The organism is Burkholderia sp. FW306-1C-G01B, from assembly GCF_058781685.1.
Map to the genome: position 1 here is coordinate 1 of NZ_JBYSWZ010000013.1, position 56,998 is coordinate 56,998.

A 56,998-nucleotide genomic window follows, 5' to 3' on the forward strand; every position below is an offset into this window, starting at 1 on the left:
TCCCGAACAGGACCGTGAAACGACTCTACGCCGATGATAGTGCGGATTCCCGTGTGAAAGTAGGTAATCGTCAGGCTTCCTCAAGCCAGAAACCCCCGCCCGACAAGGCGGGGGTTTTTGCATTGGCGCAGACAAAATGCAGGGCGCGCCAAGCAACGGCAGCGCAGTCGGAGCCGGAGCGCCGGGGGCGTCCAAGTCGTCCCTTCCCACGTGCCCAATTTCAGTGCCGCATTCTGTCAATAGCTGATATCTCTAGCGGTTCATCGGCTTATTGATTGCATCTTCGATCAAAGGCACAACTCCCTCCACTTCACGTATCGACAGGCACGGTCGGACGTGACCAATTTTCCACCGTCCACGTCGAATGCAAAGAAGGAGGCACCGTTCTCCTTCCGCGAACGGTACGCATAGCCACTAAAACCCTTCGGCTCCCGCAATCGCTCTTCGACTAAATAACCCAAGATCCGTACGAAATAAACGCTTTATCCGGCGTGCCCACGTAGAATTTGCGAATCCCCATCTCTGCATTCAAAACGATGAACGCCGCCACACAGGTAGCCCGGGCCGTTTGCCCACACGATTGTCCGGACACGTGCGCCATGCGTGTGACCGTCGAGAACGGCAAGGCGATCAAGGTCACGGGCGATCCCGACCACCCGCCGACGCAGGGCGTGTTGTGCACGAAGGTCAGCCGGTATGCCGATCGGGTTCATCATCCCGATCGCCTCACGGTTCCGCTCAAGCGTGTCGGCGCGAAGGGGGAAGGGCGCTTCGCGCCGATTAGCTGGAGCGAAGCGTTCGACGAGATCGGCCGTCGCCTCGGTGAAATCGCCGCGCGCGAGCCGGAAGCGATCGTGCCGTACAGCTACGCGGGGACGATGGGGCTTGTGCAGGGCGAGGGCATCGCCCAGCGGTTCTTCCACAAGCTCGGCGCATCGCGGCTCGAGCGTGCGATCTGCGCGGCGGCCGGTGCAGCGGGGCTGCGTTACACGTATGGCGGTAGCCTCGGCATGCACCTCGAGCATTTCGAGGAAAGCGAACTCATTCTGATATGGGGCGCGAACCCGATCGCGTCGAGCCTGCACTTCTGGACACGCGCGCAGGAAGCGAAGCGCCGTGGCGCCCGTCTTGTCGCGATCGACCCGTATCGTTCGCTGACAGCAGAGAAATGCCATCAGCACATCGCGTTGAAGCCGGGTACCGACGGCGCATTTGCGCTCGGCATGATGCACGTGCTGATTACCGAAGACCTGCTCGATCACGACTACATCGCCAGTCACACGTTCGGCTTCGACGCACTCAAGGCGCGGGCGCTGTCCTATCCGCCGGAACGCGTCGCGCAGATCTGCGGCATCGATGTGTCGGAGCTGATCGACCTTGCGCGTCGCTACGGCGCGACCCACAAGGCGTCGATTCGCCTCAACTACGGCATGCAACGCGTACGCGGCGGCGGCAACGCCGTGCGCGCGATTGCGAGCCTGCCGGCGCTGACAGGGGCCTGGCGGGATCGAGCTGGCGGGCTGTTGCTCTCGTCGTCGGAATCCGCGCCGGTCAACCAGGCGGCGCTGCTGCGCCCGGATTTGATGCCGGGTTGGCCGCACAAGCTGCCGCGCATGATCAACATGAACGCGATCGGCGATGCGCTGTTGCACGCGGGTGATGCAACGTTCGGGCCAAAGGTCGAGGCGGTGATCGTGTACAACTCGAACCCGGTGGCAGTCGCGCCGGATTCGTCGAAGGTTGCCGCAGGGTTCGCGCGCGACGATCTGTTCACGGTCGTTCTCGAGCATTTCAAGACGGATACCGTCGATTTCGCCGACATTGTGCTCCCGGCGACCACGCAGCTGGAGCACCTGGACGTCCACAAATCGTACGGCCACACCTACGTGATGGCGAACCTGCCGTCGATTCCGCCGGTCGGAGACGCGCGGCCGAACACGGAGATCTTTCGTGGCATCGCGCGCAGTATGGGGCTCGACGAGCCCGCGCTTTATCACAGCGACGAAGAGGTCGCGCGCGCGGCGCTCCGGTGGGACGATCCGTCGCTCGACAGCGACTGGGACACGCTGAAACGCGAAGGCTGGCTGAAGCTGAAGCTGCCGGACGCGCCGTTCGCGAATGGCGGTTTCCGCACCCCGTCCGGCAAGTGCGAGTTCTACAGCCCGCGGCTCGAGCAGATGGGCATGGACCCCGTTCCCGACTACCTGCCGCCGTTCGAGTCGGCCGAGGCCGCACCCGAACTCGCCGCGCGCTATCCGCTCGCGATGATTTCGCCGCCGGCCCGCCACTTCCTGAACAGCACGTTCGTGAACGTCGACAGCCTGCGCACTACGGAAGGCGAGCCGCATCTCGACATGCACCCGGCCGACGCCGATGCGCGCGGCATCTCGGAGGGCGACATCGTACGCATCTTCAACGACCGCGGATCGATGCAGGCGCTCGCGAGAATTACCGATCGCGCACGTGCAGGGCTCGTTGTCGGGTTGTCGATCTGGTGGAAGAAGCTGTCGCCGGACGGCAGGAACGCAAACGAAGTAACGAGCCAGGCGTTGACCGATCTCGGCAATTCGGCGACGTTTTACGACTGTCTTGTGGAGGTTGAGCGAATTTGATCGAATATTCCCGTATGACCAGACGATTCTCCGCGGAAGTTCGAAGTGGACATCTAACCCTGTTGTCTCGGGACGGGCGAGCCGTTACGATGCGTTTTAGCACGACCATTCGAAAATCTGTGAGGAGACGCGCAGTATGGAAAAAATTTGGCTGAAATCGTACCCGCCCGGCGTTCCAGCCGAAATTGATGCGTCTCCTTATCCGTCTGTCCCGGATCTCCTCGACGAAAGCTTCCGGCAGTATCGCGACCGCACGGCGTTCGTCTGCATGGGCAAGGGCATCACGTACGGCGAACTCGACAAGCTGTCGCGCCAGTTCGGCGCGTGGCTGCAATCCCGTGGTCTCGCGCGCGGTGCGCGCGTCGCGATCATGATGCCGAACGTGCTGCAGTACCCGGTGACGATCGCCGCGGTATTGCGCGCCGGCTATACCGTCGTCAACGTCAATCCGCTCTACACGCCGCGCGAGCTCGAACATCAATTGAAGGACAGCGGCGCCGAGGCGATCGTCATCCTCGAGAATTTCGCGTCGACGCTGCAGGCCGTCATTGCGAATACGGCCGTCAAGCATGTCGTCGTCGCGTCGATGGGCGACTTGCTGGGCATCAAGGGATGGCTCGTCAATTACGTCGTGCGCAACGTGAAGAAGATGGTGCCTGCGTGGCAGTTGCCGTCGTTCACGCGCTTCAAGGCAGCGCTGTCGGAAGGCGCGCGGCAGGCGTTCAAGCCGCAGAAGATCGGCCCTGACGACGCCGCGTTCCTGCAATACACGGGCGGTACGACCGGCGTCGCGAAGGGTGCGACGCTGCTGCACCGGAACATCGTGTCGAACGTGCTGCAGGCCGGCGCCTGGCACCATCCGGCTCATGAGAAGTACCCGGAGGTGAAACAGTTCGTGACGGTTGTCGCGCTGCCGCTGTATCACGTGTTCGCGCTGACCGTCTGCGGTTTCCTGACGATGCGCACGGGCGGGATGGGCATCCTGATCCCGAACCCGCGCGACATCGGCGGGATGATCAAGGAACTGAAGGGCTACCAGATCTCGACGATTCCGGCCGTCAATACGCTGTACAACGCACTGCTGAACCATCCCGAATTCAGTCAGCTCGACCTGTCGAAGCTCGTGATCGCCAACGGCGGCGGCATGGCGATCCAGGAGGGCGTCGCGAAGCGCTGGTATGAAAAGACCCATACCGCGATCATCGAAGGATACGGGCTGTCCGAGACGTCGCCGGTGGCGACCTGCAACCCGGTGACGGCGACCGAATACAGCGGGACGATTGGTTTGCCTCTGCCGTCGACCGAAGTGGCGATTCGCGACGACGCCGGCAACGATGTCGCGCTCGGCGAGCCCGGCGAGATCTGCATCCGCGGGCCGCAGGTGATGGCCGGCTATTGGAACCGGCCGGACGAGACCGCGAAGGTCATGTTCCCGGATGGCTTCTTCAAGACGGGCGACGTCGGCGTGATGGATGCGCGCGGTTACGTGAAGATCGTCGACCGGAAGAAGGACATGATTCTCGTGTCCGGCTTCAACGTGTATCCGAACGAAGTCGAGGACGTGGTGGCGTCGCATCCGGGCGTGTTCGAGGTGGCGGCGGTCGGCGTTCCGGACGAGCATTCCGGCGAAGCGGTGAAGCTGTTCATCGTGAAGAAGGACCCGGCGCTCACCGACAAGGACATCCTCGCCTACTGCAAGGAGCGGCTCACCGGTTACAAGCGGCCGAAACTGGTCGAGTTCCGCACGGAGCTGCCGAAAACGAACGTCGGCAAGATTCTGCGGCGCGAACTGCGCGACGGACGCGCGTAACGTCGAAATCGACCGTGAAAGCCCGGCTGTGTGCCGGGCTTTTTATTTGCTGCGCCGCGTGGGCGCGAAATTCGACGCCGCCGGATCCAACCGCGCGCAACAGGCGTCCGACGAAGGGGACTCCCTCCGGCCGGGAAGATTCGGTCGAGTGGCCGGCGGGAGCGCTGAGGTCGGACGGCACGGCATTTCGGCGCGTGCGTTGGCAGCGCCCGGCATTTGCGTATGCTTTGCCGCAGGACCATGCAGATGGTCGTGAATCGCACCGCGATCGTCCGGCACGCCGCTTCCGTTTTCATCGCCGGCAAAGAAAAAGGCGCCCGAAGGCGCCTTCAATATGCTGCGGCTTGTCAGACAAGCTGATTAGAACTTGTGACGGATGCCGACGCGTGCTGCGACCTGGTTGCTGGTGCTCGAACCTGCGAGACCGTTGATCGCTGCCGTTGCCTGAACGACATTGCCTTTCGCGTCGAGCACGTTGCCCGATGCATGCTGGTACACGCCGATCACGTAGACGTCGGTGCGCTTCGACAGGAAGTAGTCGACACCCAGCGAGCCCTGGTGGTACTTGGCTGCCGAGTTGCCGTCGATCTTGCTGCCTTGCGTGTAGTCGTACGCTGCGCCGAGAATCAGCGCCGGGGTCAGCTGATACTTGAAGTTGATTTCGCCGTTGTTGAACGTCGCGGTCTGGTTCACGAACGGACCGACCGAGAAGCCCTTGAACTTCGTGTTCGAGTACGTCGCGCCGATCGTCGCCGCGCCGAACGTGTAAGCGCCGCCTGCACCGATGACCTGGTACGTGTTCGCGTTGTTCGCGTATGCGCCGTAGACCGGCGACGATACTGCCGTCGTCGCAGCCGTCGAGCCGTTATTGAACATGCCGCCGAAGTTGCCCGGCGTGCGTGCGTTCAAGTAGCCGACGCCCAGGACCAGCGGGCCGTTGTTGTAGCCTGCGCCGAGCGACCAGACCTGGTTCTTCGAGAACTGGCCTGCCTGACCGCCGAAGCTGTACAAGCCGCCGAACGTGAAGCCGCCGTACGACGGGCTCGTGAACTTGACCGCGTTGTTTACGCGATAGGCGTTGTTGAAGTTGTCGAGGTCGCCCGGGTGAGCGGCGATGTAGCCGCCCCACTGGTCGCCTGCCTCGAGCGGGCCGACGAAGTCGACGACGGAGTCGTACTGACGACCCAGCGTGACCGTACCGTACTGGCTCGACAGGCCGACGTAAGCCTGACGGCCGAACATCAGGCCGCCCTGACCGAGCTTGCCGCTGTTCACGTCGAAACCGTTTTCGAGGGTGAAGATCGCCTTCAGGCCGCCACCGAGGTCTTCGGTGCCGCGCAGGCCGAAGCGGCTGCCTTGCATCACGCCGCTGGCCATGCTGTACAGGTGCTTGCCGCCCGCGTTGTTGTTGAAGAGCAGGCCTTCGTCGATGATGCCGTAAAGCGTCACGCTGCTTTGCGCATGAGCAGCGCCAGCGAACGCGCCCAGCGCGACGAGCGCGAGAAGCGACTTTTTCATTAACGGATCTCCAAGAATCACTGAATTTTTTTGGCGGGGCGGATAGTTATGGTCTGTTGACGGGCCCCATCAACTTCGCAAGAAGTCGCACGTAATGTAGCAAAACCGTTTTTTGCCACAAAGCGAAATGCCGCAGCTCAAGGTCGCCATGTTTCCTTTATGCAACAATGGTTAAAATCACGGGTTAACCGCAATTTCCGCTGAATAATCAAGTCGGTTACGCAGCGGACTCGTGCTCTCGCCGCTCGCGGCGGCACATGCAGCCAGGAGAACAGGATGGTGTTGGATGAACTGATCAGCGAATTCGATCGCGGCCTGCGATCGCTGACCGGCATTAGCCGGATGAGCCGGCCGGTGCCCGCGCCGGCCGCCGCGCCGGACGTCGAGCTGACGCCCGCGGAGCGTACGCATGCCGCAGGGCTGATGCGCGTGAACCACGTCGGCGAAGTCTGCGCGCAGGCGCTCTACCAGGCGCAGAAACTCACCGCGCGCACGGCGTCGGCGAAGGCGATGTTCGAGGAGGCCGCGCGTGAGGAGGAGGACCACCTCGCATGGACGGCGCACCGCCTGAAAGAACTCGATTCGCGTCCGAGCCTGCTGAACCCGCTGTGGTATGCCGGCGCGCTCGCGATCGGCGTGGCGGCCGGCACGCTTGGCGACAAGGTCAGCCTCGGTTTCATGGCCGAGACGGAGCGGCAGGTCGAGAGTCACCTGGAAGGTCATATGTCGGAACTGCCGGCGACCGATACGGCATCGCGCGCGATCGTCGACCAGATGCGCATCGACGAGGTGAAGCACGGCAAGGCCGCGACCGACGCCGGTGGAATCGAACTGCCGCTGCCTGCGCGGATGCTGATGCGTGCCGCGTCGAAAGTCATGACGAGCACTGCATACTATCTTTGAGATTTGCGCCGGGCGACGCATGACGTCGCCCCGGCTCACCGCCTCCGATACCGCCCGTTTATTCCACGTTTTCCCGCCCCCGAAAGCCCCGTCCGCACGCCCGTCTGGCCCGTCTTTCTCATGTATCACCTTCACATGTTGCACTAGCTCATTCATTTATAACGGTTTTTGGAATGAGGGGGCGCATGAGCATGTGCGCGTAAGTCCTTGTTCTAACTAACAAAATTCGTCAAAAAAGCGGGCCGCTCCCTTGACCGTGCCACACCCTTCCTCTAAAGTGGGAGACAGTGTGAGAAAGTGTATTTTTGTGTGATTTGGCGGGCTATTCCGGCTAAATTCTCAGCATTGGTCGGGTACTTCGGTGCCCTGAACGGGAGAGCGGAAAGTGTTCCAAGGGGCGTCGGCGCTGACGCTCGATGCGAAAGGGCGGATGTCGGTGCCGGCTCGCTATCGCGAAGCGCTGCAAGGACAGGCAGAAGGACGGGTGACTGTGACCAAGCACCCGGACGGCTGCCTGTTGCTGTTTCCGCGCCCCGAATGGGAAGTGTTCCGCGCCAAGATCGCCGCGCTGCCGATGGACGCGCACTGGTGGCGGCGAATTTTTCTCGGCAATGCGATGGACGTCGATCTCGACAGCGCGGGCCGGATTCTTGTATCGCCCGAGCTGCGCATGGCAGCCGGACTGGAAAAGGAAGTCATGTTGTTGGGAATGGGTAGTCACTTCGAGCTGTGGGATTCGCAGACCTACAACGCGAAGGAGCAGGCGGCGATGGCGCAGGGCATGCCCGACGCGCTGAAGAATTTCACGTTCTGATTGCGGTGACGGAGACGCCCGCGATGGGAAACGAATTGCAGCATCGGACAGTGCTGTTGGATGAAGCGGTCGAGTCGCTCGTGACGCGGCCGGACGGCGTTTATGTCGACGGCACGTTCGGGCGCGGCGGCCACAGCCGCGCGGTGCTCGCGCGACTGGCGGCGGCCGGGCGGCTGATCGCGTTCGACAAGGATCCGAGGGCGATCGAGACGGCGCAGGGCATCGAGGATGCGCGCTTCTCGATCGTGCATGACAGCTTTGCTTCGATGCGCGACGCGCTTGCAGCGCGCGGCGTCGAGAAGGTGTCGGGTGTGTTGCTGGACCTGGGCGTGTCCTCGCCGCAGGTGGACGATCCGGCGCGCGGCTTCAGCTTCCGCGCCGATGGTCCGCTGGACATGCGAATGGATCCGACGCGTGGCGAGTCGGCGGCCGAATGGCTCGCGCGGGTTTCGGTGCAGGAATTGACGGAGGTGATACGAGATTATGGGGAAGAACGGTTTGCTTTTCAGATTGCAAAGGCGCTTGTTGCTCGCCGGGCAGAGTCCGACCGTCTTGGGCCTCTCGACACCACGGGCGAGCTTGCCCAAATCGTGGGTCACGTCGTCAAAACCCGTGAGAAGGGCAAGGATCCGGCAACCCGCACCTTTCAGGCTATACGGATTCACGTCAATCAAGAGCTTGCGGACCTGCAAGTCGTACTAGACGCGGCACTGTCGTTGCTGGAGCAAGGGGGGCGGCTGGTGGTCATCAGCTTTCATTCACTCGAGGACCGGATCGTCAAGCGATTCATGCAGGCGCACGCCAGTGCGCCTGCGGTCGATCGTCGCCTGCCGATCCGTGCCGTCGATCTCCCGAGCCCGCCGCTCAAGATCATCCGCCGCCAGTTTCCGAGTGAAGCGGAGGTCGCCGCGAATCCGCGCGCCCGGTCCGCCGTGATGCGCATTGCGGAGCGCGTCACGCCATGAGCCGCTTCAATATCTTCCTGCTGATCATCGTGATGGGCTGCGCGCTGTCGGTCGTCAACTCGACGAACCAGCAGCGGCAGATCTTCATCCAGCTGCAGCGCGCGCAGTCGCAGGAGCGTCAGCTCCAGCAGGATTATGCGCAGCTTCAATATCAGCAGAGCGCGCTGTCGAAGACGTCGCGCATCGAGCAGCTTGCGAACGATTCGCTGAAGATGCAGCCGATCACGACCGGCCGCACGCAATACCTGACGCTGCCGCCGGGCGCCGCGAAGGCGATCGACGCGCCGATCCCTGCTTCGGCCGACACGGCCGGCAAGGGCAAGGGGGGCGCGCGATGAAGCCGTCGCAAAAGCGCCAGAACGTGAAATTCACATCGAGCCCCGTGCTGGGTGTGCACCTGCCGATGTGGCGCTCGAAGCTCGTCGTGTTCATGCTGTTCATGGCGTTCGTCGCGCTGGCCGCGCGGGCGTTCTGGATCCAGGGGCCCGGCAACGCGTTTTACCAGAAGCAGGGCGAAAGCCGCTACCAGCGCACGCTCGAGCTGCCCGCGACGCGCGGCAAGATCCTCGACCGCAACGGGCTCGTGCTCGCGACGAGCCTCCCGGTGCGTGCGATCTGGGCGATTCCCGACGCGGTGCCGGACGATCTCGACGCCGACAAGGTCAACCAGCTCGGCAAGCTCCTCGGCATGACGTCGAAGGAGCTGCGCGTGAAGCTGTCGCAAGACAAGGGTTTCGTCTATGTAAAGCGCCAGGTGCCGATCGACATCGCGGACAAGGTCGCCGCGCTCGACATTCCGGGCATCTATCAGCGCAACGAATACAAGCGCTTCTATCCGGAAGGCGAGATCACCGCGCACCTGATCGGCTTCACGAACGTCGAGGATGAAGGGCAGGAGGGCGTCGAACTGGGCGACCAGAAGATGCTGTCCGGCACGTCGGGCGTGCGCCGCGTGATCAAGGACCGGATGGGGCACATCGTCGAGGACGTCGCCGAGCAGATCCCGCCGCACAATGGAACCGACGTCGACCTGTCGATCGACAGCAAGATCCAGTACATCGCGTACGCGAACCTGAAGGCCGCCGTCGAGAAGTTCAAGGCGAAGGCCGGCGCGGCGATGGTCGTCGACGTGCGCACCGGCGAGGTGCTCGCGCTCGTCAACTACCCGACGTACAACCCGAACGACCGCTCGCGCATGACGGGCGAGCAGTTGCGCAACCGGATCATGACCGACGTGTTCGAGCCGGGTTCGATCATGAAGCCGTTCACGGTGTCGCTCGCGCTCGACCTGCATCGCGTGACGCCGAACACGCTCGTCGAGACGGGCAACGGGCATTTCGTGCTCGACGGCGCGCCGATCACCGACGACGCGGGTTTCGGCACGCTGACGGTCGGCGGCGTGATCCAGAAGTCGAGCAACATCGGCGCGACGAAGATCGCGATGACGATGCGGCCCGAGGAAATGTGGAATATGTATACCAGCATCGGCCTTGGCCAGGCGCCGAAGGTCGGCTTCCCGGGCGCGGTGGCCGGCCGCTTGCGGCCGTGGAAGAGCTGGCGCCGCATCGAGCAGGCGACGATGTCGTACGGCTATGGCCTGTCGGTGTCGCTGTTCCAGCTCGCGCGGGCGTACACGGCGATCGCGCACGATGGCGAGCTGATGCCCGTGACCATTTTCAAGACTGACCCCAACCAGCAGGTCGCGGGCACGCAGGTGTTCAACCCGACCACCGCGCGCGAAGTGCGCGCGATGCTCGAGACGGTGGTCGCGCCGGGCGGCACGTCGCCGGATGCGGCCGTGCCGGGTTATCGCGTCGGCGGCAAGAGCGGTACCGCGTACAAGCATGAAGGCCATGGCTATACGCGCAAGTACCGCGCATCGTTCGTCGGCATGGCGCCGATGCCGAATCCGCGCATCGTCGTCGCGGTGTCGGTCGACGAGCCGACCGCCGGCAGCCACTTCGGCGGCCAGGTGTCCGGCCCCGTATTCTCGGCGATCGCCGGCGACACGATGCGTGCGCTGAACGTGCCGCCGAACATGCCGATCAAGCAGCTCGTCGTGTCTGACGATTCGCCGGCAGCACCTTCCGCAACGGGGCCGCAAAAGCTGGCCGCGGGTGGCGGTGCGAAGCATATGATCGTGTCCAGCACGACGCGTAATTCACCAGGAGTTGTTCGATGAGCGCCGCCCGCAGTTCCCATCCGGCGCATCAGCAGATCGCAGCCGCGCTTGCGTGGCTGCGTCAGCATGTGGCCCCCGCGGCACAACTGCATGCCGACACGCGCAGCCTCAAGGCTGGCGACGTGTTTGTCGCGTATGCGGTCGACGGGGCAGACAACCGCGCCTTCATTCCCGACGCCGTCGCACGCGGTGCGGCCGCCGTGCTGTATCAGCCGGAAGGGCTGGCCGCTGTGCCGGCCGTGCCCGTCGCGCTTGCGGTGCCGGCGCTCGACCAGCTCGCCGGCGAGATCGCCAGCGGCTGGTACGGCGACCCGAGCGACAGCCTGCTCGCTGTGGGCGTGACCGGCACGAACGGCAAGACCTCGTGCACGCAGTGGATCGCCGCCGCGCTGACGGCGCTGCACCAGCCGTGCGCGGTGATCGGCACGCTCGGCAGCGGGATGCCAGGCCAGCTCGTGCCGACGGGTTTCACGACACCCGACGCGTCGCAGCTGCAGCGCAGCCTTGCGCAGTTGCGCGACGCGGGCGCGCGGGCCGTGGCGATGGAAGTATCGTCGCACGCGCTGCATCAGGGGCGCGTGAACGGTACGGCGTTCGACATCGCGGTATTTACGAATCTCACGCAGGATCACCTCGACTATCACGGCACGTTCGACGCGTACGAGGCGGCGAAGGCGAAGCTGTTCGCATGGCGTGGCCTGCGCGCGGCGGTCGTCAACCGCGACGACGCAGCCGGCCAAAGCCTGCTCGAGAAGCTGGCCGGCCGCGTGCGCACGATCGCGTACGGGATCGGCGACGCGCAGGCGCCCGACGCCGATCGCGAGCTGGTTGCGCTCGACGTGCGCGCTACCGCGACCGGCACGGCGTTCCGCCTGCGTTCGTCGTGGGGCGACGCGGACGTCGAAGTCGGCACGCTGGGCACGTTCAACGTCAGCAACCTGCTTGCCGTGCTCGGCTCGCTGCTCGCGGCCGATGTGCCGTTCGACGCGGCACTCGCCGAGATCGAACGGCTCGAGTCCGTCAACGGCCGGATGCAGCGGCTTGGCGGCCGGCTGCAGAACGACGAACCGCTCGTCGTGATCGACTACGCACACACGCCCGACGCGCTCGAGAAGACGCTCGACGCGCTGCGCCCGATCGCCGCGGCGCGCGGCGGCCGGCTCGTCTGCATGTTCGGCTGCGGCGGCGACCGCGACGCGACGAAGCGGCCGCTGATGGGGGCGATTGCGGAACGGCTCGCCGACGAAATCGTCGTCACGAGCGACAACCCGCGCAGCGAAGATCCGCAGCGCATCATCGACCAGATCGTCGCGGGCATGACCATGCCCGCTCGCGCACGTCGTATCGAGGATCGCGCGAGCGCGATCCTGCAGGCGGTGCGCGGCGCCGCCCGCGAGGACGTCGTCGTGCTGGCCGGCAAGGGCCACGAGGCGACGCAGGAAATCATGGGCAAGAAACGTACGTTCTCCGATCAGGATCACGCGCGGCTCGCGCTGGCAGCGCGCCCGACGCACGGCAAGGGAGGCGGCGAATGACGATGCTCAGTCTCGACGAAGCCGCTCGCCTGATTCCCGGCGCAACCGTTCACGGCGACGCGGGCGTCACGTTCGACCGTGTGTCGACGGATAGCCGCACGGTCGGCCCGGGCGACCTGTTCGTCGCGCTGAAGGGCGAGCGCTTCGATGCACACGACTTCCTCGCCGATGTCGCCGCGCGCGGTGCTGCCGCGGCGCTCGTCGCGCACGTGCCGGCGGGCCTCGCGATGCCGGCGATCGAAGGCGGCGAAACGCGTGCCGCGCTCGGCGCGCTCGCGCATGGCTGGCGCAAACGATTCCCGCTGCCGCTCGTTGCGGTGACGGGCAGCAACGGCAAGACGACCGTCAAGGAAATGATCGCGTCGATCTTCGCGGCGGCGGTCGGCACCGACGCGCGGCTCGCAACCGCCGGCAACCTGAACAACGACGTTGGCCTGCCGCTGACGCTGCTGCGCCTGTCGGCCGCGCATCGCCTCGCGGTGATCGAGCTCGGGATGAACCACCCGGGCGAGACCGAAATCCTCGCGCGCCTCACGGCGCCGACGGTCGCGCTCGTCAACAACGCGCAGCGCGAGCACCAGGAATTCATGGCGACGGTCGAAGCCGTCGCGCTCGAACACGCGGCCGTGATTCACGCGCTGCCGCCGGACGGCGTCGCGGTGTTCCCGGCCGACGATGCGTACGCGGGCATCTGGCGCGTCGCGGCGACGGGCAACCGGATCCTCGATTTCGCGCTGAACGATGCCGACCGGCAGACCGAAGCGCAGGTCACGGGCCGTCTGCAAGGCGGCGAACTCGCGATCGACACGCCGGCCGGCGCCGTCACGGTGCAGCTGCGTGCGCTCGGCGAGCACAACGCGCGCAACGCGCTGGCCGCGACGGCCGCGGCGCTGGGCGCCGGCGTCGCGCTGTCGGCGATCAGGCAGGGCCTCGAATCGTTCGAGCCGGTCAAGGGCCGGCTGCAGGTGAAGCAGGCGATCGCCGGCAGCCTCGCGGGCGCGACGGTCGTCGACGATACGTACAACGCGAACCCCGATTCGATGCGTGCCGCGATCGACGTGCTCGCCGCGCATCCGGCGCCGCGCGTGCTGGTGATCGGCGACATGGGCGAAGTCGGCGACGAAGGGCCGGCATTCCATCGCGAGATCGGCGCCTATGCGCGCGAGCGCGGGATCGACGTGCTGTTCGCGCTCGGCGATGCGTCGCGCGATGCCTGTACGGCATACGGCGACACGGCCCGCCATTTCGACGATGTCGGCGCGCTCGTGTCGGCGCTGCTCGCGGCGGGCTACGGCGCGCAGGCGACGGTGCTCGTGAAGGGCTCGCGGTACATGAAGATGGAGCGCGTGGTCGACGCGCTGACGAACCAACCCGCAGCGGGCGTGACGCCCGCTGCCCACTGAGTAGAAGGAAGGAAGCATGCTGCTGGCGCTGGCGCAATGGCTGCAAGGAGACGCAAGCTTTTTGCGCTTGTTCACGTACCTCACGTTCCGGGCGGTGATGGCCACCATCACCGCGCTGGGGATCGGGCTCGTGTGCGGACCGTGGGTGATCCGCAAGCTGACGCAAATGAAGGTCGGGCAGGCCGTGCGCAAGGACGGTCCGCAGACGCACCTCGTCAAGTCCGGCACGCCGACGATGGGCGGCGTGCTGATCCTGATCGGCATCGCGGTCGCGACGCTGCTGTGGGGCGACCTGACGAACCGTTTCATCTGGATCGTGATGCTCGTCACGTTCGGTTTCGGCGTGATCGGCTGGGTCGACGATTACCGCAAGGTCGTCCACAAGGATCCGCGCGGGATGTCGTCGCGCGAAAAGTATTTCTGGCAGTCGGTGATCGGTCTGTTCGCGGCCGTCTACCTCGCCTTCAGCGTGTCCGAGGCGAACAACGTGCGCGTGTTCGACCTGTTCATGGCGTGGGTGCGCAGCGGGTTGTCGATGGGGCTGCCGGCCCGCGCCGACCTGATGCTGCCGTTCCTGAAGTCGATCAGCTACCCGCTCGGCGTGTGGGGCTTCATCGTGCTGACCTACTTCGTGATCGTCGGCGCGAGCAACGCGGTGAACCTGACCGACGGCCTCGACGGCCTCGTGATCATGCCGGTCGTGCTGGTCGGCGCGTCGCTCGGTGTGTTCGCGTACGTGATGGGCAGCGCGGTGTATTCAAAATACCTGCTGTTCCCGCACATCCCGGGCGCGGGCGAACTGCTGATCTTCTGTTCCGCGATGGGCGGGGCAGGGCTCGCGTTCCTCTGGTACAACACGCACCCCGCGCAGGTGTTCATGGGCGACGTGGGCGCGCTGGCGCTCGGCGGCGCGCTCGGCACGGTCGCGGTGATCGTGCGCCAGGAAATCGTGCTGTTCATCATGGGCGGCATCTTCGTCGCGGAAACGCTGTCGGTGATGCTGCAGGTTTCGTGGTTCAAGTACACGAAAAAACGCTACGGCGAAGGGCGGCGCCTGCTGAAGATGGCGCCGCTGCATCACCATTTCGAATTGTCCGGCTGGAAGGAAACGCAGGTGGTGGTGCGTTTCTGGATCATCACGTTGATGCTGTGCCTGTTCGGTCTGACCACCCTCAAGCTGCGGTAAAGGAAAGGTAACAAGGATGTCTGGCGAGATGTTTGGAGATCGGCAACGGCCGATGGTGCTCGTACTGGGGCTCGGGGAATCGGGTCTCGCGATCGCGCGATGGTGCGCGAGGCACGGGTGCCGGCTGCGGATTGCCGATACCCGCGAGGCGCCGCCCAACCTTGCCGCGCTGCAGGCCGAAGGCATCGATGCGGAATTCGTCGGCGGGGCGTTCGCGCCCGCGCTGCTCGACGGCGGCGTCGAGATCGTCGGGCTGAGCCCCGGCCTGTCGCCGCTCGAGCCGGCACTCGCGGCGCTGGTCGCGGCCGCCAGCGAGCGCGGGATCGCGGTGTGGGGCGAGCTGGAATTCTTCGCGCAGGCGCTGCGCGCGCTCGGCACGAGCGGCTACCAGCCGAAGGTGCTCGCGATCACGGGCACCAACGGCAAGACCACGACGACGAGCCTCACGGGCCTGCTGTGCCAGCGCGCGGGCAAGAAGGTTGCCGTCGCAGGCAACATCAGCCCGGCGATGCTCGACCGGCTCGCGGGCGCGATCGACGAAACGGCGCTGCCCGACGTGTGGGTGCTCGAACTGTCGAGCTTCCAGCTCGAGACCGCGCGCACGTTCGCGCCCGATGCGGCCGCGATCCTCAACATCACGCAGGACCACCTCGACTGGCACGGCAGCTTCGATGCGTACGCGCATGCAAAGGGCCGGATCTTCGGCGCGGCGACGACGCGCGTGCTGAACCGCGACGACGCGGCCGTGATGAAGTTCGCGCCGGCAGCGGGCGTGGCCGACGCGCCGCGCACGGTCACGTTCGGCCTGAACGAGCCGACCCAGGACGGCGACTACGGGCTGTCGCGCGACAACGGCATCGCATGGCTGGTGGAAGCCGTCGATCGCGACGCGCCGGAGGAAGCGGCGCCGACCCGCCGGCGCAAGCGCGACGCCGCGCACACGCCCGACATCGCGCAGAAGCGCCTGATGCCGGCCGACGCGCTGCGGATTCGCGGGCTGCACAACGCGGCGAACGCGCTGGCCGCGTTCGCGCTCGCGCGTGCGATCGACCTGCCGGCTGCGCCGCTGCTGCACGCGTTGCGCGAATACCGCGGCGAAGCGCATCGCGTCGAAGTGATCGCGACGATCGACGACGTGGACTACGTCGACGACAGCAAGGGCACGAACGTCGGCGCGACGGTGGCCGCGCTCGACGGGCTCGCGCAGAAGATCGTGCTGATCGCCGGCGGCGACGGCAAGGGGCAGGATTTCGCGCCGCTGGTCGCGCCGGTCGCGCGCTGGTGCCGCGCGGTGATGCTGATCGGCCGCGATGCGCCGGCGATCCGCGACACGCTCGCCGAAACGGGCGTGCCGCTCGCCGATCACGCAACGCTCGAAGGTGCGGTGCATGCAGCGGCCGACCTGGCGGAGCCGGGCGATGCTGTGCTGCTGTCGCCCGCGTGCGCGAGCCTCGACATGTTCAGGAACTACGCCCATCGCGCGGATGTGTTCCGTGCGGCGGTCGACGAAATCGCCATCGACAAAGGAGCGACGCCATGAGCTGGTCCGATCGCCTCGTCTCCCGTTTCAACGACCGGCGCGATGCCGGCGGCAACGCCGCAGGCGGTCGCGTCGCGTCGGCCACGCGTGCCGCGACGGGCGGCCTCGCGAGCGTCGTCAACGGCGTGCGTCCGAGCCGGTCGCGGATGCTCGACTTCGACTACTCGCTGCTGTGGGTGGCGATCGCGCTGCTCGGGCTCGGCGTCGTGATGGTGTACTCGGCGTCGATCGCGATGCCCGATTCGCCGAAATACGCGTCGTATCACGATTACGCGTTCCTGATGCGCCACTGCGTGTCGCTCGTCGTCGCGTTCGTCGCGGCGGTCATCGCGTTCCGCGTGCCGGTGTCGACGTGGGACAAGTACGCGCCGCATCTCTTCCTGATCGCGCTCGTCAGCCTCGTGATCGTGCTGATCCCGCACGTCGGCAAGGGCGTGAACGGCGCGCGCCGCTGGATTCCGCTCGGCATCACGAACATGCAGCCGTCGGAAGTCATGAAGCTCGCGGTGACGATCTATGCGGCGAACTACACGGTGCGCAAGCAGGAGTACATGCAGAGCTTCGCGAAGGGCTTCCTGCCGATGGCGTGCGCGGTCGGCCTCGTCGGTGCACTGCTGCTGCTCGAGCCGGACATGGGCGCGTTCATGGTGATCGCCGCGATCGCGATGGGCGTGCTGTTCCTCGGCGGCGTGAACGGCAAGCTGTTCGGCGGCCTCGTCGCGACGGCAGTCGGCACCTTCACGATGCTCGTGTGGCTGTCGCCGTGGCGTCGCGAACGGATCTTCGCGTATCTCGATCCGTGGGACGAGCGCTACGCGCAGGGCAAGGCCTACCAGCTCACGCACTCGCTGATCGCGTTCGGCCGCGGCGAGTGGTTCGGCGTCGGCCTCGGCGGCAGCGTCGAGAAGCTGAACTACCTGCCCGAAGCGCATACCGACTTCATCCTCGCGGTGATCGGCGAGGAGCTCGGTTTCGTCGGCGTGATGGTCGTGATCCTGCTGTTCTACTGGATCGTGCGCCGCGCGTTCGAGATCGGCCGCCAGGCGCTTGCGCTCGACCGCACGTTCGCGGGGCTGACGGCGAAGGGCGTCGGCATCTGGTTCGGTGCGCAGGCGTTCATCAACATGGGCGTGAACCTCGGGCTGCTGCCGACCAAGGGCCTGACGCTGCCGCTGGTGAGCTACGGCGGTTCCGGCATTCTGCTGAACTGCGTCGCGCTCGCGGTGCTGCTGCGGGTCGACTACGAAAATCGCGTACTGATGCGGGGAGGGAAGGTATGACCTCCTCGCGTCAGTACGCGATTTCGGCGAAGGCTGACTTCGTGCGCGAAGCGTGCGAAGTCAAGCGAAGCGGCCCTAGCCAAAACGTTTGTTCATCTTTGCTGATGCGGGGAGGGAAGGTATGACCGCGTCGCGACGCACGCTGATGGTGATGGCAGGCGGCACCGGGGGCCACGTGTTCCCGGGGCTCGCGGTTGCGCACCGGATGGAAGCGGCGGGCTGGCGCGTCGTGTGGCTCGGCAATCCGGCCGGGATGGAAGCGACGCTCGTGCCGAAGCACGGCATTCCGATGGAGTACGTGCGGTTCGGCGGGTTGCGCGGCAAGGGCCTGAAGACCAAGCTGACGCTGCCGTTCAACCTGCTGCGCGCATGCTGGCAGAGCCTCGGCGCGCTGCGCCGCGTGCGGCCGGACGTCGTGCTCGGGATGGGCGGCTACATCACGTTCCCGGCGGGTGTGATGACCGCGCTGTCGGGCCGTCCGCTCGTGCTGCACGAACAGAATTCGATCGCGGGCCTGACGAACAAGGTGCTCGCGAAATTCGCGAAACGCGTGCTCGTCGCGTTCCCCGGTGCGCTGCCGCACGCGGAATGGACCGGCAACCCGATTCGCACGGAACTTGCACGCACGGAAGCGCCCAAAGCACGCTATGCATCGCGCAGCGGCCCGCTGAACGTACTGGTCGTCGGCGGCAGCCTCGGCGCGGCCGCGCTGAACGAAGTCGTGCCGCGCGCGCTGGCGATGCTGGCGCCGGGCGAACACCCGCGCATCGTGCACCAGGCCGGCGCGAAGCATATCGACGCGCTGAAGGCGAATTACGAAGCGGCCGGTTTCGCGGCCGGCGAAGACGTGCGGCTCGTGCCGTTCATCGACGACATGGCAGCTGCGTACGCGGCGGCGGATCTCGTGATCTGCCGCTCGGGCGCGATGACGGTGTCGGAGATCGCGGCGGTTGGCGTGGCGGCGCTGTTCGTGCCGTTCCCTTACGCGGTCGACGATCACCAGACGACCAACGCCGCGTTCCTCGCGGATGCGGGCGGGGCGGTGCTGGTGCAACAACGCGACCTGTCGGCCGATTTGCTCGCCGACTGGCTGCGCGGCCAGACGCGGGCGTCGCTCGCGGACATGGCGGAGCGTTCGCGCTCATTGGCGAAGCCCGAGGCCACCGATGAAGTCGCGCGCGTTTGCGCGAAGGTGGCCGGCGCGAACCTGGAAATATTGCAATGAAACATATCGTCAAACACATTCATTTCGTCGGGATCGGCGGCGCGGGCATGAGCGGCATCGCCGAAGTGCTCGTCAACCTCGGCTACGAGGTCAGCGGCTCGGACCTGTCGCGCAATGCGGTGACCGATCGTCTCCAGGCGCTCGGCGCACGGATCGCGATCGGCCACGACGCGGCGAACATCGAGGGCGCGAACGCGGTCGTCGTGTCGACGGCCGTGCGCTCGGACAATCCGGAAGTGCTGGCCGCGCGCCACCAGCGCGTGCCGATCGTGCAGCGCGCGGTGATGCTCGCGGAGCTGATGCGCCTGAAGCAGGGGATCGCGATCGCCGGCACGCACGGCAAGACCACGACGACGAGCCTCGTCGCGAGCGTGCTCGCGGCTGGCGGCCTCGATCCGACCTTCGTGATCGGCGGGCGGCTGATCAGCGCCGGCGCGAACGCGCGGCTCGGCACGGGCGATTTCATCGTCGCCGAGGCTGACGAATCGGACGCGTCGTTCCTGAACCTGTATCCGGTGATCGAAGTCATCACGAACATCGACGCCGACCACATGGACACCTACGGCCACGATTTCGCGCGGCTCAAGCAGGCGTTCATCGAATTCACGCAGCGCCTGCCGTTCTACGGCAGCGCGGTCGTGTGCGTCGACGATCCGAACGTGCGGCAGATCATCCCGTTCATCTCGAAGCCGGTCGTGCGCTACGGCCTGTCGCCGGACGCGCAGGTGCGCGCGGAAGACATCGATGCGCGCGACGGCCGGATGTATTTCACGGTGATCCGCGAAGGGCGCGCACCGCTCGCGGTCGTGCTGAACATGCCGGGCCTGCACAACGTGCAGAACGCGCTCGCGGCGATCGCGATCGCGACCGACCTCGGCGTGGCGGACGACGCGATCCAGCAGGCGCTGGCGGAATTCAACGGTGTCGGCCGGCGCTTCCAGCGTTACGGCGAAGTGCCGACCGCGGACGGCGGCCAGTACACGCTGATCGACGACTACGGCCATCACCCGGTCGAGATGGCGGCGACGATCGCGGCCGCGCGCGGTGCGTTCCCGGGCCGCCGCCTCGTGCTGGCGTTCCAGCCGCACCGCTACACGCGTACGCGCGACTGCTTCGACGATTTCGTCAACGTGCTGTCGACGGTCGATGCGCTGGTGCTGACGGAAGTCTACGCGGCCGGCGAGGCCATGATCGCGACGGCCAACGGCGACGCGCTGTCGCGCGCGCTGCGCGCGGTTGGGAAGATTGACCCGGTGTTCGTCGCGACGGTCGACGACGTGCCGGACGCATTGGCGAAGGTCGCGCGCAACGGCGACGTGGTGATCACGATGGGCGCGGGTTCGATCGGCGGCGTGCCGGCGAAGCTCGTGCAGAACACACAACAGAAGGCATGACATGAGCGGGATCGATCCGAAACGTTTCGGCAAGGTGGCAGTGTTGTTCGGCGGCGAATCCGCCGAGCGCGAGGTGTCGCTCACCTCGGGCCGCCTCGTGCTGCAGGGCCTGCGTGACGCGGGCGTCGATGCGCATCCGTTCGACCCGGCCGAACGGCCGCTGTCGGCGCTGAAGGACGAAGGCTTCGTGCGCGCGTTCAACGCGCTGCACGGCGGCTACGGCGAGAACGGCCAGATCCAGGGCGCGCTCGATTTCTACGGGATCCGCTACACGGGCAGCGGCGTGCTCGGGTCGGCGCTCGGTCTCGACAAGTTCCGCACGAAGCTCGTGTGGCAGCAGACGGGCGTGCCGACGCCGCCGTTCGAGACGGTGATGCGCGGCGACGATCTCGCGGCGCGCGCGACCGACATCGTCGCGAAGCTCGGCCTGCCGCTGTTCGTGAAGCCGGCGAGCGAAGGCTCGAGCGTCGCGGTGCTGAAGGTGAAGACGGCCGAAGCGCTGCCGGCCGCGCTGGAGGAAGCCGCGATGCACGACAAGATCGTGATCGTCGAGAAGAGCATCGAGGGCGGCGGCGAATACACCGCGTGCATCGCCGGCGATCTCGACCTGCCGCTGATCAAGATCGTGCCGGCGGGCGAGTTCTACGACTACCACGCGAAGTACGTTGCCGACGATACGCAGTACCTGATCCCGTGCGGCCTGCCGGCCGAACAGGAAGCGGAACTGAAGCGCATCGCGCGCCGCGCGTTCGACGTGCTCGGCTGCACCGACTGGGGCCGCGCGGATTTCATGCTCGACGCGGCCGGCAATGCGTATTTCCTGGAAGTGAACACGGCCCCCGGGATGACCGACCACTCGCTGCCGCCGAAGGCCGCGCGCGCGGTCGGCATCGGCTATTCGGAGCTGGTCGTGAAGGTGCTGTCGCTCACGCTCAACGACTGACGCAGGAACGAAACGACGTATGTGGAACAACGTTCGCCAACTCAACCTTGCCGCCAGCGCGCTGTACGCGCTGCTGCTGCTCGTGTTGGCGGCGGCCGGCTGCTACTGGCTGATCCAGCGCCCGACGTTCGCGCTGCGGGAAATCCGGATCGACGGCGACACCGAGCACATCAACTCGCCGACGGTGCGCGCGGGCGTGGTCGGCCGGCTGAAGGGCAATTTCTTCACGGTCGATCTCGACACGGCGCGCGCCGCGTTCGAGCAGATGCCGTGGGTGCGGCACGCGAGCGTGCGCCGGGTGTGGCCGAATGCGCTGGCTGTCACGCTCGAGGAGTACAAACCGCTCGGGACCTGGGGCAGCGACCAGCTGGTGAGCGTCGACGGCGAACTGTTCACCGCGAACCAGGGCGAACTGGACAAGGAACTGCCGGCGTTCGACGGCCCGGAGGGCAGTGCGAAGGAAGTCGTCACGCGGTATCGCGACTTCGGGAAATGGTTTGCGCCGCTGAAGGCGGCGCCGGAAGAAGTGACGCTGTCGGCGCGGTACGCGTGGACGGTGAAGCTGTCGAACGGCATGCAGGTCGAGCTGGGCAAGGAACGCAACAGCGACACGCTGCATGACCGGAGCCAGCGCCTTGTCGCGGCCTGGCCGGCCGTCACGGAGCGTTGGGGCAACGACATCGAGTACGCGGACCTGCGCTATCCGAACGGATTCGCGATTCGCGCGGCAGGCATGCGGTTCCTGACCGATACCGACAAGCGCAAGAAGTAACGAGAGATCACACGCAAGAGCACTTTATGAGCAAAGACTACAAGGATCTGCTGGTTTCCCTCGACATCGGCACGTCGAAGGTGGTGGCCATCGTCGCCGAGCTGAAAGGCGAGGGTCACTACGAGGTGATCGGCCTCGGCCAGAGCGAGTCGAAGGGTCTGAAGAAAGGTGTGGTGGTCAACATCGAGGCCACCGTGCAGTCGATCCAGCGCGCGCTCGAGGAAGCCGAGCTGATGGCCGACTGCAAGATCACCAACGTGTTCACGGGGATCGCGGGCAGCCACATCCGCAGCTTCAACTCGAGCGGGATGGTCGCGATCAAGGACAAGGAAGTCACGCAGACCGACGTCGCGCGCGTGATCGAGACCGCGAAGGCGATCAACATCCCGACCGACCAGCAGGTGCTGCACATCCTCACGCAGGAATTCATCATCGACGGTCAGGAAGACGTGCGCGAGCCGATCGGGATGAGCGGCATCCGGCTCGAGGTGAAGGTGCACATCGTGACGGGCGCGGTGAGCGCCGCGCAGAACATCGTCAAGTGCGTGCGCCGCTGCGGGCTGGAAGTGAACGACCTGATCCTGCAGCCGCTCGCGTCGTCGCTGGCCGTGCTGACGGAAGACGAGAAGGATCTCGGCGTGGTGCTGGTCGACGTCGGCGGCGGCACGACGGACATCGCGATCTTCGCCGAAGGCGCGATCCGCCACACCGCGGTGATTCCGATCGCCGGCGACCAGATCACGAGCGATATCGCGATGGCGCTGCGCACGCCGACGCCGGACGCGGAAGACATCAAGGTCGGCTACGGGATCGCGAAACAGGCGCTCGCCGATCCGGACGAGATGGTCGAAGTGCCGGGCCTCGGCGAGCGCGGCCCGCGCACGCTGTCGCGCCAGGCGCTCGCGGCCGTGATCGAGCCGCGCGTCGAGGAACTGTTCTCGCTCGTGCAGCAGGTCGTGCGCGAGTCGGGTTACGAAGAACTGCTGAGCTCCGGCGTGGTCATTACCGGCGGTGCCGCGATGATGCCGGGCATGGTCGAGCTCGGCGAAGACATTTTCCTGAAACCGGTGCGCATCGGCGCGCCGGAGTATGCAGGCGGCCTCTCCGACGTCGTGCGCAATCCGCGCTACTCGACGGCGATGGGGCTGCTCGTCGAAGGCAGTGCCCAGCGCATGCGCGGCCGCAAGGTCGCCGTGCAGTCCGGCAACGCGGGGCAGGTGTTCTCGCGGATGAAGGAATGGTTCCTGAGCAACTTTTGAGCACCCCCACGGCTCGGCATGCCGAGCCTGCCCCCCGAGGGGGCCAGGAAAACTTGGGGCGGCCCGGCGTTTTCTTGGGGACGAACCGAATCGAAATTCGCGCTGGTGCCGGCGGCTGGCGCGCGACAGGGGGTTGCCCGATCTCCTGCCGAATAACGGCCGATTAGCAGTCATTCTCTTGACGGAGGCAACATGGAATTCGAAATGCTGGAAACCGAGACCAACGGCACCATCATCAAGGTGGTCGGCGTTGGCGGCGCTGGCGGCAATGCCGTCCAGCACATGATCAACCGCGGCGTGCAGGGCGTCGACTTCATCGTGATGAACACGGACGCCCAGGCGCTGTCGCGTTCGCGTGCATCGTCGGTGATCCAGCTTGGCAACACGGGCCTCGGCGCCGGTGCGAAGCCGGAAATGGGCCGTGCGGCAGCGGAAGAAGCGCGCGAGCGCATCGCCGACGCACTGCGCGGCGCGCACATGGTGTTCATTACGGCCGGCATGGGCGGCGGTACGGGCACGGGCGCGGCACCGGTGGTCGCGCAGATCGCGAAAGAGATGGGCATCCTGACGGTCGGTGTCGTCAGCAAGCCGTTCGAGTTCGAAGGCGGCAAGCGGATGCGCGTCGCTGAAGCAGGTTCGCAGCAACTGGAGGATCACGTCGACTCGCTGATCGTCGTGCTGAACGACAAGCTGTTCGACGTGATGGGCGACGACGCCGAGATGGACAAGTGCTTCCAGTGCGCGGACGACGTGTTGAACAACGCGGTCGCAGGCATCGCCGAAATCATCAACGTGGACGGCCTCGTGAACGTCGACTTCGAAGACGTGAAGACGGTGATGGGCGAGCAGGGCAAGGCGATGATGGGCACGGCGACGGTCGCCGGCGTCGATCGCGCACGCCTCGCGGCGGAACAGGCCGTGGCGAGCCCGCTGCTCGAAGGCGTCGATCTGTCGGGCGCGCGCGGCGTGCTGGTCAACATCACGTCGAGCCGTTCGCTGCGCCTGTCGGAAACGCGCGAAGTGATGAACACGATCAAGAGCTACGCGGCGGAAGATGCCACGGTGATCTTCGGCGCGGTGTACGACGACGCGATGGGCGATGCGTTGCGCGTGACGGTCGTGGCGACGGGGCTGGGCCGTGCGGCGAAGAAGCAGCAGTCGGCTCCGATGACGCTGCTGCGCACGGGTACGGACAACCAGCCGGTCAGCGCGGTGTCGCATGGCTATGCGCAGCCGCATCATGTCAGCACGGCCGACTACGGCGCGCTCGATACGCCGGCGGTGTGGCGCAACTCGCGCGAAACCGCGGCATCGCACGTGCAGGCGCTGCAGGAGAAGGGTGTCGACACCTACGACATCCCGGCTTTCCTGCGCAAGCAGGCTGACTGACGCAAACACAGGCGAAGCCGCGGCGGAATCGCCGCGGTATCGCCGGCGTGACGGATGCTGCGGACCACGACAGGCCGCGTCGGATGCGACGCCGGGCCGGGAAACGTGCCCTCTTCGCTTCGGCGGGGCGGGATGGGCCGTGCTGTCCGCGACACGCTGAAAAACCGTATCGCTATGAGGGACCAGCCATGATTCAAGTGGGCGACGCGCTGCCCGACGCGCAGTTGTTCGAGTTCATCGACGACGCGCGCGAAGGGTGCACGCTGGGGCCGAATGCCTTCAGCGTGCGCGACCAGGTTGCGGGAAAGCGGGTGGTGATCTTCGGATTGCCGGGCGCTTTCACGCCGACCTGCTCGGCGCAGCATGTACCGGGCTACGTCGAACACGCCGGGCAACTGCGCTCGGCGGGTATCGACGAGATCTGGTGCGTGTCCGTCAACGACGCATTCGTGATGGGCGCATGGGGACGTGATCTGCACACCGCGGGCAAGGTGCGCATGATGGCGGACGGCAGCGCTGCTTTCACTCATGCGCTGGGGCTGACGCAGGATTTGTCCGCGCGTGGCATGGGAATTCGTTCCCTGCGCTACGCGATGGTGATTGACGGCGGTGTGGTCAAGACGCTGGCCGTCGAGGCGCCGGGCAAATTCGAAGTGAGCGATGCGGCGAGTGTTCTCGCGACGTTGACGTCCTGATCGTGCGGTGCGCCGTTGCCTGCCGGCAACGCTGCTCACCGGCCTCAGGACAGTTGTAACACGGGCTGATGACCGGAAACGCCTCCGTTCCGGGCATCGGCCCGTCCCGTATCGGCGCGGGTAAACTGCCGAAACAGATTGATACGCAGTTTCAAACAGCGTTGAATAGGGAATTACGCTATAATCTCATCTATCGAATATAACTCCTGATTGATATCTTCAATCAAGACGAAGAACACCATGCTGAAGCAGCGCACCATCAAATCGATCGTGAAGACCGTGGGTATCGGTCTCCACTCGGGCCGCAAGATTGAACTGACGCTCCGTCCCGCCGCGCCGGGCACGGGCATCGTCTTCTCGCGCATCGACCTGCCTACGCCCGTCGACATTCCCGCATCGGCGATGTCGATCGGCGACACGCGGCTCGCGTCGGTGCTGCAGAAGGATGGTGCGCGCGTGTCGACCGTCGAGCACCTGATGTCGGCATGCGCCGGCCTCGGCATCGACAACCTCTATGTCGATGTGACGGCCGAGGAAATCCCGATCATGGACGGCAGCGCGGCGACCTTCGTGTTCCTGATCCAGTCCGCCGGCATCGAGGAGCAGAACGCGCCGAAGCGCTTCATCAAGGTGACGAAGCCGGTTGAAATCCGCGATGGCGACAAGTTCGCGCGTCTCGATCCGTATTTCGGTTTCAAGCTGAAGTTCTCGATCGACTTCCGCCACCCGGCCGTCGACAAGACGGGCCAGGAGCTCGAGGTCGACTTCGCGAATACGTCGTACGTGCGCGAGATCGCACGCGCGCGCACGTTCGGCTTCGCGCACGAAGCCGAGATGCTGCGCGAGCTGGGCCTGGCGCGCGGCGGCAGCATGGACAACGCGATCGTGCTCGACGAGTACCGGATCCTGAACAACGACGGGCTGCGCTACGACGACGAGTTCGTGAAGCACAAGATGCTCGACGCGATCGGCGACCTGTACGTGGTCGGCCATCCGCTGCTGGCGTCGTACACCGCGTACAAGTCGGGGCACGGGCTGAACAACGCGCTGCTGCGCGAGCTGCTCGCGCACGAAGACGCATACGAGATCGTCACGTTCGACGATCCGCAGGCCGCGCCGAGCGGCTTCGCGTTCGACGCGCAGACTGCGTTCGCCTGACCGGCGTTCGGCATCAGCGATAAAAAAACGGCCCGCGGGCCGTTTTTTTATTGGCGGGCCGCCGCCGACGGCGCGCTCAGCGCGGCGATTTCGCGCCGTGCCGGGCCGCCATCCGAGCGAGCGCGGCCTGCAGCGGCGACGGTTCGAGGTGGTCGGCGAGGTCGCGCAATGCGGCGGCGCCGACCGAAGTCATCCGCGCCTGCTTCACGTGCGGCGGCTCCGGCGCGTCCTTCGGACGCACGCGCACGCGCAGCGTCGCGACGGGCCAGCCGCGCTTCTGGAGATCGCCGAGCAGCCGCGGCTCGACCTGCCGCAGCCGCGCGGCCAGCGCATTGTGCGCGGCAAAGAGGGTCAGGGTGCCGTCCTTGATGAAGCCCGGATCGACATGATTCGCAAGATAATCGGGCAGGAGCGCGGACAGATCGCGCTGTAGCGACGCGATCTGCTCGACGCCGGCGCGCAGCGCCGTGAACGCGTCGGTGCGGCCGAGCACTTCGGACACGGGTTGCGGGCGATGCGCGGCGAGCGGGCCGAAACGCTTGGAAAATCGGTTCATCGAGGCATTCTTCGGGCGCGCACGCGCGCGGACGTTGACGCCGATTGTACCCGCGCCGGCTCGTGCACGGGCGGCTTTCGCCCCGTCCGCGCGGCCTCGGCGTGCAATGCCCGTCCGGCCGAGACGCGGGCGCACGCGTCCCCGCGTGCTAAAATTCACCGTTTGAGTCCACTAATTCGCTAAGCCGCCGAGGCTCGGGCGCCGGGGCGCGCAACACGCGCCGGGCGCCGGTGCTGCGACGCAGGATCCGATCCGATGACAACCGGTTTTCTCCAGAAAATTTTTGGCAGCCGCAACCAGCGGCTCGTCAAGCAATACCAAAAGACCGTCACGACGATCAATGCGCTCGAAACGCAGATCGAGAAGCTGACGGACGACCAGTTGCGCGGCAAGACGGACGAATTCCGCCAGCGGGTCGCGGCCGGCGAGTCGCTCGACAAGCTGCTGCCCGAAGCGTTCGCGGTCTGCCGCGAGGCAAGCCGCCGCGTGCTGAAGATGCGGCACTTCGACGTGCAGTTGATCGGCGGCATGGTGCTCCACTACGGCAAGATCGCGGAAATGCGCACCGGCGAAGGCAAGACGCTCGTCGCGACGCTGCCCGTGTATCTGAATGCGCTGGCCGGCCGCGGCGTGCACGTCGTGACCGTCAACGACTACCTCGCGCAGCGCGACGCCGAATGGATGGCGCGCCTCTACAACTTCCTCGGTCTGTCGGTCGGCATCAACCTGTCCGGCATGGAGCACGACCAGAAGCAGCAGGCGTACGCGGCGGACATCACGTACGGCACGAACAACGAGTTCGGCTTCGACTACCTGCGCGACAACATGGTCTACGAGACCGACGCGCGCGTGCAGCGGGCACTGAATTTCGCGGTCGTCGACGAAGTGGACTCGATCCTGATCGACGAGGCGCGCACGCCGCTGATCATCTCGGGCCAGGCCGAGGATCACACCGAACTGTACGTGCGGATGAACGCGCTGCCGCCGCTGCTCGAGCGCCAGATCGGCGAGGAGAAGGCCGATGGCACGGGCGTCGAGAAGCCGGGCGACTACACGCTCGACGAGAAGTCACGCCAGGTGTTCCTGACGGAATCGGGCCACGAGAAGGCCGAGCGGCTGCTCGCCGAATGGGGCCTGATCGGCGATGGCGAGAGCCTGTACGCGCCGCAGAACATCACGCTGATGCACCACGTGTACGCGGCGCTGCGCGCCCACACGCTGTTCCACAAGGACCAGCACTACGTCGTGCAGAACGGCGAAGTGGTCATCGTCGACGAATTCACGGGCCGCCTGATGGCCGGCCGCCGCTGGTCCGACGGCCTGCACCAGGCCGTCGAGGCGAAGGAACACGTGAAGATCCAGAGCGAGAACCAGACGCTCGCATCGATCACGTTCCAGAACTACTTCCGGATGTACGCGAAGCTCGCGGGCATGACGGGTACCGCGGACACCGAAGCGTACGAATTCAACGAGATCTACGGTCTCGAGACGGTCGTGATCCCGACCAACCGTCCGCCGAAGCGGATCGACAAGCAGGACCAGATCTACAAGACGGCCAAGGAGCGCTACGACGCGGTGATCCGCGACATCCGCGACTGCTACGAGCGCGGCCAGCCGGTGCTGGTCGGCACGACGTCGATCGAGAACTCCGAGCTGCTGTCGCACCTGCTGAAGCAGGCCGGGCTGCCGCACGAAGTGCTGAACGCGAAGCAGCACGAGCGTGAAGCCGCGATCGTCGCGGAAGCCGGGCGTCCGAACCGCGTCACCATCGCGACCAACATGGCCGGCCGCGGCACCGACATCGTGCTCGGCGGCAACGCCGAGAAGCAGGCCGCGTTCATCGAGGCCGACGAAGCGATCCCGGCCGACGAAAAGGCGCGCCGCATCCAGCAGCTGCACGACGAGTGGGAGACGCTGCACGAGCAGGTGAAGGCCGCGGGCGGCCTGCACATCATCGGCACCGAGCGCCACGAATCGCGCCGGATCGACAACCAGCTGCGCGGCCGTGCGGGCCGCCAGGGCGATCCGGGCTCGTCGCGCTTCTACCTGTCGCTCGACGATCCGCTGCTGCGCATCTTCGCGGGCGATCGCGTGCGCTCGATCATGGATCGCCTGAAGATGCCGGAAGGCGAGGCGATCGAGGCCGGCATCGTCACGCGTTCGATCGAATCCGCACAGCGCAAGGTCGAAGCGCGCAACTTCGACATCCGCAAGCAGCTGCTCGAATACGACGACGTGTCGAACGACCAGCGCAAGGTCATCTACCAGCAGCGCAACGAACTGCTCGAAGCACACGACATCACCGAGACGATCACCGCGATGCGCCACGGCGTGATCGCCGAAGTCGTCCGCCAGTTCGTGCCGGAAGGCAGCATCGAGGAGCAGTGGGACGTGCCCGAGCTCGAGGAAGCGCTGCGCAACGACTGGCAGCTCGATCTCGCGATCCAGGAAATGGTGAACGAGTCGACGTCGATCACGGCCGAGGAGATTCTCGATGCCGTGATGACGGCCGCAGACGAGCAGTACGACGCAAAGGTCGCGATGGTCGGCCGCGAATCGTTCAGCGCGTTCGAGCGTTCGGTGATGCTGCAGACGGTCGACCGCCTGTGGCGCGAACACCTCGCGGCGCTCGATCACCTGCGCCAGGGCATCCACCTGCGCGGCTATGCGCAGAAGAACCCGAAGCAGGAATACAAGCGCGAAGCGTTCGAGCTGTTCGCCGCGATGCTTGACGCGATCAAGCAGGAAGTCACGCGGATCGTGATGAACGTGCAGATCCAGTCGCCGGAGCAGCTCGAGGAAGCGGCCGAGCAGATCGAGGAGCGCAGCGGCCATCTCGAGAACGTCGAGTACCAGCACGCCGAGTTTGCCGAAGCCGCCGCGCCGGTGGCCGGCGGGGCGGCCGTTGCGGCTGCTGCTGCGACGGCCGACATGGTCGGCAGCGCAATGGCCCACAGCGGCCCCGGCGGCGAGCTGCCGAAGGTCGGCCGCAACGATCCGTGCCCGTGCGGCAGCGGCAAGAAGTACAAGCACTGTCACGGGAAGCTGTCATGATCGACGGCGGCGCGCGTCACGCGTGCCGCTTCGTTCGCAGCTTCGAGTGCTGATGTGAGTTGCGGCGGCCCGCGCGTGCGGCCGCTGGTTCTTCCAATCGATGCCGGCATGTGCCGGCATTTTCCATCCGGCAGGTGTGCCCCATGGCTGTCAATTTTCCGTCGATCGATCCCGCCCAACTGCATCCCGTCGCCGGCGTCACGCTTGGCTGGGCGGAAGCGAACATCCGCAAGCCGAATCGCAAGGACGTGCTGGTCATCTCCGTCGACGAAGGGGCGACGGTCGCGGGCGTGTTCACCGAAAACCGTTTCTGCGCCGCGCCGGTCACCGTCTGCCGCGAGCATCTGGCGAAGGTGCGCGCGGGCGGCGCGAGCATTCGCGCGCTCGTCGTGAATACGGGCAATGCGAACGCCGGCACCGGCGAGCCGGGCCTCGTGAACGCACGCGAGACCTGCACGGAACTCGCGCGTCTCGCGGGCATCGAGCCGGCGCAGGTGCTGCCGTTCTCGACCGGCGTGATCCTCGAGCCGCTGCCGATCGACCGCCTGAAGGCCGGCCTGCCGGCCGCGCTCGCGAACCGCAAGGCCGCGAACTGGTTTGACGCCGCGCAGGCGATCATGACGACCGACACGCTGCCGAAGGCTGCGTCGCGCCAGGTCGCGATCGACGGCCACACGGTCACGCTGACGGGCATCAGCAAGGGCGCGGGAATGATCAAGCCGAACATGGCGACGATGCTCGGCTTCCTCGCGTTCGACGCGAACGTCGCGCAGCCGGTGCTCGACACGCTCGTGAAGGAAGTTGCCGACCGCTCGTTCAATTGCATCACGATCGACGGCGACACGTCGACGAACGACTCGTTCATCCTGATCGCGTCGGGCAAGAGCACGCTGCCTGCCATCACGTCGACCGATTCGCCGGCCTATGCGGCGCTGCGCGATGCGGTGACGGAAGTCGCGCAGGTGCTGTCGCAACTGATCGTGCGCGACGGCGAAGGCGCGACGAAATTCATGACGGTGCAGGTCGAGGGCGGCAAGAGCGTCGCCGAATGCCGCCAGATCGCGTACGCGATCGGCCATTCGCCGCTCGTGAAGACGGCCTTCTACGCATCCGACCCCAACCTCGGCCGGATTCTCGCGGCGATCGGCTATGCGGGCGTCGCGGATCTCGATGTCGGCAAGATCGACCTCTATCTCGACGACGTGCTTGTCGCGAAGGCGGGCGGCCGCAATCCGGCCTACCAGGAAGAGGACGGCCAGCGCGTGATGAAGCAGAGCGAAATCACGATCCGCGTGCTGCTCGGCCGCGGCGACGCGCAGGCCACCGTGTGGACGTGCGACTTGTCGCACGATTACGTGAGCATCAACGCGGATTACCGCTCCTGATCGGGAGCGCTCGAACGACATGGACAAGCTTGAACAGTTTCTGGCGCGCGCGGAAGCGCTGCTCGGCCGCCTCGAGGGGATGCTGCCGCCTGCACCCGCGGCCATCGACTGGAACGCCGCGCACGCGTTCCGCTGGCGCAAGCGCCAGGGGCGCGGCTACCTGCAGCCGGTGCCGGCCGTATCGTCGATCACGCTCGGCGACCTGCACAACATCGATCGCCAGAAAGGGCTGATCGAACAGAATACGCGGCAGTTCGTGCAGCAGAAGCCGGCCAACAACGTGCTGCTGACGGGCGCGCGGGGCACCGGCAAGTCGTCGCTGATCAAGGCGTGCCTGAACGCGTACGCGAAGGACGGGCTGCGCCTGATCGAAGTCGACAAGGACGACCTGCACGATCTCGGCGACATCGTCGAGCTGATCTCGCAGCGTCCCGAGCGGTTCATCGTGTTTTGCGACGACCTGTCGTTCGAGGAAGGCGAATCGGGCTACAAGGCGCTGAAGGTCGCGCTCGACGGCTCGATCGCCGCGCAGTCGGACAACGTGCTGATCTACGCGACGTCGAACCGCCGCCATTTGCTGCCCGAGTACATGAGCGACAACGAGTCGTACAAGCATCTCCCGGATGGCGAGATTCATCCCGGCGAAGTCGTCGAGGAGAAGATCTCGCTGTCGGAGCGCTTCGGCCTGTGGGTCAGCTTCTATCCGTTCAAGCAGGACGACTACCTCGGTATCGTCGCGCACTGGCTGCGTCATTTCGGCTGCGCGGATGCGGAGATCGAGTCCGCGCGCGGCGACGCGCTCGTATGGGCGCTCGAGCGCGGTTCGCGGTCGGGACGCGTTGCGTGGCAATTCGCGCGTGACTGGTCGGGTCGCAAGGAGCAGGCATGAGCACGGATCTCGCACAGGGCGCCGTGCGCGCGCCGGATGGCCGCAAGGTGACGGAAGTCGCGGTCGGGGTGATGGTGCAGCCGGATGGCCGGTACCTGCTCGCGCAGCGGCTGCAGGGCAAGCCGTATGAAGGCTACTGGGAGTTTCCGGGCGGCAAGCTGGAGGCCGGCGAGAGCGTCGAGGACGCGCTGGCGCGCGAACTGCACGAGGAGCTCGGCATCGTTGTCACGGCCAGCCACCGCTGGCACACGCTCGAACACGATTATCCGCATGCGTACGTGCGGCTTTATTTCTGCAAGGTGACGGGCTGGACCGGCGAGCCGCACAGCAAGGAAGGGCAGGCGTTCGTATGGCAGCAACTGCCGGTCGACGTCGCGCCGCTGCTGCCGGCGGCGCTGCCGGTGCTCGAACTGCTCGAAAAGGAAGCGGCGTCGCACTGATGCCGCGGCGGCCTGCCTGAAAGGCGGGCCATATCGCCTGCGGGCGGTGCCGCGCGCCGCTCAACTGTCGCGGCGGTCGTCCGTGCCGTCTTCTTCCGACGAAGGGCCTTCGTCGGACGTACCGCCGATCCGGTACTTTTCCGCAGCCCAGGCGCCGAGGTCGAGCTGCTTGCAGCGGGCCGAACAGAACGGGCGGAACTGATTTTCAGGTGTCCAGCGCACTTCGGCGCCGCACGACGGGCATTTCACAACGGTAGTCATACGAAAGCGTCGATCCGGCACGCGGCCGTTACAGATTGCACAGTGTCAGATGGAACGGCACGTCGATGTCCACCGCGCGCGGCCGCACATCGCCGTCCTGCATGGTGAACCGTACCCACAGCATGTATTTGTTCGCGCTCGCTTCGGGAATGACGCGCAACTCCGGCGGCACGCGTACCTGCATCAACTGGTACGTGCGGCCGGACAGCATCTGCTGGTAGCTGCCCTGCATCGCCATGACCTTCGACGCCTGGCCCGATTCACGCGCGAGGCGCAGCACGATCGACGCGGCGTCGCGCAGCGGCAGCATCGGCATGATCCACTTCGCGATGTCCTGGCGCCGCTGCTCGGCGGGCCATTGCTGCCACGCGTAGTACGACGGCAGGTCGAACTTGCAGGTGCCGCCGGGAATCACCGCGCGGCTGCGGATGCTGGCGAGCCACTCGTTGTCGATGAGGTGCTGCCCGGTTTTGCCCTGCATCTGCGCAAGATTCGCGAGCGTCTGCTCGATTTCGCCGAGCACGGCTTCGAGCGCATTCTGCTCGATGCCCGGATTGCCGCGAAAGGGGGCGAGCGTCTGGCGCTGACGTTCGAGCTCCTTCATCAGATCCGATTTCAGGTCCGCGCGACCCGTTACCTCGGCGATTTCGAACAGCGTCGTCAGCGCGACGTGGTGTTCACGCGGGTCCTCCTGAGCCAAAAAGAACGCGAAGCGCTCGAACAGGTCTTCGAGGCGCAGCAGCGTGCGAATTCGCTCGTTGAACGGATACTCGTAAAGAATCAAGCGCGCTCGCCTCTAGGGTAGGAATTGAAACAATGCAGCACATTCTAATGCTCACTCTCTACCCTAGCAACGCACCAATTTCGTACGCCATCACGATCGCGCACGAGGGTCAGTGCGCGGCGGCCGCGAACCCGAGGTAGCGTTGGTGCAGTGCATCGACCTGCGCGGCGAGCGCATCGGGCGTCGTCGCGTCGTTGACGATCACGTCGTCGGCCGCCGCGAGACGGGCTTCGCGCGTCGCCTGTCTCGCGATGATCGCTTCGACCTGCTCGCGCGTGAACCCGTTGCGCTGCATCACGCGCGCGATCTGCGTCTCGACCGGGCAGTCGACGACGAGCACGCGATCGCTGCGCGCCTTCCAGTTGCCCGACTCGACGAGCAGCGGCACGACGAACATCACGTACGGGCCCTGCGCTTCGCGCGCGTCGCGATCGGTTTCCGCGCGGATCAGCGGATGCGTGATCGCTTCGAGACGCCGGCGCGCGTCGTCGTCGCTGAAAATCAGTGCGCGCATCTTCGCGCGATCGAGCGAACCGTCCGCGGCAACGAAGCCGCGGCCGAACGCCTGTTCGATCGCTGGCATCGCGAGGCCGCCCGGCGCGGTGATGCGGTGGGCAATCAGATCGGTATCGACGAGCGATGCGCCGCGGGCGCCGAACAGGTCCGCGACGGTCGTCTTGCCGCTGCCGATGCCGCCGGTGAGTCCTACTGCGAACATGTCAGCCTCCGAGCGCCGCGTAGAAAGGGGTGCCGAAAAACAGCGTCGCGACGCCGCCCGCCGCGAGGAACGGGCCGAACGGAATCGGCTCCTCGAAGCGCATGCGGCCGCGCCAGGTCGCGACGAGCCCGACGATCGCGCCCGTCACCGCGGCGAACAGCACGACCTGCGGTAGTGCGGCCCACCCCATCCATGCGCCGAGCGCAGCGAGCAGCTTCAGGTCGCCGAAGCCGATGCCCTCGATGCCGCGCAACCACTTGAACAGCCAGTAGATCGACCACAGGAACAGGTAGCCGGCCATTGCGCCGATCACGGCGGAGCGTAGCGACGTGAACGTGCCGCCGAGGTTCAGCACGAGCCCGGCCCACAGGAGCGGCAGCGTCATCGAATCGGGCAGGTAGCCGGTGCGGATATCGATCGCGCTCATCGCCAGCAGCGCGGTGCACAGCGCGAAGGCGGCAAGCGCCGCGACGGTCGGGCCGAACGCGGCGAGCGAGCCGGCGGCGAGCAGCGCGCACGCGAGTTCGACGAGCGGATAACGGATGCCGATCGCGTGGCCGCAGCGGCGGCAGCGTCCGCGCAATATCAGGTAGCTGAAGAGCGGGATGTTTTCCCATGCGCGCAGCACGTGGCCGCAATGCGGACATGCGCTGCGCGGGTGCCACAGATCGTAGCGCGGCGGATAACCGTCGTCGGGGGCGGTGGTGGCGTTGCCGGTTGCTTCGGCGATCTCGGCCTGCCATGCGCGCTGCATCATCACGGGCAGCCGGTGCACGACCACGTTCAGGAAGCTGCCGACGCAAAGGCCGATGACGACCGCGAACGCATACTGCAACGCGGGCGGCAGCATCGCCAGCGCGAGCAGCGTGCTCTCGGGCGAATCGGGAACGGCGGACAGGGGGGCTGGCGTCATGAGGCTCAAGGTTCGGACTAAAAGGCGACAGAATCGGTTGCGATGCTACACCACGTTGCCGAGCTGAAGGATGGGCAGGTACATCGCGATCACGAGGCCGCCGACGAGTGCACCCAGTACGACGACGATCAGCGGTTCGCCGAGCGCCGCGAGCGTATCGAGACGCGCGTCGAGCTGGCGTTCGCACAGCGCGGCGAGGTCGGTGAGCATCGTGTCGAGCGTGCCGGTCTCCTCGGCGACGGCGATCGGCTGCACGACGTCGTCCGGAAAGCAGCCAGCCGACTGCATCGCGTCGGCGAGACGCGCGCCGCGCAGCACGCGTGCCGCGATGTGCGCGGTGGCCCGCTCGAACACCGGATGGCCGGCCGTGCGCTCGAGCGTGGCGAAGGCATCGGCGAGCGGCACGCCGGCGCCGAGCAGCGTCGCAAGCGAGCGGCACCAGCGTGCGGCTGCGAACCGCGTGAGCGCGCTGCCTGCGAGCGGGGCGTGCAGCAGGCGTCGCGCGAGCGCATGGCGCAGCGGCGCCGAGCGCCGAAGCGCGTGATGAGCGGCAAGCCCCGTTGCCGCGGCAACGGCCACGAGCACGCCGCCCCACGCCGACAGCGCGGAGGACAGCGCAAGCAGTGCGCGGGTCGGCGCCGGCAGTGCGGTGCCGAATCCGTCGAAGATCTGCCGGAACGTCGGCACGACCCACACCATCAACGCAGCCGAGATCGCGAGCGCGAACAGGATGACGGCTGCCGGATACGCGAGCGCGGCACGCAGCTTGCGCCACTGCGCGTCGGCGCGCTCGCGGTGTTCCGCGACCCGTGTCAGCACGATGCCGAGCGAGCCGGACGCTTCGCCGACCTCGATCAGCTGGCGATACAGCGTGCCGAACTGCGCGGGATAGCGGGCGAGCGCATCGGCGAAGCGCTGCCCGCCGACGATCTCGCGGGCGAGACCCGCGGCGATGCGCGGCACGCCGTCGCGCGTGCGCGTGCGCGCGAGCATCTCGAGCGACGGCGCGAGCGGCAGCCCGGCCTGCAGCAGGCTCGCGAGCTGGCGCGTGAAACGCGTGATGTCGCGCGCGCCGGCCGTCGGCGGCCGGGCCGGCCCGCGGACGTCGAGCGACAGCACCGCGATGCCGTCGCGCGCGAGCGCGGCGCGCGCAGCCGCGGCGTCGAAGGCGATGACGGTCCCGCCGCGTGGCGTGCCGTCACGGCGGCGGCCGCGCCACGCGAAGCGGGTTTCGCGCGGTGGTGTGCGCATGCTCAGGCCACCGGTGTCGCGGCGACGGCTTCCGCGATGCTCGTCGTGCCGTCCCGGACGCGCGCGAAGGCCGCGTCGCGCAGATTGCGCACGCCTTCGGCCGCCGCGCATTGCGCGAGTTCGCCGACGCTCGCCCGCGCGACGATGCGTTCCGTCAGCGCGGGCGATACCGGCATCGTCTGATGCAGGCCGATGCGGCCGCGATAGCCGATACCGTGACACGCGGTACAGCCGCGCGCGACGAACGGCCGCCATCCGGCTGCCAGGGCCGCCGCGTCGCAGCCGGCTTCACGCAGCACGCGCGCCGGTGCGTCCGAGTGCATGCGGCACGCGACGCACAAGCGCCGGACGAGGCGCTGCGCGGTGACGAGGTGCAGCGCGGCCGCGAGGTTGTACGGCGCGACGCCGATGTCGAGCAGCCTCGCGACGGCGGCCGGCGCGTCGTTCGTGTGCAGCGTCGACAGCACGAGATGGCCGGTCTGCGCGGCCTTGATCGCGACGTCGGCCGTCTCCGCATCGCGAATCTCGCCGACCATGATGATGTCCGGATCCTGTCGCAGCAGCGCGCGCAGCGCCGTCGCGAACGTGAGCCCAGCCTTTTCGGCGACACCGACCTGGCTGATCCCGTCGAGCTGGATCTCGGCGGGATCCTCGACCGTGCAGACGTTGTGCGCGTCGCGATCGAGCATCTGCAGCGCGCAGTAGAGCGACAGCGTCTTGCCGCTGCCGGTCGGGCCCGTGACGAGCACGAGGCCGTGCGGTGCGCGTATCGCGGCTTCCATCGCTGCTGCCTGCTGCGCATCGAAGCCGAGGCGGGCGAGCGTCAGATCGGGCGGCAGCGTTTCGAGGCGACGCAGCACGAGCTTTTCGCCGAACAGCGTGGGCAGCGAACTGACGCGGTAGTCGCCGCGCGTGCCGCCGTCGATTGCGATGCGCAACCTGCCGTCCTGCGGCAGCCGTCGTTCGGCGATGTCCATGCGCGCGAGGACCTTGATCCGCGTGACGAGCGCATCGCGCAGGTGTAACGGCGGCCGCGCCTGTTCGTGCAGCACGCCGTCGATGCGCAGGCGGATGCGCCAGCCGGCTTCGAACGGTTCGACGTGGATGTCGGATGCGTCGCGCACGCGTGCTGCGTGAAGCGTGTCGGTCAGCAGCCGTACGGCCGGTGCGTCGTCGAGCTGGGCCGCGTCGAGCGCGTGTGGTGCGGCGGCGGGCGACGCATCGGAGTGGGCGGGCGGCTGCTGCGTGCGCAGCGGCGCCCCGGGAGGAGGGTAATGCATGTGAGCCGGCGCGTCGGCCGCCTGTTGAACGTGACCTGCAGATGGTCGCGCATTGCGGGCGGTGCCGGCAGTCGGTCGTTCGGCTAGCGTAACGCGGTGCGTGCGGTGCGCGTGCCGCGCGGCTTGAAGAGCTTGACGGTGCGCACGGCCTGGTCGTCGCTGCGCATCACCTCGAGCATCACGTCGCCGATTTTCAGGCACACGTCGTCTTCCGGAATTTCCTCGAGGGTTTCGAGAATCAGCCCGTTCAGCGTCTTTGGCCCGTCGGTCGGCAGCTTCAGGTGCAGCCAGCGGTTCAGTTCGCGCAGCGGCATGCCGGCCGTGACGATGCATTCGCCGTTCTCGTCCCAGCCGCCCGCGCGTTCGCTGCGCGGCATCGACGTCGTGAATTCGCCGATCAGCTCCTCGATGATGTCTTCGGGCGTGACGAGCCCTTCGAGCTCGCCGTATTCGTTGACGACGAGCGCGGTCCGCTGCCGGGTCTCCTGGAAATACTGGAGTTGCTGAACCACCGGCGTGCCCGACGGCACGTAGTACGGCTCGGCGAGCAGCGAGCGCAGCGTTTCGCGGTCGAACTCCTGGTTGTGCAGCGCGGTCAGCGTCTTGCGCACGTGCAGCACGCCGAGCACCTTGTCGATGTCGCCTTCGTAGACGACAAGCCGATTGTGATAGCAGGTTTCGAGCTGGTGCAGGACGTCGTCGAGCGGCGCATGGAAGTTGAGCGATTCGATCTGGCGGCGCGGCACCATCACGTCGTCGACCGTGATGTTCTCGAGGTCGAACAGGTTGAGCAGGATGCTGCGGTGCTTGGTCGGCATGAAGCTGCTCGACTCGAGCACAATGGCCCGCAGTTCGTCGGCCGACATCCGCTGGTCGCGACCCTTCTTCGTGTTGATGCGCAGCACCCACAGCACGCCGTTCGCGAGCGCGTTGACGAACCAGACGACCGGCTTGAACACGCGCATCAGCGGCGCGATCACGAGGCTCGCGGGCAGGGCGATGCGTTCGGGGAAGGTCGCGCCGACGATCTTCGGCGCGATCTCCGCGAACACGATGATCAGGAACGCGACGATGCCGGTCGCGATCGACAGCGCGAGATTGTTGCGGCCGAACGTATGGAGCGCGAGCGACGTCGTCAGGACCGGGATGATCGTGTTGAACAGGTTGTTGCCGATCAGGATCACGCTGAGCAGCAGGTCAGTACGCGTGAGAAGCCCCTGGGTGGTCTTCGCGCCGAGTGCGCCCTGGCCGGCGAGATGCTTCAGCCGATGGCGATTGAGCGCCATCATCGCGGTCTCGGAAATGGAGAAGAAGCTGGAACAGAGGAGAAGCAGGAAGACGGCGCCGATTTGCGCCCATAAGGGAATTTGGTCCACGCGTCGGAAAGGGCAGTGAAGGACAGGGATGGAGGGAATATAGCAGAGGCCGGCGACCGCGATGTGTCGTGCGCGACACGATGGGCCCGCAACGGCCGGACGAAAAAAAACCGTGCACGCAGTGCACGGTTTTTTACAAATCTGGTCGGGGTGAGAGGATTCGAACCTCCGGCCTCTACGTCCCGAACGTAGCGCTCTACCAGGCTAAGCTACACCCCGATTTGGACTCTTCCGATTTCGCAGTCTTCTTCAAGACCGCTGCGTCGTCGAGCAAGAACATAACTATAACGACGTTTCTTCGAAAATGGAATACCTTGGCGAAGAAATTTTTCGAGACGGGGGAATCGCACCGTGTCGAACGTGCGTTGTCGCAGCAGTGGCGACGACGCACGCAATGCGCTTACGACTGCCGCGACGTCGAGTACGAGCACAGCGCGAGCAGGCTCTCCTTATAGATCGAATCGGGGAACGCGGCGATCGCTGCCGCTGCCGCCTGCGCTTCCTGGCGTGCGCATTCGAGCGTGTGATCCAGTGCGCCCGAACGCGTGATCGCTTCGAAAATCGTGTCGAAGCGATCGGTGCCGCCCTGTTCGATCGCCTCGCGTGCAAGCGCTGACTGTTCCGGCGTGCCGCGTTCGATCAAGTAGATGAGCGGCAGCGTCGGTTTGCCTTCGCGCAGGTCGTCGCCGGCATTCTTGCCCATCGCCTCGACGGTGCCGGCGTAGTCGAGCCAGTCGTCCATGATCTGGAACGCGGTGCCGATCCGGCGGCCGTATTCGGCGGCGGCGGCTTCGGTCGGCGCATCGGCGCCGGCGAGCACCGCGCCCAGGCGCGCCGACGCCTCGAACAGCTTGGCCGTCTTGTAGCGGATCACCTGCATGTAGCGCGTTTCGTCGACGTCCGCGTCGTGCATGTTGAGGAGCTGCAGCACTTCGCCTTCGGAAATGATCGTCGTCGCTTCGGACAGGATCTCCATCACGCGCATCTTGCCGACGCCGACCATCATTTCGAACGAGCGCGAATAGAGGTAGTCGCCTACCAGCACGCTTGCCGCGTTGCCGAACAGTGCGTTGGCGGTCTGGCGGCCGCGGCGCAGCTCGGATTCGTCGACGACGTCGTCATGCAGCAGCGTGGCCGTATGGATGAACTCGACGACGGCGGCCAGCACGTGCCGCTGGTGCGACGTCTCGCCGAGCGCGCCGGCGACGAGCAGCAGCAACGCCGGACGCAGCCGCTTGCCGCCCGCGCCGATGATGTACTCGGCGATCTGGTTGATCAGCAGCACGTCGGACGCGAGGCTTTGCCGGATAACGCGATTCACCTGCTCCATGTCGCTGGTGATCGGAGCGAGCAGGTGGGCGGCGCTGAGGGTGGGGGAGGCGGTGGACGACGACATGATGATGGAATTGGGTGATGCCGCGGATTATAAGTCGAATCCGAGATATCCCGGTCTGTCGGACGTGCCGCAGCAGCGATTTTGGCCGTCCGGCCGAGGCCGCTGCGCGGCAATCGTCGATCGGTTTTGACTTCGGTGCTAACCCCATGTATAATCACGTGTTTTCCGCGCGTGGTGTGCGGAGAAATTGGATCCAGAGTGAGGTTCTCAATGTACGCGGTCATAAAAACCGGCGGCAAGCAGTACAAGGTTGCCGTTGGCGAAAAACTCAAAGTAGAACAGATACCGGCTGACATTGACGCTGAAATCACGCTCGACCAGGTTCTCGCAGTGGGCGAAGGCGAATCGATTAAGTTCGGTACGCCGCTGGTCAGTGGGGCTTCCGTCAAGGCCACCGTTGTGTCGCACGGTCGTCACGCCAAGGTCACCATCTTCAAGATGCGTCGCCGGAAGCACTACCAAAAGCACGGCGGCCACCGCCAGAACTACACTGAGCTGCGCATCGACGCGATCAACGCGTAAGCGCCTCGGTTAAGGAGCAATCAGATGGCACACAAAAAGGCAGGCGGCTCTTCCCGGAACGGCCGCGACTCCGAGTCGAAACGTCTCGGCGTGAAGGTGTACGGCGGCCAGGCAATCAATGCCGGCGGCATCATCGTGCGTCAGCGCGGCACGCGCATGCACGCAGGCGAGAACGTCGGCATGGGCAAGGATCACACCCTGTTCGCGCTGGTCGACGGTCACGTGAAGTTCGCGACCAAGGGCGCGGACAAGAAGCATCTGGTCATCGTCGTCCCGGCGGCTGCCTAAGTTCAGGCACCCACGGGCTTCGAGCCGAAAGGCCCCGCAGTCTTCGCGGGGCCTTTTTTATTTGGCCGCCGGGCGCACGTGCGTTCCGGCGACCGTCGTGCAACCGGCGTACGATCGGCCGAACGGCAGATTGTTCAAGCGCGCCGGCGCGCGGCACAATAGCGGAAATACTGGGCGGAGTGACGAATGAAGTTCATTGACGAAGCACGAATCGAAGTCATCGCCGGCGACGGAGGCGATGGCAGCGCGTCGATGCGCCGCGAGAAATTCGTCCCGTTCGGCGGGCCGGACGGCGGCGACGGCGGCCGGGGCGGTAGCGTCTACGCGATCGCCGACCGCAACATCAACACGCTGATCGACTACCGTTACGCGAAGAAGCACCTGGCGCGCAATGGCGAAAACGGTCGCGGCTCGGATTGCTACGGCAAGGGCGGCGACGACGTCACGCTGCGCATGCCGGTCGGCACGATCATCAGCGACATGGATACCGGCGAGCTGATCGCCGACCTGACCGAGCACGACCAGCAGGTGATGCTCGCACAGGGTGGCGCCGGCGGCCTCGGCAACCTGCATTTCAAGTCGAGCACGAACCGCGCGCCGCGTCAGAAGACGGACGGCAAGCCCGGCGAGCGGCGCATGCTGAAGCTCGAGCTGAAGGTGCTCGCCGATGTCGGCCTGCTCGGCATGCCGAACGCGGGCAAGTCGACGTTCATCTCGTCGGTGTCGAACGCGAGGCCGAAGATCGCCGACTACCCGTTCACGACGCTCGCGCCGAATCTCGGCGTGGTGCGCGTGGGCCCGAGCAAGAGCTTCGTGATCGCCGACATCCCGGGGCTGATCGAGGGCGCAGCCGAAGGCGCGGGCCTCGGGCATCAGTTCCTGCGTCACCTGCAGCGCACCGGCGTGCTGCTGCATCTTGTCGATCTCGCCCCGTTCGACGAAAGCGTCGATCCGGTCGCGGAAGCGACCGCGATCGTCGGCGAGTTGCGCAAGTACGATGAGGCGCTCTACGAGAAGCCGCGCTGGCTCGTGCTCAACAAGCTCGACATGGTGCCGGAAGACGAGCGCGAGGCGCGCGTCGCGGATTTCCTCGACCGCTTCGGTTGGGACGGCCCTGTGTTCGAGATTTCGGCGCTGACGGGGCAGGGCTGCGAAGCGCTGTGCTACGCGATCTACGATTACCTGTCCGAGCATTCGGATGCGCATCGCGCGGCGGAGGCGGAAGATCTCGCGGCGGACGTGCGTTTCCGCGATGCGCCGCCTGCGAACGGCGGTGCAGTGCCGGGCGACGACGCCTGAGCGGTTCCGGAACGCGCCGGGCGTGCCGCCCGGCGTCGGTGTTCAATCGCGCCCGGCCGGGCAGGCATCAGATACAGGAGGCAGTGCAGGATGCGTTCGATCATCGCGGATTCGAAGCGATTGGTGGTGAAGGTGGGCTCCAGCCTCGTGACCAACGACGGCAAAGGGCTCGATCATGCTGCAATCGGCCGCTGGGCTGCCCAGATTGCCGCGCTGCGCGCTCAGGGCAAGGAAGTCGTGCTCGTCAGTTCGGGCGCGATTGCCGAAGGGATGCAGCGGCTCGGCTGGAGCAAGCGGCCGCGCGAAATCGACGAGCTGCAGGCCGCCGCCGCAGTCGGCCAGATGGGGCTCGCGCAGGTGTATGAGAGCCGTTTCACCGAACACGACATCCGCACCGCGCAGATCCTGCTCACGCACGCCGACCTGGCGGACCGCGAACGTTACCTGAATGCGCGTTCGACGCTGCTCACGCTGCTGCGGCTCGGCGTCGTGCCGATCATCAACGAGAACGACACGGTCGTTACCGACGAAATCAAGTTCGGCGACAACGACACGCTCGGTGCGCTCGTCGCAAACCTGATCGAAGGCGATGCACTGATCATCCTGACCGACCAGTCGGGGCTGTTCACGGCCGATCCGCGCAAGGATCCGAACGCGACGCTCGTCGCCGAGGCTAATGCCGGTGCGCCGGAACTTGAGGCGATGGCTGGCGGTGCGGGCTCGAGCCTCGGCCGCGGCGGGATGCTGACGAAGATTCTCGCGGCGAAGCGTGCGGCGCACAGCGGCGCGAACACCGTGATCGCGAGCGGTCGGGAGTCCGACGTGCTCGTGCGTCTGGCGGCCGGCGAGGCGATCGGCACGCAACTGATCGCACGTACCGCGCGGATGGCGGCGCGCAAGCAATGGATGGCCGATCACCTGCAGGTGCGCGGCCATGTCGTGATCGATGCCGGCGCGGTCGAGAAACTGACGGCCGGCGGCAAGAGCCTGCTGCCGATCGGCGTGACCGGCGTGCAGGGTGCGTTCGCGCGCGGCGAGGTGATCGCGTGTGTCGGCCCCGACGGGCGCGAAGTGGCGCGTGGGCTCACGAACTACAGCAGCGCGGAAACGAAGCTGATTCAGCGCAAGCCGAGCGGCGAGATCGAGACCGTGCTCGGCTACATGCTGGAGCCTGAACTGATCCATCGCGACAACCTCGTGCTGGTGTGACTGTCCGCTCCGGATCCGGCAGCCAAATAAAAAGCCCGCGTGATGCGGGCTTTTTGCATGGTGCGGGACGGAGCAGGCGGCTCGTGCCGCGTACCGTCAGCGCAGCTGGCTCATCGCGGTGCGGTGAAACCGGATGTTCTCCAGGATCTGTTTGGTCGAGCCTTGCGGCATCTTGTTCGCGCAGAAGTAGTCCTGATAGAGCGACGAGTGGTACGCATTCAGTTCGCCGTTCTCGATGCGCCGCCAGTCGTTCTCGACCGTGCGGTCCCAGCCGTCGTGTTCCGCATTCAGGCCGGCGTACTGCCGCCATTCGTAGGTGTCGCAGCGGATGCCTTCGTAGTTCACATTGCGCGCGCCGGCCGGGCTCGTGACGACGACGGCGTAGCGCACGACGCCATCGGTGCCGACCGCGAGCGACTTCGCGTCGACGAAGAACTTGAGCGGCGTGTTCTGCGATACGTTGAACGGCAGCAGGTCGCCCGTCTGCGGCAGCGGCGGCAGCGTGTCGACCGCGTTTTCCTTCCAGGTGCCCTGGCGGTCCAGCAGATACACGAACTCGCTGTCATCCTTGTTGGTCGGCGTCTTCGAATTCGCGCAACCGGCCAGCATGGCCGCTGCGGCAATCGATGCGAGCGCGAGAGCAATCACTTTCAATATGCATTCCTCGTAAAAAAAGGGCGCGACACCAAGGTCGCGCCCGGTCATGCAGTCCGACTCGTCATTTGCCGATGATCACGTGGGGCGGCATCTCGTCGAGCGTGCCCGCTTCCACTTCGATCTCCGAACAGACTACCGATGTGTCGACAATCGTCAACGTCTGCTGGGCCTGTGCGCCGATGACGCGCGGATAGCGCGACAGACGCGGCCCGCGCGGCTTTTCGGCTCGCTGCGCCGGGCGGCGCAGGAAGCGCGACAGTTCCGTCAGCGCCAACTGATAGACATCCCGCTTGAACTCGATCACCGCATCGAGCGGCACCCAGTACTCGTTCCAGCGCCACGCATCGAACTCCGGGTGATCGGTCGCGCGCAAGCAAATGTCGCAATCGCGTCCAACCATCCGCAGCAGGAACCAGATCTGCTTCTGGCCGCGGTAATGACCGCGTACTTCGCGTTTGATGAACTTGTCAGGCACCTCGTAACGCAACCAGTCGCGAGTGCGGCCGATTATCTTGACGTGTTCCGGATGCAGGCCCGTTTCCTCGTGCAGTTCCCGGTACATCGCCTGCATGGGGGTCTCGCCGTACTTGATCCCACCTTGAGGAAACTGCCAGGAATGCTCGCGGAGCCGCTTGCCCCAAAACACCTCGTTGCGCGCGTTCAAGAGGATGATGCCGACGTTCGGGCGAAAGCCTTCACGATCCAGCATACAACCACCTTCGAATCCTTTAAAATTGCTTTGATTATAAACAGATAACGGGCGCTGCGCACCGTGACGGAGCGAATCCGCGCGGGGCGCACCGGCTGAATTGTCCCTGATTAGTCTGCTACGTCATCTGCGCCATCGTCGTTCGTCGCGCGCAGCTTTTTCACCTTGAAACTTTTTCGGGCGCCCCGCCTGGGGGCGCCGTTTTTGGAACCGTCCGCATGAAAGCTTCCCGTTTCTTTATCGGCACCCTGAAAGAAGCACCCGCCGACGCAGAGATCGTCAGCCACAAGCTGATGGTACGCGCCGGCATGATCCGCCGCGTCGCCGGCGGCATCTATAACTACCTGCCGGTCGGCCTGCGTTCGATTCGCAAGGTCGAGGCGATCGTGCGCGAGGAAATGAACCGGGCGGGCGCCATCGAGCTGTTGATGCCGGCCGTGCAGCCGGCCGAGCTGTGGCAGGAATCGGGCCGCTGGGAACAGTACGGCCCCGAGCTGCTGCGCTTCAAGGACCGCAAGGACAACGATTTCGTGATCGGGCCGACGCACGAGGAAGTCGTCACCGACATCGCGCGCAACCAGATCAAGAGCTACCGGCAGATGCCGGTGAACTTCTACCAGATCCAGACGAAGTTCCGCGACGAGATCCGTCCGCGCTTCGGCGTGATGCGCGGCCGCGAATTCATCATGAAGGACGCGTATTCGTTCGACAAGGATGCGGCCGGTCTGAACGAGTCGTATCGCAAGATGTACGACGCGTACGTGCGCATCTTCACGCGCCTCGGCCTCGAATTCCGCGCGGTCGCGGCCGACAGCGGCTCGATCGGCGGCAACTTCTCGCACGAGTTCCACGTGATCGCCGACACCGGCGAGGACGCGATCGCCTACTGCCCGACGTCCGAGTTCGCGGCGAACATCGAGGCGGCCGAAGCGCTGCCGCTGATTGCCGAGCGCGCGGCGCCGGCTGAAGCGATGGAAAAGGTCGCGACGCCGGGCAAGGCGAAATGCGAAGCCGTCGCCGAACTGCTGGCCATCCCTCTCGAGCGCACGATCAAGTCGATCGTGCTCGCGACCGACAACGAAGGCGCCGAGCCGACCATCTGGCTCGTGATGCTGCGCGGCGACCACGACCTGAACGAGATCAAGGTGTCGAAGCTGCCGGGCCTGAAGAACCACCGCTTCGCGACCGAGCAGGAAATCGTCGAGTGGTTCGGCACGCCGCCGGGCTACCTCGGCCCGGTCGGCACGAAGAAGCCCGTCAAGGTGATCGCGGACCGCACGGTCGCGAACATGAGCGACTTCGTCGTCGGCGCGAACGAGGTCGACTATCACATCGCGGGCGTGAACTGGGGCCGCGACCTGCCGGAGCCGGACGTTGCCGACGTGCGCAACGTGCAGAAGGGCGACCCGTCGCCGGACGGCAAGGGCGTGATCGACATCTGCCGCGGCATCGAGGTCGGCCACGTGTTCCAGCTCGGCACCAAGTACTCGGAAGCGATGGGCGCGACGTTCCTCGACGAATCGGGCAAGCCGCAGCCGATGCTGATGGGCTGCTACGGCGTCGGCGTCACGCGCATTCTCGGCGCGGCGATCGAACAGAACTTCGACGATCGCGGCATCATCTGGCCGGAGTCGATCGCGCCGTTCGAGGTCGTGCTGTGTCCGATGGGCTATGACCGCAGCGAAATGGTGCGCGAGACCGCCGACAAGCTGTACGCGGAACTCGCCGCGGCCGGCATCGACGTGATCCTCGACGACCGCGGCGAGCGCCCGGGCGTGATGTTCGCCGACTGGGAGCTGATCGGCGTGCCGCATCGCCTCGTGATCGGCGAGCGCGGCCTGAAGGAAGGCAAGATCGAGTACCAGGGCCGCCGCGACGCCGAAGCGACGCTGCTGCCGGCCGACGCGGCTGCGGCGACGGTCGCGGAGAAGATCCGCGCCGCGCTCGCGCACTAAGCGCGGCGACCGGGGGACACGATGGAATACACGTTCCTGTCGGCCACCGTGCTCCTCGTGCTGATCACCGATCCGCTCGGCAACATTCCGCTGTTCATTTCGGCGATGCGGGACGTGCCGCGCGAGCGGCGCGTGAAGCTGATCCTGCGTGAAGTGGGGATCGCGTTCGTGATCCTGCTGTTCTTCATGGTGGTCGGCGACCGCTTCCTGCGGATGATGAGCCTTACCGACCTGTCGTTGCGGCTCGGCGGCGGGATCGTGTTGTTCCTGATCGCACTGCGGATGATCTTCCCGCATCCGGACGGCGCGCTCGGCAGCGATCCGCGCGCGGGCGGCGAACCGTTCATCGTGCCGCTCGCGATTCCGGCACTCGCCGGGCCGTCGGCGCTCGCGACAGTGATGCTGCTGACGTCGCAGGCGCCGGGCAAGATGTTCGAGTGGGTCGGCGCGCTGACGGTCACGATGCTCGTCTGCGCGGTCACGCTGGTATTGGCCGAAAGGATCCAGCAGTGGCTCGGCGAGCGGACGGTCGCGGCGTTCGAGCGGCTGATGGGCCTCGTGCTCGTCGCGATTTCGGTCGAGATGCTGCTGGCCGGCATCCGCGCGTTCGTGCACCAGCTGTAGGGCGGCGCGGGCACGAAAAAAAACGGCGCTCCGGGAAACCGGAGCGCCGCTTTTTTTATATAGCGGGCAGGGCGGCGATCAGACGTTCGCGGTCAGCGCGCGGATCGTCGGCAGGTTGCGCCAGTAGCCCTTCGCATCCATCCCGCAGCCGAACACGTAGCGGTCCGGTACCGAGAAGCCGCAGAAGTCGGGGTGCAGCGGTTTCGCCTTCGCGAGCGTCTTCTCGCACAGCACGGCCGACATGAAACGCTGCGCGCCCATGTCGAGGATGCGGTCGCGGATCGCGGCCATCGTTTCGCCTTCGTCGAGGATGTCGTCGAGCACGAGCACGATCCGGTCCTTCACCGACTCGCGCGGCGCGACGCGCCAGTGCATCTCCGGGCTGCCCTGCGTCGTGTTGCGGTAGCGGGTCAGGTGGATGTAGTCGAATTCGAGCGGGAAATCGAGATGCGGCAGCAGCATCCCGGTAAACACCGCGGCGCCGCCCATCACCGAGAGAACGAGCGGGAACGCATCGCCGATCTCGGCGCGGATCGCGTCGGCCATCCGGGCGATCGATGCGTTGACGGCGTCGGCCGAGACGATCTCTTCGGAGTGGTCGAAAATGTGGAGGGCTTCTTCGCGGTTCATGTGTGGTGGCGGGCAGTCGGTATACAAATAAGGATGAAGCAGAACGGACGGCGCGCGCTACAGCAAAAACCCGCGCGCCGGCCGACGGGCGGAATCAGCGCATGCCGGGCATCATGCCCTTCAGGCCGCGCATCATCTTCTGCATGTTGCCGCCCTTCAGCTTCTTCATCATCGTACGCATCTGGTCGTACTGGTTCAGCATCCGGTTGACTTCCTGCACCGGCACGCCCGCGCCGGCCGCAATGCGGCGCTTGCGCGTCGCCTTGATGATCTCGGGTTTCGCGCGCTCGGCGGGCGTCATCGAGCTGATGATCCCTTCCATCCGGCGGATCTGCTTTTCGGCCTGGCCCATGTCGGCGCCGGCCGCCGCCTGCTGGAATTGCGCGGGCAGCTTGTCCATCAGCGACGACAGGCCGCCCATGTTCTTCATCTGCGAGATCTGCGCGCGGAAATCGTTCAGGTCGAAGTCGCCGCCTTTCTTGACCTTGTCGGCGAGCTTCTGCGCGGCCTGCACGTCGACGCCGCGCTGCGCTTCCTCGACGAGCGCGAGGATGTCGCCCATGCCGAGGATCCGGTTTGCCATCCGGTCGGGGTGGAACACCTCGAGGCCGTCGAGCTTCTCGGCCACACCGACGAACTTGATCGGCTTGCCCGTGATGTGGCGCACCGACAGCGCGGCGCCGCCGCGCGAATCGCCGTCGAGCTTGGTCAGCACGACGCCGGTGAGCGGCAGCGTGTCGTTGAACGCCTTCGCGGTGTTGACCGCATCCTGGCCGAGCATCGCGTCGACGACGAACAGCGTTTCGGCCGGCTTCAGCGTGCTGTGCAGCGCGGCGATTTCCTGCATCATCGCCTCGTCGATGCCGAGGCGGCCGGCCGTGTCGACGATCAGCACATCATGGTAGTGGCGCTTCGCCCAGTCGACGGCCGCAAGCGCGATGTCGACGGGCTTCTGGTCCGGCGTCGACGGGAAGAAGTCGGCGCCGACCTGTTCGCTCACCGTTTTCAACTGCATGATGGCGGCCGGGCGATACACGTCGCACGACACGGTCAGCACCTTCTTTTTGTACTTCTCGCGCAACAGCTTCGCGAGCTTGCCGACGGTCGTGGTCTTGCCCGCGCCCTGCAGGCCGGCCATCAGGATCACGGCGGGCGGCGTGACCGCGAGGTTCAGCTCGGCGGCCTTGCCTTCATAGTCGCCGCCGATCACGGCGGTCAGTTCCTTCTGGACCACGCCGACGAGCGCCTGACCCGGCGACAGGCTGCTGATCACTTCTTCGCCGAGCGCCTTTTCCTTGACCTTGGCGATGAATTCGCGGACGACCGGCAGCGACACGTCGGCTTCCAGCAGCGCGAGACGCACCTCGCGGAGCATCTCCTGCGTGTTCGCCTCGGTGAGCCGGGCCTCGCCGCGCAGCGTCTTGACGACGCGCGCCATCCGTTGAGTGAGATTGTCGAGCATGGGGAGCGATGGACAGTGGGGCCCGAAGGCGCGACGGAACCGAACAAAGGGAGCCGTCGCGGGAAGGGGGCCTAGTGTAAACTTCGAACATGGATATTGTACTGTATGCCCTCACCGCATTCCTGTACGGCGGCCTCGCCGTCGCAGGCTGGCGCACGCACCGCCAGGGCGCGACGCCGCTCGTCGCGAGCGTGCCGGCCGTGCCGGTTCCCGCGTCCGCCGCGTCCGGGATGAGCGGGGCGGGCCGCGCGCTGCTGTTCGCCGCGCTCGTCGCGCACGGCGTGCTGCTCCACATGACGATTTTTCCGAACGACGCGATGGTGTTCGGCTTCGCGTTCGCGCTGTCCGCGATGTTCTGGCTCGGCGCCGGCATCTACTGGATCGAGAGCTTTTTCTTCCCGCTCGACAGCCTGCGCCTGCTGGTGCTGCCGCTCGCGTGCGGCGCGTCGCTGCTGCCGCTGGTGTTCGGCGGCGTGCGGGTGCTTCCTTATGCCGCAGCGCCGCTGTTCAAGCTGCACTTCCTGATCGCGAACATCGCGTACGGCCTGTTCGCGATCGCGGCGCTGCACGCGATCCTGATGCTGATGGTCGAGCGGCGCCTGCAGTCGCTGCGCAACGGCGGGCGCGACGGCTCGACGGGCTGGATCGCGAGCTGGCTCGAAACGCTGCCGCCGCTGCTCACGCTCGAGAAGCTGCTGTTCCGCCTGATCGGCGCCGGCTTCGTGCTGCTCACGCTGACGCTCGCGTCGGGCATCCTGTTCAGCGAGCAGGTCGACGCGCGCGCGCTGCGGCTCGACCACAAGACCGTGTTCGCGATCCTGTCGTGGCTGATGTTCGGCGGCCTGCTGGTCGCCCGCAAGACGTCGGGCTGGCGCGGGCGCGGCGCCGCGCGCTGGGTGCTCGTGTCGTTCGCCGCGCTGCTGCTCGCGTATGTCGGCAGCCGGTTCGTTTTCGAGGTGCTGCTGCACCGTTCCGTGGTTTGACCGCAGGTTTACGATGCGACAGATTCTTCTCCTGATTCTTCTCTTCTTCGCCGGTTCGTGGCTCGCGCGCAAGGTGCGCCAGGCCCAGGAGCACGCGCAGGCACGCACCGGCCGCGGCGCGGGTGACGGCGGCGCGCCGGGTGCCGGCGCTGCGCGCCCGAACGGCGACGCGCGATCGCTGCCCGAGCCGATGGTGCGCTGCGCCGAATGCGGCGTGCATGCGCCGAAGGGCGATGCCGTTGTCGCGGGCGGCGAATACTTCTGCAGCGCCGAGCACGCACAGCGCCACGCCGCGCGCGCGAGCGGTCACGACGCACGATGAGCGACGCGCCGCCGTTGTCGGTCGACGCGAACGGCTGGGTGCGCGAAGCGCGCCATGCGCCGTCGCCGAACTTCGAGGCGCGGCCCACGGGGGCGGTGCCGACGCTCGTGGTCGTCCACAACATCAGCCTGCCGCCCGGCGAATTCGGCGGCGACGCGATCGAGGCGCTGTTCCTGAACCGCCTCGACTGCGATGCGCACCCCTATTACCAGAGCCACCTGCGCGGCGTGCGCGTGTCCGCGCACTTCCTGATCCGCCGCGGCGGCGAGCTCGTGCAGTTCGTGTCGTGCGACGAGCGCGCGTGGCACGCGGGCTCGTCCGAGTTCTTCGGCCGGGCGCGCTGCAACGATTTCTCGATCGGCATCGAGCTCGAAGGCGCGGACGACGTGCCGTTCGACGACGCGCAGTACGCGATGCTCGCCACGCTCTCTCGCGCGCTCGCCGCACGTTATCCCGTCGACGCATTCGCGGGGCACTCGGACGTCGCGCCGGGCCGCAAGACCGACCCGGGCCCGCATTTCGATTGGCAACGCTTCGCGAGCGATGCCGGTTTTTCCGCCGAATACTTTCCTTTCCGTCAGCACTGATCGCGGGGTTTTTTGACCGGAGAAAGTTTTTTCTCCGACCAATGCCTTGTCGTGTCGGCGCGCGAGCGATGTCAAGACCTTCAGCGTAAATTATCCGTTTGGACGTCGTCCGAATGTCCACTATACTTGGTGCCAGTTGAGCAGTTCTGTACTAGATATAGTGTGTGTCGCAGGGGAAACCCGAGCGGCACCGGCCGGCGGGCAACGCCGGCGGACAGGGTTCTCAGGGCGGCGCGTCAGGCCGGGCGGTCAGAGCGTCGCGATCAGCGCAGCGAATTTCGACGGGGCGGGGTACACATGACGAAGCACACGACCGGCTCGGTTGTCGCGCATCGACCGAACCGGCTTCCCCGACGCATCGCTCGCCTCTTACCGCTCGCGCACCGCACTGCGCAGCGTTCGTTTTAATCCGCGGTTCTCTCCGCACCATCCAACACCAGGAGCTTTGCACATGCAAACCACCGACAACGCGACGTCCCAGTACGAGAGCGCCTCGAGCCGTCCGCTCGGCGGGACCGAACAGGGCGCGCAAGCGCTCGCGCCGCAAGCCACGTTCGCCGACTACAAGGTGATCCGTCGCAACGGCAGCGTGGTGTCGTTCGAGCCTTCGAAGATCGCGATCGCGGTGACCAAGGCTTTCCTGGCCGTCAACGGCGGGCAGGGCGCGGCATCGGCGCGCGTGCGCGAGCAGGTCGAACAGCTGACGCACAACGTCGTGCGCGCGCTCGTGCGCAGCCGCCCGAACGGCGGTACGTTCCATATCGAAGACATCCAGGACCAGGTCGAACTCGCGCTGATGCGCGGCGGCGAGCACAACGTCGCGCGTGCGTACGTGCTGTATCGCGAGAAGCGTCACCTCGAGCGCCAGCATGCGGGCGAGGAAGCAGCGGCGGCAGGCGGCGAGTCGAGCACCGGCATCAACGTCGTCGACAACGGCGTCTCGCGTCCGCTCGACATGAACGCGCTGCGCGCGCTGATCGTGTCGTCGTGCGATGGCCTCGGCGCTGCGGTTAACCCTGAGCCGATCGTCGCGGAGACGGTGAAGAACCTGTACGACGGCGTGCCGATGAGCCAGGTCTACGACTCGGCGATCCTCGCTGCGCGCACGATGATCGAGAAGGACCCGGCATACAGCCAGGTCACGGCCCGCATCCTGCTGCACACGATCCGCCGCGAGATCCTCGGCGAGGAAGTCCTGCAGGCGGAGATGTCGACCCGTTACGCGGAGTACTTCCCGCAGTTCCTGAAGCGCGGCGTCGACGCCGGCCTGCTCGACGACAAGCTGCTGCAGTTCGACCTGAAGCGCCTCGGTGAAGCGCTCGACGCGAACCGCGACCTGCAGTTCGGCTACCTCGGCCTGCAGACGCTGTACGACCGCTACTTCCTGCACGTCGACGGCACCCGTATCGAAATGCCGCAGGCATTCTTCATGCGCGTCGCGATGGGTCTGTCGCTGAACGAGATCGACCGCGAAACGCGCGCGATCGAGTTCTACAACGTGCTGTCGAGCTTCGACTTCATGAGCTCGACGCCGACGCTGTTCAACTCGGGCACGCACCGCTCGCAACTGTCGTCTTGCTACCTGACGACGGTCGCGGACGATCTCGACGGCATCTATGAAGCGCTGAAGGAAAACGCGCTGCTGTCGAAGTTCGCCGGCGGTCTCGGCAACGACTGGACGCGCGTGCGCGCACTCGGCTCGCATATCAAGGGCACGAACGGCAAGTCGCAAGGCGTGGTCCCGTTCCTGAAGGTCGTGAACGACACGGCCGTCGCGGTCAACCAGGGCGGCAAGCGCAAGGGCGCGGTCTGCGCGTACCTCGAATCCTGGCACCTCGACATCGAGGAATTCCTCGAGCTGCGCAAGAACACGGGCGACGATCGCCGCCGTACGCACGACATGAACACGGCGAACTGGATTCCCGACCTGTTCATGAAGCGCGTGATGGAAGGCGCCGACTGGACGCTGTTCTCGCCGTCGACCTGCCCGGACCTGCACGACAAGTTCGGCGCCGATTTCGAGAAGGCTTACACGGCTTACGAAGAGAAGGTCGCGCGCGGCGAGATCAAGCTGTTCAAGAAGATCCCGGCGCAGCAGCTCTGGCGCAAGATGCTCGGCATGCTGTTCGAGACGGGCCACCCGTGGATCACGTTCAAGGATCCGTGCAACATCCGCTCGCCGCAGCAGCACGTCGGCGTCGTCCACTCGTCGAACCTGTGCACGGAAATCACGCTGAACACGAGCGACACCGAAATCGCGGTGTGCAACCTCGGCTCCGTGAACCTGCTCGCGCACCTGGTGAAGCAGGCCGACGGCAGCTACGCGCTCGACCACGACAAGCTGAAGCGCACGATCAGCGTCGCGATGCGCATGCTCGACAACGTGATCGACATCAACTACTACGCGGTGCCGAAGGCGCGTAACTCGAACCTGAAGCACCGCCCGGTCGGCATGGGCATCATGGGCTTCCAGGACTGCCTGCACCTGCTGCGCACGCCGTACGCGTCGGAAGCGGCGGTCGAGTTCGCCGATCGCTCGATGGAAGCGGTCTGCTACTACGCGTACTACGCGTCGACCGAGCTGGCCGAAGAGCGCGGCCGCTACTCGAGCTACCGCGGCTCGCTGTGGGATCGCGGCATCCTCCCGCAGGACACGCTGAAGCTGCTGACGGAAGCGCGCGGCGGCTACGTCGAGGTCGACACGTCCGAGTCGCTCGACTGGACGACGCTGCGTTCGCGGATCGCCGCGCACGGCATGCGCAACTCGAACTGCGTCGCGATCGCGCCGACGGCGACGATCTCGAACATCATCGGCGTGTCGGCGTGCATCGAGCCGACCTTCCAGAACCTGTACGTGAAGTCGAACCTGTCGGGCGAGTTCACGGTGGTGAACGAGTTCCTCGTTCGCGACCTGAAGGAACGCGGCCTGTGGGACGAAGTGATGGTCGCCGACCTGAAGTACTTCGACGGCATGCTGTCGCGCATCGACCGCATCCCGGCCGACCTGCGCGCGATCTACGCGACCGCGTTCGAAGTCGATCCGACGTGGCTGGTCGAAGCCGCATCGCGTCGCCAGAAGTGGATCGACCAGGCGCAGTCGCTGAACATCTACATGGGCGGCGCGTCGGGCAAGAAACTCGACGAGGTCTACAAGCTCGCCTGGCTGCGCGGCCTGAAGACGACCTACTACCTCCGCACGATGGCGGCGACGCACGTCGAGAAGTCGACGGTCGCACACGGCGCGCTGAACGCGGTGCCGACGGGTGGTGCGGGCAGCGGTGGTTCGAGCAGCGGCGGCGCGCAAGGCGCGGCAGGCGGCTTCGGTGCGGCAGGCGGCGATGCGTCGTCGGGCGCGATCGGCGCAGCGGCGGCACTCGCGCCGGTCGAGGCCGACGGTCCGGTGTGCACGATGCGTCCGGGCGATCCGGGCTTCGACGAATGCGAAGCGTGCCAGTAACGCAGCGCGCCTGACCTGAAGATGTGCCGTGCGGCGCGCACGACGACCGATCGAGGTTGAAGTGTGCGCCGCTCTCAACTAAAAAAATGATAAGGAATCTGTAACGCGACACCAGCGTTGCAGGCAGCGACAAGCGATCGAAACATCCCCGACGACGTCGCGTTTCGATCAGCGTTCGATGCGTCGAGCGCACCTCGCGATACACGCGCGACACACGTCGCGCTCTGCATGAACGACGATGCGTTGCTCAAAGTGTTGTATCGAGGTCGCAACGCGAATCGAAAAAAGGATTTTTCGTGAGCGAACCCTTTTATCGCTCAGGAAAAGATGGTACAAACCGTTCTAAATTGATGGTGAGAATTTATGCTCAACTGGGATGACGAGAAGACTGCCGTAACTCCCGCGAGCGGAGCGCAGCACAATGCGATGCGCGCCCCCGCAGGAGTGGCTGTCGGAATGCAGGCTGCGTCGCCTGCCGCCCATCAGGTCCGCGACATTTTCGAAGGCGATCTTGCGGTGCCGCCGCAAGCATCGGCTGTTCCCGCCGGCGGTTCGGAAGCGCGGGTCAATGTCGCCGACAAGCGCATCATCAACGGCCAGACTGACGTCAATCAGCTGGTGCCGTTCAAGTACAAGTGGGCGTGGGAAAAGTATCTGGCCGGTTGCGCGAACCACTGGATGCCGCAGGAAATCAACATGTCCCGCGACATCGCTCTGTGGAAGGACCCGAACGGTCTGACCGAGGACGAGCGCCGCATCGTGAAGCGCAACCTCGGCTTCTTCGTGACGGCCGATTCGCTCGCGGCGAACAACATCGTGCTCGGCACGTACCGCCACATCACCGCGCCCGAGTGCCGGCAGTTCCTGCTGCGCCAGGCGTTCGAAGAGGCGATCCACACGCACGCGTACCAATACATTGTCGAATCGCTCGGTCTCGACGAAGGCGAGATCTTCAACGCGTACCACGAGGTCGCGTCGATCCGCGCGAAGGACGAATTCCTGATCCCGTTCATCCACACGCTGACGGACCCGGCCTTCAAGACCGGCACGCTCGAAGCGGATCAGAAGCTGCTGAAGTCGCTGATCGTGTTCGCCTGCATCATGGAAGGCCTGTTCTTCTATGTCGGGTTCACGCAGATCCTCGCACTCGGCCGCCAGAACAAGATGACGGGTGCTGCAGAGCAATATCAGTACATCCTGCGCGACGAGTCGATGCACTGCAACTTCGGCATCGACCTGATCAACCAGATCAAGCTCGAGAACCCGCATCTCTGGACCGCGGAATTCCGCGCGGAGATTCGCGAGCTGTTCAAGCAGGCTGTCGAACTCGAATACCGCTACGCCGAGGACACGATGCCGCGCGGCGTGCTGGGTTTGAACGCGTCGATGTTCAAGAGCTATCTGCGCT

The 56,998-nt window shown here is 65.9% G+C and carries 49 protein-coding genes and 1 tRNA gene (1 of these 50 cut by a window edge); 35 read left to right on the top strand and 15 right to left on the bottom strand.

Going from position 1 to position 56,998, the window contains the following annotated elements; genetic code table 11:
• Positions 1–536: 536 nt before the first annotated feature.
• Both AC3WLY_RS24415 and AC3WLY_RS24420 read left to right on the top strand, forming a co-directional pair.
• Positions 537–2,612 (top strand): molybdopterin-containing oxidoreductase family protein, encoded by a 2,076-nt coding sequence (locus tag AC3WLY_RS24415; RefSeq protein ID WP_175963146.1) that lies wholly within the window; start codon positions 537–539, stop codon positions 2,610–2,612.
• A gap of 136 nt (positions 2,613–2,748) precedes the next feature.
• The gene (locus tag AC3WLY_RS24420) at positions 2,749–4,422 is read left to right on the top strand and encodes a long-chain fatty acid--CoA ligase (protein ID WP_175963145.1); all 1,674 of its coding nucleotides are present in this window, start codon (positions 2,749–2,751) and stop codon (positions 4,420–4,422) included.
• Positions 4,423–4,782: 360 nt separating this feature from the next.
• Here the strand turns inward: AC3WLY_RS24420 and AC3WLY_RS24425 are convergent, their stop codons facing one another.
• A complete protein-coding gene (locus AC3WLY_RS24425; protein ID WP_175963144.1) occupies positions 4,783–5,940 on the bottom strand; it encodes a porin in 1,158 nt (385 codons plus the stop codon).
• Between the two features lie 276 nt (positions 5,941–6,216).
• On the opposite strand from AC3WLY_RS24425, the gene coq7 reads away from it, so the two are divergent.
• The 18 genes from coq7 (at position 6,217) to lpxC (ending at position 26,583) form a co-directional block, all read left to right on the top strand.
• Positions 6,217–6,843 (top strand): 2-polyprenyl-3-methyl-6-methoxy-1,4-benzoquinone monooxygenase, encoded by a 627-nt coding sequence (gene coq7 / locus AC3WLY_RS24430; RefSeq protein ID WP_034182629.1) that lies wholly within the window; start codon positions 6,217–6,219, stop codon positions 6,841–6,843.
• A 385-nt stretch (positions 6,844–7,228) separates the two neighbouring features.
• Positions 7,229–7,657, top strand: coding sequence for a division/cell wall cluster transcriptional repressor MraZ (gene mraZ / locus AC3WLY_RS24435; protein ID WP_006487094.1), 429 nt, complete (start codon positions 7,229–7,231; stop codon positions 7,655–7,657).
• Positions 7,658–7,680: 23 nt separating this feature from the next.
• Entirely contained in the window at positions 7,681–8,622 is a 942-nt protein-coding gene (gene rsmH, locus AC3WLY_RS24440) for a 16S rRNA (cytosine(1402)-N(4))-methyltransferase RsmH (RefSeq protein WP_492310864.1), read from the top strand.
• Positions 8,619–8,960, top strand: a complete 342-nt coding sequence (gene ftsL / locus AC3WLY_RS24445) for a cell division protein FtsL (RefSeq protein ID WP_009694564.1) — start codon at positions 8,619–8,621, stop codon at positions 8,958–8,960. Before rsmH ends, ftsL begins: the two co-directional genes overlap by 4 nt.
• Positions 8,957–10,804 (top strand): peptidoglycan D,D-transpeptidase FtsI family protein, encoded by a 1,848-nt coding sequence (locus AC3WLY_RS24450; RefSeq protein WP_111015383.1) that lies wholly within the window; start codon positions 8,957–8,959, stop codon positions 10,802–10,804. Before ftsL ends, AC3WLY_RS24450 begins: the two co-directional genes overlap by 4 nt.
• Positions 10,801–12,339 carry a UDP-N-acetylmuramoyl-L-alanyl-D-glutamate--2,6-diaminopimelate ligase gene (locus AC3WLY_RS24455; protein WP_425131394.1) on the top strand — a complete coding sequence of 513 codons (1,539 nt, stop codon included), beginning with the start codon at positions 10,801–10,803 and terminating at the stop codon, positions 12,337–12,339. Before AC3WLY_RS24450 ends, AC3WLY_RS24455 begins: the two co-directional genes overlap by 4 nt.
• Complete coding sequence (locus AC3WLY_RS24460; protein ID WP_492310863.1) at positions 12,336–13,742, top strand: UDP-N-acetylmuramoyl-tripeptide--D-alanyl-D-alanine ligase; 1,407 nt, start codon at positions 12,336–12,338, stop codon at positions 13,740–13,742. Before AC3WLY_RS24455 ends, AC3WLY_RS24460 begins: the two co-directional genes overlap by 4 nt.
• A gap of 16 nt (positions 13,743–13,758) precedes the next feature.
• Complete coding sequence (gene mraY / locus AC3WLY_RS24465) at positions 13,759–14,928, top strand: phospho-N-acetylmuramoyl-pentapeptide-transferase (protein ID WP_006477019.1); 1,170 nt, start codon at positions 13,759–13,761, stop codon at positions 14,926–14,928.
• A 28-nt stretch (positions 14,929–14,956) separates the two neighbouring features.
• Complete coding sequence (murD, locus tag AC3WLY_RS24470) at positions 14,957–16,468, top strand: UDP-N-acetylmuramoyl-L-alanine--D-glutamate ligase (RefSeq protein WP_492310865.1); 1,512 nt, start codon at positions 14,957–14,959, stop codon at positions 16,466–16,468.
• The gene (gene ftsW, locus AC3WLY_RS24475; RefSeq protein WP_175963139.1) at positions 16,465–17,748 is read left to right on the top strand and encodes a putative lipid II flippase FtsW; all 1,284 of its coding nucleotides are present in this window, start codon (positions 16,465–16,467) and stop codon (positions 17,746–17,748) included. The genes murD and ftsW overlap by 4 nt, the downstream gene beginning before the upstream one ends.
• 121 nt (positions 17,749–17,869) lie before the next feature.
• Positions 17,870–18,973, top strand: coding sequence for an undecaprenyldiphospho-muramoylpentapeptide beta-N-acetylglucosaminyltransferase (gene murG, locus AC3WLY_RS24480; RefSeq protein ID WP_175963138.1), 1,104 nt, complete (start codon positions 17,870–17,872; stop codon positions 18,971–18,973).
• The gene (murC, locus tag AC3WLY_RS24485) at positions 18,970–20,367 is read left to right on the top strand and encodes a UDP-N-acetylmuramate--L-alanine ligase (RefSeq protein WP_492310862.1); all 1,398 of its coding nucleotides are present in this window, start codon (positions 18,970–18,972) and stop codon (positions 20,365–20,367) included. The genes murG and murC overlap by 4 nt, the downstream gene beginning before the upstream one ends.
• Position 20,368: 1 nt before the next feature.
• Positions 20,369–21,310, top strand: coding sequence for a D-alanine--D-alanine ligase (locus AC3WLY_RS24490; RefSeq protein WP_492310861.1), 942 nt, complete (start codon positions 20,369–20,371; stop codon positions 21,308–21,310).
• Positions 21,311–21,329: 19 nt separating this feature from the next.
• The gene (locus AC3WLY_RS24495; RefSeq protein ID WP_034182639.1) at positions 21,330–22,082 is read left to right on the top strand and encodes a cell division protein FtsQ/DivIB; all 753 of its coding nucleotides are present in this window, start codon (positions 21,330–21,332) and stop codon (positions 22,080–22,082) included.
• Positions 22,083–22,108: 26 nt separating this feature from the next.
• Complete coding sequence (gene ftsA / locus AC3WLY_RS24500; RefSeq protein WP_034182640.1) at positions 22,109–23,341, top strand: cell division protein FtsA; 1,233 nt, start codon at positions 22,109–22,111, stop codon at positions 23,339–23,341.
• A gap of 192 nt (positions 23,342–23,533) precedes the next feature.
• Positions 23,534–24,730, top strand: coding sequence for a cell division protein FtsZ (gene ftsZ, locus AC3WLY_RS24505; RefSeq protein WP_006477012.1), 1,197 nt, complete (start codon positions 23,534–23,536; stop codon positions 24,728–24,730).
• Positions 24,731–24,918: 188 nt separating this feature from the next.
• Positions 24,919–25,425: a peroxiredoxin gene (locus AC3WLY_RS24510; protein ID WP_072436389.1), complete on the top strand. Its 507-nt coding sequence runs from the start codon at positions 24,919–24,921 to the stop codon at positions 25,423–25,425.
• 240 nt (positions 25,426–25,665) lie between these two features.
• Positions 25,666–26,583, top strand: a complete 918-nt coding sequence (lpxC, locus tag AC3WLY_RS24515) for a UDP-3-O-acyl-N-acetylglucosamine deacetylase (protein ID WP_047899723.1) — start codon at positions 25,666–25,668, stop codon at positions 26,581–26,583.
• 76 nt (positions 26,584–26,659) lie between these two features.
• On the opposite strand, the gene AC3WLY_RS24520 is transcribed toward lpxC, so the two are convergent.
• Complete coding sequence (locus tag AC3WLY_RS24520) at positions 26,660–27,139, bottom strand: DciA family protein (RefSeq protein ID WP_047899724.1); 480 nt, start codon at positions 27,137–27,139, stop codon at positions 26,660–26,662.
• Positions 27,140–27,394: 255 nt separating this feature from the next.
• On the opposite strand from AC3WLY_RS24520, the gene secA reads away from it, so the two are divergent.
• The 4 genes from secA (at position 27,395) to AC3WLY_RS24540 (ending at position 32,907) form a co-directional block, all read left to right on the top strand.
• Positions 27,395–30,193, top strand: a complete 2,799-nt coding sequence (secA, locus tag AC3WLY_RS24525) for a preprotein translocase subunit SecA (RefSeq protein ID WP_175963132.1) — start codon at positions 27,395–27,397, stop codon at positions 30,191–30,193.
• A gap of 143 nt (positions 30,194–30,336) precedes the next feature.
• Entirely contained in the window at positions 30,337–31,578 is a 1,242-nt protein-coding gene (argJ, locus tag AC3WLY_RS24530; protein ID WP_492309256.1) for a bifunctional glutamate N-acetyltransferase/amino-acid acetyltransferase ArgJ, read from the top strand.
• A 19-nt stretch (positions 31,579–31,597) separates the two neighbouring features.
• Positions 31,598–32,467 (top strand): ATP-binding protein, encoded by an 870-nt coding sequence (locus tag AC3WLY_RS24535; protein WP_175963131.1) that lies wholly within the window; start codon positions 31,598–31,600, stop codon positions 32,465–32,467.
• Positions 32,464–32,907, top strand: coding sequence for an NUDIX domain-containing protein (locus tag AC3WLY_RS24540; RefSeq protein WP_072436384.1), 444 nt, complete (start codon positions 32,464–32,466; stop codon positions 32,905–32,907). The genes AC3WLY_RS24535 and AC3WLY_RS24540 overlap by 4 nt, the downstream gene beginning before the upstream one ends.
• Before the next feature lie 60 nt (positions 32,908–32,967).
• On the opposite strand, the gene AC3WLY_RS24545 is transcribed toward AC3WLY_RS24540, so the two are convergent.
• The 9 genes from AC3WLY_RS24545 to AC3WLY_RS24585 all read right to left on the bottom strand — a co-directional run bounded on the left by AC3WLY_RS24545 (position 32,968) and on the right by AC3WLY_RS24585 (position 40,886).
• Positions 32,968–33,168 (bottom strand): DNA gyrase inhibitor YacG, encoded by a 201-nt coding sequence (locus AC3WLY_RS24545; RefSeq protein ID WP_175750257.1) that lies wholly within the window; start codon positions 33,166–33,168, stop codon positions 32,968–32,970.
• Between the two features lie 28 nt (positions 33,169–33,196).
• Entirely contained in the window at positions 33,197–33,952 is a 756-nt protein-coding gene (gene zapD / locus AC3WLY_RS24550) for a cell division protein ZapD (protein ID WP_034182650.1), read from the bottom strand.
• A 109-nt stretch (positions 33,953–34,061) separates the two neighbouring features.
• Positions 34,062–34,670: a dephospho-CoA kinase gene (gene coaE, locus AC3WLY_RS24555; protein WP_175963129.1), complete on the bottom strand. Its 609-nt coding sequence runs from the start codon at positions 34,668–34,670 to the stop codon at positions 34,062–34,064.
• 1 nt (position 34,671) lies between these two features.
• On the bottom strand, positions 34,672–35,583 hold the full coding sequence (locus AC3WLY_RS24560) for a prepilin peptidase (protein ID WP_175963128.1): 912 nt from the start codon (positions 35,581–35,583) through the stop codon (positions 34,672–34,674).
• Positions 35,584–35,628: 45 nt separating this feature from the next.
• A complete protein-coding gene (locus AC3WLY_RS24565) occupies positions 35,629–36,834 on the bottom strand; it encodes a type II secretion system F family protein (protein WP_310138447.1) in 1,206 nt (401 codons plus the stop codon).
• Positions 36,835–36,836: 2 nt separating this feature from the next.
• The gene (locus AC3WLY_RS24570) at positions 36,837–38,114 is read right to left on the bottom strand and encodes a GspE/PulE family protein (RefSeq protein ID WP_492309257.1); all 1,278 of its coding nucleotides are present in this window, start codon (positions 38,112–38,114) and stop codon (positions 36,837–36,839) included.
• Between the two features lie 83 nt (positions 38,115–38,197).
• Positions 38,198–39,490: an HlyC/CorC family transporter gene (locus tag AC3WLY_RS24575; RefSeq protein WP_310138442.1), complete on the bottom strand. Its 1,293-nt coding sequence runs from the start codon at positions 39,488–39,490 to the stop codon at positions 38,198–38,200.
• A gap of 142 nt (positions 39,491–39,632) precedes the next feature.
• Positions 39,633–39,709, bottom strand: a tRNA-Pro gene (locus tag AC3WLY_RS24580).
• Positions 39,710–39,890: 181 nt separating this feature from the next.
• Positions 39,891–40,886: a polyprenyl synthetase family protein gene (locus AC3WLY_RS24585; protein WP_034182656.1), complete on the bottom strand. Its 996-nt coding sequence runs from the start codon at positions 40,884–40,886 to the stop codon at positions 39,891–39,893.
• Between the two features lie 210 nt (positions 40,887–41,096).
• On the opposite strand from AC3WLY_RS24585, the gene rplU reads away from it, so the two are divergent.
• From rplU to proB, 4 genes are all read left to right on the top strand, one after another.
• Positions 41,097–41,408 carry a 50S ribosomal protein L21 gene (rplU, locus tag AC3WLY_RS24590; RefSeq protein ID WP_006025184.1) on the top strand — a complete coding sequence of 104 codons (312 nt, stop codon included), beginning with the start codon at positions 41,097–41,099 and terminating at the stop codon, positions 41,406–41,408.
• A 24-nt stretch (positions 41,409–41,432) separates the two neighbouring features.
• The gene (gene rpmA, locus AC3WLY_RS24595; protein WP_006476999.1) at positions 41,433–41,696 is read left to right on the top strand and encodes a 50S ribosomal protein L27; all 264 of its coding nucleotides are present in this window, start codon (positions 41,433–41,435) and stop codon (positions 41,694–41,696) included.
• 186 nt (positions 41,697–41,882) lie between these two features.
• Entirely contained in the window at positions 41,883–42,995 is a 1,113-nt protein-coding gene (gene obgE, locus AC3WLY_RS24600; RefSeq protein WP_111015366.1) for a GTPase ObgE, read from the top strand.
• A 90-nt stretch (positions 42,996–43,085) separates the two neighbouring features.
• Positions 43,086–44,204 carry a glutamate 5-kinase gene (gene proB / locus AC3WLY_RS24605; RefSeq protein ID WP_034182658.1) on the top strand — a complete coding sequence of 373 codons (1,119 nt, stop codon included), beginning with the start codon at positions 43,086–43,088 and terminating at the stop codon, positions 44,202–44,204.
• A 96-nt stretch (positions 44,205–44,300) separates the two neighbouring features.
• Here the strand turns inward: proB and AC3WLY_RS24610 are convergent, their stop codons facing one another.
• Together AC3WLY_RS24610 and AC3WLY_RS24615 are read right to left on the bottom strand one after the other, a co-directional pair.
• Positions 44,301–44,909: a CNP1-like family protein gene (locus tag AC3WLY_RS24610; RefSeq protein WP_492309258.1), complete on the bottom strand. Its 609-nt coding sequence runs from the start codon at positions 44,907–44,909 to the stop codon at positions 44,301–44,303.
• A gap of 13 nt (positions 44,910–44,922) precedes the next feature.
• On the bottom strand, positions 44,923–45,570 hold the full coding sequence (locus AC3WLY_RS24615; RefSeq protein ID WP_492309259.1) for an RNA pyrophosphohydrolase: 648 nt from the start codon (positions 45,568–45,570) through the stop codon (positions 44,923–44,925).
• Between the two features lie 218 nt (positions 45,571–45,788).
• Here AC3WLY_RS24615 and AC3WLY_RS24620 point away from each other — a divergent pair, with 218 nt between their 5' ends.
• Both AC3WLY_RS24620 and AC3WLY_RS24625 read left to right on the top strand, forming a co-directional pair.
• Positions 45,789–47,525 carry a proline--tRNA ligase gene (locus tag AC3WLY_RS24620; protein WP_492309260.1) on the top strand — a complete coding sequence of 579 codons (1,737 nt, stop codon included), beginning with the start codon at positions 45,789–45,791 and terminating at the stop codon, positions 47,523–47,525.
• Between the two features lie 21 nt (positions 47,526–47,546).
• Positions 47,547–48,149: a MarC family protein gene (locus AC3WLY_RS24625; protein WP_111015362.1), complete on the top strand. Its 603-nt coding sequence runs from the start codon at positions 47,547–47,549 to the stop codon at positions 48,147–48,149.
• Positions 48,150–48,227: 78 nt separating this feature from the next.
• On the opposite strand, the gene AC3WLY_RS24630 is transcribed toward AC3WLY_RS24625, so the two are convergent.
• Together AC3WLY_RS24630 and ffh are read right to left on the bottom strand one after the other, a co-directional pair.
• Positions 48,228–48,779, bottom strand: a complete 552-nt coding sequence (locus AC3WLY_RS24630) for a hypoxanthine-guanine phosphoribosyltransferase (protein ID WP_034182663.1) — start codon at positions 48,777–48,779, stop codon at positions 48,228–48,230.
• A gap of 94 nt (positions 48,780–48,873) precedes the next feature.
• A complete protein-coding gene (ffh, locus tag AC3WLY_RS24635; RefSeq protein ID WP_034182664.1) occupies positions 48,874–50,241 on the bottom strand; it encodes a signal recognition particle protein in 1,368 nt (455 codons plus the stop codon).
• Between the two features lie 89 nt (positions 50,242–50,330).
• Here ffh and AC3WLY_RS24640 point away from each other — a divergent pair, with 89 nt between their 5' ends.
• The 5 genes from AC3WLY_RS24640 to AC3WLY_RS24660 all read left to right on the top strand — a co-directional run.
• Complete coding sequence (locus AC3WLY_RS24640; RefSeq protein WP_034182665.1) at positions 50,331–51,224, top strand: cytochrome C assembly family protein; 894 nt, start codon at positions 50,331–50,333, stop codon at positions 51,222–51,224.
• Between the two features lie 13 nt (positions 51,225–51,237).
• The gene (locus AC3WLY_RS24645; RefSeq protein WP_175963121.1) at positions 51,238–51,546 is read left to right on the top strand and encodes a PP0621 family protein; all 309 of its coding nucleotides are present in this window, start codon (positions 51,238–51,240) and stop codon (positions 51,544–51,546) included.
• Entirely contained in the window at positions 51,543–52,133 is a 591-nt protein-coding gene (gene ampD, locus AC3WLY_RS24650) for a 1,6-anhydro-N-acetylmuramyl-L-alanine amidase AmpD (protein WP_175963120.1), read from the top strand. The genes AC3WLY_RS24645 and ampD overlap by 4 nt, the downstream gene beginning before the upstream one ends.
• A 451-nt stretch (positions 52,134–52,584) precedes the next feature.
• Positions 52,585–55,590 (top strand): ribonucleoside-diphosphate reductase subunit alpha, encoded by a 3,006-nt coding sequence (locus tag AC3WLY_RS24655; RefSeq protein WP_175963119.1) that lies wholly within the window; start codon positions 52,585–52,587, stop codon positions 55,588–55,590.
• 363 nt (positions 55,591–55,953) lie between these two features.
• Positions 55,954–56,998, top strand: partial view of a ribonucleotide-diphosphate reductase subunit beta gene (locus AC3WLY_RS24660; RefSeq protein WP_034182669.1) — the 5' portion only. 167 nt of this gene lie beyond the right edge of the window; only the first 1,045 of its 1,212 coding nucleotides appear in the window; its start codon is at positions 55,954–55,956; its stop codon lies off the right edge, out of view.

Excerpts from the sequence above, each read along its gene's own strand:
- AC3WLY_RS24655 (WP_175963119.1), top strand. The coding sequence starts at position 52,585 with ATGCAAACCACCGACAACGCGACGTCCCAGTACGAGAGCGCCTCGAGC.
- rplU (WP_006025184.1), top strand. The coding sequence starts at position 41,097 with ATGTACGCGGTCATAAAAACCGGCGGCAAGCAGTACAAGGTTGCCGTT.
- ffh (WP_034182664.1), bottom strand. The coding sequence starts at position 50,241 with ATGCTCGACAATCTCACTCAACGGATGGCGCGCGTCGTCAAGACGCTG.
- AC3WLY_RS24545 (WP_175750257.1), bottom strand. The coding sequence starts at position 33,168 with ATGACTACCGTTGTGAAATGCCCGTCGTGCGGCGCCGAAGTGCGCTGG.
- AC3WLY_RS24455 (WP_425131394.1), top strand. The coding sequence starts at position 10,801 with ATGAGCGCCGCCCGCAGTTCCCATCCGGCGCATCAGCAGATCGCAGCC.
- AC3WLY_RS24640 (WP_034182665.1), top strand. The coding sequence starts at position 50,331 with ATGGATATTGTACTGTATGCCCTCACCGCATTCCTGTACGGCGGCCTC.
- AC3WLY_RS24560 (WP_175963128.1), bottom strand. The coding sequence starts at position 35,583 with ATGACGCCAGCCCCCCTGTCCGCCGTTCCCGATTCGCCCGAGAGCACG.
- AC3WLY_RS24620 (WP_492309260.1), top strand. The coding sequence starts at position 45,789 with ATGAAAGCTTCCCGTTTCTTTATCGGCACCCTGAAAGAAGCACCCGCC.
- AC3WLY_RS24610 (WP_492309258.1), bottom strand. The coding sequence starts at position 44,909 with ATGACCGGGCGCGACCTTGGTGTCGCGCCCTTTTTTTACGAGGAATGC.
- AC3WLY_RS24615 (WP_492309259.1), bottom strand. The coding sequence starts at position 45,570 with ATGCTGGATCGTGAAGGCTTTCGCCCGAACGTCGGCATCATCCTCTTG.
- murD (WP_492310865.1), top strand. The coding sequence starts at position 14,957 with ATGTTTGGAGATCGGCAACGGCCGATGGTGCTCGTACTGGGGCTCGGG.
- AC3WLY_RS24570 (WP_492309257.1), bottom strand. The coding sequence starts at position 38,114 with ATGCATTACCCTCCTCCCGGGGCGCCGCTGCGCACGCAGCAGCCGCCC.
- argJ (WP_492309256.1), top strand. The coding sequence starts at position 30,337 with ATGGCTGTCAATTTTCCGTCGATCGATCCCGCCCAACTGCATCCCGTC.
- obgE (WP_111015366.1), top strand. The coding sequence starts at position 41,883 with ATGAAGTTCATTGACGAAGCACGAATCGAAGTCATCGCCGGCGACGGA.
- ftsW (WP_175963139.1), top strand. The coding sequence starts at position 16,465 with ATGAGCTGGTCCGATCGCCTCGTCTCCCGTTTCAACGACCGGCGCGAT.
- murG (WP_175963138.1), top strand. The coding sequence starts at position 17,870 with ATGACCGCGTCGCGACGCACGCTGATGGTGATGGCAGGCGGCACCGGG.
- coaE (WP_175963129.1), bottom strand. The coding sequence starts at position 34,670 with ATGTTCGCAGTAGGACTCACCGGCGGCATCGGCAGCGGCAAGACGACC.
- rsmH (WP_492310864.1), top strand. The coding sequence starts at position 7,681 with ATGGGAAACGAATTGCAGCATCGGACAGTGCTGTTGGATGAAGCGGTC.
- secA (WP_175963132.1), top strand. The coding sequence starts at position 27,395 with ATGACAACCGGTTTTCTCCAGAAAATTTTTGGCAGCCGCAACCAGCGG.
- mraY (WP_006477019.1), top strand. The coding sequence starts at position 13,759 with ATGCTGCTGGCGCTGGCGCAATGGCTGCAAGGAGACGCAAGCTTTTTG.
- AC3WLY_RS24450 (WP_111015383.1), top strand. The coding sequence starts at position 8,957 with ATGAAGCCGTCGCAAAAGCGCCAGAACGTGAAATTCACATCGAGCCCC.
- AC3WLY_RS24415 (WP_175963146.1), top strand. The coding sequence starts at position 537 with ATGAACGCCGCCACACAGGTAGCCCGGGCCGTTTGCCCACACGATTGT.
- AC3WLY_RS24585 (WP_034182656.1), bottom strand. The coding sequence starts at position 40,886 with ATGTCGTCGTCCACCGCCTCCCCCACCCTCAGCGCCGCCCACCTGCTC.
- AC3WLY_RS24540 (WP_072436384.1), top strand. The coding sequence starts at position 32,464 with ATGAGCACGGATCTCGCACAGGGCGCCGTGCGCGCGCCGGATGGCCGC.
- AC3WLY_RS24510 (WP_072436389.1), top strand. The coding sequence starts at position 24,919 with ATGATTCAAGTGGGCGACGCGCTGCCCGACGCGCAGTTGTTCGAGTTC.
- AC3WLY_RS24565 (WP_310138447.1), bottom strand. The coding sequence starts at position 36,834 with ATGCGCACACCACCGCGCGAAACCCGCTTCGCGTGGCGCGGCCGCCGC.
- AC3WLY_RS24625 (WP_111015362.1), top strand. The coding sequence starts at position 47,547 with ATGGAATACACGTTCCTGTCGGCCACCGTGCTCCTCGTGCTGATCACC.
- AC3WLY_RS24495 (WP_034182639.1), top strand. The coding sequence starts at position 21,330 with ATGTGGAACAACGTTCGCCAACTCAACCTTGCCGCCAGCGCGCTGTAC.
- ftsZ (WP_006477012.1), top strand. The coding sequence starts at position 23,534 with ATGGAATTCGAAATGCTGGAAACCGAGACCAACGGCACCATCATCAAG.
- murC (WP_492310862.1), top strand. The coding sequence starts at position 18,970 with ATGAAACATATCGTCAAACACATTCATTTCGTCGGGATCGGCGGCGCG.
- lpxC (WP_047899723.1), top strand. The coding sequence starts at position 25,666 with ATGCTGAAGCAGCGCACCATCAAATCGATCGTGAAGACCGTGGGTATC.
- ampD (WP_175963120.1), top strand. The coding sequence starts at position 51,543 with ATGAGCGACGCGCCGCCGTTGTCGGTCGACGCGAACGGCTGGGTGCGC.
- AC3WLY_RS24420 (WP_175963145.1), top strand. The coding sequence starts at position 2,749 with ATGGAAAAAATTTGGCTGAAATCGTACCCGCCCGGCGTTCCAGCCGAA.
- AC3WLY_RS24630 (WP_034182663.1), bottom strand. The coding sequence starts at position 48,779 with ATGAACCGCGAAGAAGCCCTCCACATTTTCGACCACTCCGAAGAGATC.
- AC3WLY_RS24490 (WP_492310861.1), top strand. The coding sequence starts at position 20,369 with ATGAGCGGGATCGATCCGAAACGTTTCGGCAAGGTGGCAGTGTTGTTC.
- AC3WLY_RS24520 (WP_047899724.1), bottom strand. The coding sequence starts at position 27,139 with ATGAACCGATTTTCCAAGCGTTTCGGCCCGCTCGCCGCGCATCGCCCG.
- rpmA (WP_006476999.1), top strand. The coding sequence starts at position 41,433 with ATGGCACACAAAAAGGCAGGCGGCTCTTCCCGGAACGGCCGCGACTCC.
- coq7 (WP_034182629.1), top strand. The coding sequence starts at position 6,217 with ATGGTGTTGGATGAACTGATCAGCGAATTCGATCGCGGCCTGCGATCG.
- AC3WLY_RS24535 (WP_175963131.1), top strand. The coding sequence starts at position 31,598 with ATGGACAAGCTTGAACAGTTTCTGGCGCGCGCGGAAGCGCTGCTCGGC.
- ftsA (WP_034182640.1), top strand. The coding sequence starts at position 22,109 with ATGAGCAAAGACTACAAGGATCTGCTGGTTTCCCTCGACATCGGCACG.
- AC3WLY_RS24460 (WP_492310863.1), top strand. The coding sequence starts at position 12,336 with ATGACGATGCTCAGTCTCGACGAAGCCGCTCGCCTGATTCCCGGCGCA.
- proB (WP_034182658.1), top strand. The coding sequence starts at position 43,086 with ATGCGTTCGATCATCGCGGATTCGAAGCGATTGGTGGTGAAGGTGGGC.
- AC3WLY_RS24645 (WP_175963121.1), top strand. The coding sequence starts at position 51,238 with ATGCGACAGATTCTTCTCCTGATTCTTCTCTTCTTCGCCGGTTCGTGG.
- AC3WLY_RS24425 (WP_175963144.1), bottom strand. The coding sequence starts at position 5,940 with ATGAAAAAGTCGCTTCTCGCGCTCGTCGCGCTGGGCGCGTTCGCTGGC.
- ftsL (WP_009694564.1), top strand. The coding sequence starts at position 8,619 with ATGAGCCGCTTCAATATCTTCCTGCTGATCATCGTGATGGGCTGCGCG.